Here is a 55,300-nt window from a genome sequence, read left to right as displayed (position 1 = left end):
ATTTCAGCAAGGTAACCTTCCGCCTGTTCACGGCTCATCTTGCCTTCTGTTTCGATAATTTCAACTAGCGTGTTGTGCACGTCGCGTGCCATATTTGTTTTATCTCCGCACACATAAAAAGATGCGCCTTCTTCTAACCATTGGAATAATTCTTTACTATGTTCGAGCATACGGTTTTGTACGTATACTTTTTCTTCTGTATCGCGTGAAAACGCCACGTCCATTTTTGTCAGTACGCCATCTTTTAACCACTTTTGCCATTCTGTTTGGTAAAGGAAGTCTGTTACGAAGTGCTGATCTCCAAAGAACATCCATGACTTGCCTTTTGCCCCTGTTTCTTCACGCTCTTGCATAAATGAGCGGAACGGAGCCACACCTGTACCAGGTCCTACCATAATAATTGGCGTTTCTTGATCTTGAGGCAGCTTAAAGTTTTTATTGCTTTGAAGGTATACAGGAATCGTATCGCCTGGCTGCAAACGTTCTGAACAAAGGACTGAACAAACACCTTTGCGCTCGCGTCCATGCGCTTCGTAGCGTACCGCTCCGATTGTTAGATGAACTTCATCAGGGTTTGCTGATAAGCTGCTTGCAATCGAGTAAAGGCGCGCTGGCATTTTACGTAAAATGGCTACAAACTCTTGTGCCGATACGTTCCATGGGCCGAAGTCACGAACTAAGTCAATCACATCACGGCCTTGTGTGTATGCTTTTAATTCCTCGCGATTTTCTACAAGCGCTTTTAACTTATCGTTTCCAGTAAGCTCAGCTGCTTGCTTTAAAAGCGGTTTTGTTAAAACGGTAATTTCAAAATTAGAGGTTAGCGCTTCTCTAAGAGGACGCGTTTCTCCTTCTTTATTCACCGTTACACTTTCACTTGCATCCCACTTGAATTCGTTAAGAAGAAGATCAACAAGCTCCGGGTCATTTTCAGGATAAATACCTAAACTGTCTCCTGGTTCATACGTCAAACCTGAACCTTCTAGAGATAGTTCTAAGTGTCGCGTTTCTTTATTTGATCCGCGGCCGTTTAAGTTTAAGTTCTCAAGCACTTCTGCTTTAAAAGGATTTGTTCTTGAATATGGTGAAGTTCCTGCAGGAGCTTCCGCTGGAACAGTCGCCGAAGCGCTGTGTCCTTTCGCTTCGCTTAATCCGTCAATAACACCTTTAAGCCATTTATTCGCGGGCTCTTCAAAATCTAAGTCACAGTCAACGCGCGGATACAGTCTTTCACCGCCAAGTTCTGCTAAGCGCACATCAAATTCTTTTCCTGTTTGACAGAAAAATTCGTATGAGCTGTCTCCAAGCGACAAGACAGAGAAGCGGAAGTTCTCAAGTTTTGGCGCTCGACGGCCGTGAAGAAATTCATGGAAAGATAGCGCATTATCAGGCGGCTCTCCTTCTCCATGTGTACTTACGACAATTAATAAATTTTCAAGTTTCTTTAAATTATTTGGTTTGAAATCATTCATAGAAGATACAGTTACATTAAAACCTTTTGCTTCAAGCGTTTTGCCTGTATTTTCAGCAAGTCCTTGAGCATTTCCTGTTTGTGATCCGTAAAGAATCGTTACGTCTTTTGAAACTGTCTGCTTCGTTTGAGCAGGCGCTGCTGTAGAAACGTCTGGCGTTCCTTCGGCAGACGTAGATTGAGATGCTGTTAAATAACCGCTCAACCACATTTTTTGTGCTTCTGTTAATGTCGGCAGAAGGCGATTAAGCAAATCTGCTTGTTCTTGATTAAAAGGGCTGTTTACTACCTTAAGTTGCAACACTGTCCACCTCACAAAAATATATAATTTAAATATGTATGCTTTTACGAATCATCTTCAACATAATACCTGTGTCTAATTAATCAATGATGTTTCCCTTCATACATTATTATTCCTATAGATTATATCAAATTTAATTATATAAATCATTAGAAAATTCTTATCAAATTCGTCTACCTGCATTTTATCGGAGAAGAATAAATTAGTAAAATACATATAATTGATAATTAGTATTAAGATCATTAATAATTGAAGCTGTATTTACGTTTTTTATAAACGCAGTTACTTCTATATTTGTTCATTCTACATCCTTCACGTGAATATGAATATTTTGTAATTTTTAGAGAAGTTTTGTAGAAACGGTTTTCTTTCTCATCAGAATGTTACATAATAAATGTAACATTAATCCTTTTAAAAAACACTATACGGAAAAGACAGTATATTCTGAAATTTAGGACAGTTTATAGGTGAGCTAGCAACCTTTTATTCCATCTATTCATACACGTTGAAGAATATAAAGGGAAGCTTGCAGTACATACAATTCCCTTTTGCTCATCTCAAATGAAAGGACTGGCTTTTAAATCAGGTAATCTTTTTTAAGGAGGCTTCTTGAATGTTTTTACGAGAATTAACGAAAAGTGGGACGATAACTGTTTCTTACTATAAAAATGGAACGCTGCAAACGTGCAAAGGCCGCGTGCACAACTTAAATCTCCATCAGCAAATTCTATCCGTAAAAGACGAAAATGAAGCCGTTGTTTCCCTTTTGCTTTCTGATATTAAATCCATTCATTAGTACGTAAAATTAAGGAGGAATTACCATGTGGAAAGATAATAAGCAAGCGCTTACAGATTTTGTGTCAGAAGATAGGTTTGAACTGAACTTATATTTAACGTATTTGCTTGATCAAATTTCGTATGACACGTCTAAACAATCCCCTTTTCTTCGTAAGCCTAATGAAACCACTAGCTAATATAGAAAAAAGCGCACAAATTTGTGCGCTTTTTTTAATGTGATGGCTCTACTTCAGCAATGCCTTCTTCTGGTTTTTCTTCGGCTTTTTTATTTGAAAGCTTGATCTGCCTTAAGAACAATGTGCATACCGCTCCTAAAATAATAAAAGCTAAGCCCATGAAAAAGACGCTGTGCAATGCGCTCATTAGCGAGGTCTTCAAAATTGGCACAATGCTGTCTGAAAGCGCAGCTGGAATACTCTTTAGTGCCTCAGGGCTAAACAGCATCTGCAGCACACTTTCAGGATTCGTATCAATCGCTTTTTTAAACCCGTCTGCAAAAGCACTTGCTTGAGCAGGCAATGTGTTTAAATATGGAACGAGTTTGTCACTAAGAAGCGTACCTGATTTTGCATTCATTACCGCTCCTAAGATCGTAATACCGAACGTTCCTCCAATTGAACGGAAAAATTGACTTGATGATGTAACCACACCGAGCTCTTCTTTTGAAAAGCTCTCTTGAAGAGCAAGTGTTAAAATTGGCATTACAAGACCCATTCCTAAACCGATTATGGCCATATAAGAAGTGGCAACAAGTTTGCTAGTATGAAGGTCTAATGTTGTTAACAAGAAGAACCCTCCTGCCATAATGAGCATACCCGTAACAATTTGAGGCTTGATTCCAACTTTATAAACAAGCTGCCCTCCAATAATACTTGTCACAATCATTGAAATCATCATCGGTGTCATAATGGTACCGGATTCCGAGGCGCTGACTCCAACGATTCCTTGCATAAAGAACGGAACAAACGTAATGGCTCCGAACATGCCGATGCTCATAAAAAAGCCAATGATATTTAACAGCGTAAACGTTCGGTTCTTAAATAAATACATCGGAAGAATCGGCTCTTTCGCTTTCTTTTCCACAATAATAAAGCTTATGATCCCAACAACAGCCAGTGTAAATAGACTAACAATTTGCCAAGAGTTCCAGTCGTAGTCTTTTCCTCCAAAGCTCAGGGCCAAAAGCAAGCTCACTACTCCGATAACCATTGTGAACATACCGGCTACATCGAATTTCACAGGTCCCGTATGTTTCTTTCCTTGAAGTCCCAGGGCAATAAAAACGGTAGCGAGTATACCTACCGGCAAGTTGATGTAAAACACCCATTTCCAGTTCAGTGAATCAACAATCCATCCGCCAATTTGTGGACCGATGACAGAAGCAAGACCGTAAATTCCTCCGAATACTCCTTGAAACTTTGCTCGTGCTTTTCCTGTAAATAAATCACCGATTACAATCATTGCCATCGGCATCATAACGCCGCCGCCAATTCCTTGTAATGCACGGAATAAAATAAGCTCTGTCATGTTATTTGCCATTCCACATAGAGCAGAAGCAACCATAAAAATAATAAGTCCTGTAACATAAATTACTCTGCGTCCTACTAAATCAGCGAGCTTTCCTGCAATCGGAACAACTGTTGTCGACGTTAACAAATAGGCTGTTGTCAGCCATGTCATCATGCTTAAACCACCAAGATCTCCTACGATTCTTGGCATAGCTGTTCCGACAATGGTTCCATCAAGTGCAGAAAAGAACATCGCAATAATTAACCCAATTAATAAAAGCGTGCGCTTTGAATTTTTTTGATTTTCCATCGTGTGTCTCTCCTCTTTTTTGTTACTGCTGCTTATCTTTATAAGAAGCAGCTGATGTTGCAAGCTTTTTCGTAATAGAAGCCATCATGGAAAGCTCTTCTTCTGTTAGATGCAAAAGATAGCGGTCCATAATGGCTTTTCGACCATTCAGCACATCTTCAAGCTTGCGATGCCCAAATTCTGTTAAGGTAATATCAACGACTCGTCTGTCCTCTTTATTATGTTCTCTTACAACAAAATTGTGCTGTTCGAGACGATCTACTAAAAGAGTCACGGCGCTCGGTTTTACATCCATTAGTTCTGCAATTTGAGAAACCTTACTGCTCCCTACTTTCTTTAAATAAGAAAGAACAAATAATTGCGTAGGAGTCATCTCATGCTCATTTAAACTCTCCATCATTTCGGGCTGCATTTTTTCAAATAGCACTTGAAGCGATGAACGAATCTCTCCAAGATACTGATTGCTTTTTGTCACATCTATTCCTCCAGGCTTGCTTATTTATTTCATGTTATAAATAGTTAATGCTAATTAAATATAAATGCATATAAACTAAAAGTCAATTATTTCTTTTTTAGTATTGACCCTTACGCTGCGTTATATTTTATAGTAGATTTCAGAAGGGAGATGAAAGAATGAACAGAAAAGTAAAAGAAGTTGCTGACTTAGTAGGAATCAGCGTCCGCACGCTGCATCACTATGATGAAATCGGGCTATTAAAACCTGATGCCGTTAGTGAATCCGGTTACCGGCTTTATTCACCGGCTAATCTCGATATGCTTCAGCAAATATTATTTTTTAAAGAACTTGGCTTCCCTTTAAAACAAATTCACGAGATTATAGCAGACCCGACGTTTAATCGCACAGAAGCGTTGATACTGCAAAAAAACATGCTGATTGAAAAACGCAGTCGGCTCGATCAAATGATCGTAACCATTAATAAAACGATTCAATATGAAGAAGGAGCGATTGAAATGAACGAAAAAGAGCGGTTTAAAGGACTGGATTTTTCGCATAACCCATACGAAGAAGAAGCACGGAAGCGCTGGGGAAACCAGCGGGTAGATGAAGCAAATGAAAAAGTACAAAGCTTCTCACAAGAAGAACAGCAGCACATGTCAAACGAATGGGAAAGTATCTACACTCACTTAGCTTCGCTTCGTGATCTGTCACCATCCTCTACAGAAGCTCAAAAAGCTATTGCGACATGGTATCAATTTTTAAATGAGAACTTTGGAACGTATTCATTAGAAGCCTTTAAAGGTCTTGGAGAAATGTATGTGCAAGATGAGCGATTTACAACTACCATTGACAGCTATGGAAAAGGATTAGCCAAATTTATGAACGAGGCGATGAGTGTATTTGCAGACGCTAAAAATAATAAACCAAAAGACTGAGATATAACTACATCAATGCAATCTAAAGACGAACAATTAGCATATATGATCTGAACTGCTCGTTCCGCCGCTGTTGATTTCCGTCCAAGGCTTCGCGTTCCGCGGGCGCCGCTGAGCCTCCAAAACCGCTAAAAGCACTACCTATATGAAGCCTATGTTCATCACCACAATGAAAAAATCCGAACGATTCATCGTTCGGATTTTCATTCACTTAATATACTTTTGTTCCAGCCTCTTTTTATAAATGAAGACCCATAAGCATTGTATTATAGTACACGCCATTTATATAGGTGTCTTTTTCTTTTAATCCTTCTGTTTGAAACCCTAGCTCCCTGTATAAAGAAATAGCTCTTTTGTTATCTTCTCGCGTCACAAGTTCGATTTTTTTTGTTTGTTTATTCGTACGTGCCCATTCAATCAGCTCAATCATTAGCTGTCTGCCTAACCCTAGCCCGCTATAAGATTTCTCTACTACAATACCGAGGGTTCCCACATGCTTATTACGCGGGTTTTGAGACGAGGTGATGGATGCAATACTAATGATTTTCTCTTCTTTTTCAGCCACAACTATAAGAGCATTTTGCTCTTGTTTTACAGAAGCTAAAAACACTTCATACTCTGAAACTGGTCTAAGAAACTCCCCTTCTCCAAATGACAGAAAATCACTTTCTCCTCCCACTCGATTGTAAAAAGCAATCATTTTCTCTGCGTCTTTTGATTCTGCTTCTCGAAGGGTGACCCCTATACCATTCTTTAATATACGTAAACTCATATACCTATCTTCCTTTTAGTTATTCTTGTTTGCTTAGCCGAGTTTTAGCGCTGTTTTTCTCTCCACTGATCTAACCACATGCGATTTCCTAAAGCTGTAAAATCATTTTCATCGGCGTAGCGTTCAATGACGGAAAGCGCGTTGTCCTCAAGCATTGGTGAATAGCTCATGATTTCTAAAATATGATGTGCAGCCCATAAATCAATTCGATAAGTAGGATTCGTCAGCAGTGTTGCAAATTCAAACAGCATGCCTGGATAATATAAATGAATGAGCTGCGCAATTTTTTTCATATCTTCTGCAGCTCGATTGCCTTTTTTTACAGATTTTTTATCTCGATAATCGATTTCATAATGAATTTTGGCGCTTTTTTGATAAAGATCAACTAGCGTTTCATACGTACGGTGTTTCCGCATTTCTCATCTTCCTTTGCTTCTAGATTTCCTCGTTTGAAGATGCTATAGTTCATTTTTAGGTTTCATATATTCAAATAAATGCAGCAAAAATATGATACTTCCGCCAATGCACATCACAAAACTTAACGTAGCAGGATACTGAATAAAGAAACCGACAACACCAAAAATCAGCATAGCAAGCGCTCCTATCATCATAAACAGATGATAAGCCGGTGTATTTTCTTCATTATTCATACATAACTCCTTTTCACTATTTTTTAAGTTATTAAAAAGATATGACACTTCTTTTGGACTATGATCTTTTATTTTGCTGCCGCTTTATTTGTTTAGCTTAGCACGAAGTAACGTGAGAAGGCCTCCTCCAAACATGACGCCACCCACAATTTGATACAGGTGTATGTAGCTTTTTACCGTTTCAAGATACAGATCCGTGTCTACATTCCCTTTACTTTCTAGCCATCTTTGGCCCATGGCCTGACCCGTTGCAACGCTTTTTAACAAAACGACCAGGCCTCCGAGCATGACAACGGCTGCGATCATAAGCTGTACCTTTTCTTTGTCATCTAGCATTTTTTTGAATTCGTCCGCCATCTATCTCTCTCCCATCCTTACCTTGTTATGTATCTACTTGTTTGTAATCATGCTGTTTTTTCTCTATTATAACGCTTAACTTGGTCATTATAACACGGTTTTGCACTGCCTTTAGTCTTACTTTTCATAAATGAAGCCATCTTGGGTGATACTATTTTTGAAACACAGGCGTCTTTAACATCCCTTCATTATTTTTGAAGGGTTACTAATTGAGGTTGATACATGCTTATATTTTTAGGGATTTTTTTACTTTGTGCAGCTGTTTGTTTAGTAGAAATACCTTATTTAAAAAAAGTGAACAGTAAAAAAGAAAAGCAAATTTTTTGGAGTTTGTTCATAGTAAGTATTTTAATTGTTAGTTTAAAATACGGCGGTGTGGAGATCCCTAACCCCGGAGACGGCATTGCTTTTTTATTAAAACCTTTTAGTGATTTTTTGTTCAGTCTGTTGAAGTAAAAGGAAGTGAACAACGTGCACAGTCAGATGAAATTATCCGCAGCACAGTTTCGAATACTCGTCATTTTTTATAGTTTAGGCGACACTATTTTAGTCGTGCCTGGAAGCTTAACGGCTGATTCAAAGCAAGAGGCATGGATTCCAGCTATTTTAGGCGTGTGTGTAGGCGTTTTTCTTGTATGGATGTATATCAAACTTTCTAGCCTTTATCCGAATAAAACCCTTATAGAACTAAACGAAGCCATTTTAGGCAAGTGGCTAGGAAAGTTTGTCTCTCTTTTATTTGTCGCTTCTACTCTTCTTTTTTGCAGTCAAGTTTTGTTTTACGTGGGCTCGTTTCTAACAACTCGGATTATTATTCAAACGCCTATGCTTGCTGTTCATATTTTGTTTATGGGAATTGTGATTGTCGGCGTTCGGCTTGGCATTGAAACGATTGCCCGCTGTGCTGAAATTCTCTTTCCTTGGTTTGTTATTCCGTTCTTAATCTTAGTTTTTTCGATTTTCCCTCAAATTCATTATGAGAATTTGCAGCCTTTATTAGAGGTAGGCGTTAAGCCTATTATCAGATCTATTCTGGTATTTACAAGTATTACATCTCTCACTTTTATTGTATTGCTAACCGTTTTCCCTGCTCACGTAGCGGAACCAGCACAGCGAAACCGCGCTTTTTTTACGGGAAGCTTAATCGGCGGAGGCATTATGATTATTATCTTACTGCTTGGCATTCTTGTACTTGGAAATACGTATACACGTATTGCTTTATATCCAAGCTATGAGCTTGCAAGACGGATCGAAGTTGCGGATTTTCTAAAAAACATTGAAGTAATTATGGCTATTATGTGGTTTTTATCTCTTTATTTTAAAACGTCTCTCTACTATTATGCGACCGTTTCTGGACTCGCTCAAATTCTTGAATTAAAAAACTACCGAATTTTAACTCTTCCGCTAGGCATTATTGCCGTTACATTTTCACTTATCGTGTATCCAAGCATTCCATATGAACAAACGTGGGACAGAGATACGTGGATCCCGTACAGTCTGCTATTTGGGCTGTTTTACCCTCTTGGATTATTAATAGTTGGGAAAATTCGCATAAAGCATTCTGCGTCTTTATCCAAATAAAAAAGCCGCTTAAGCGGCTTTCAAAAGAAGACGGTTATACTCACTAATCCATTCCACAGCATATGTAAAATCATAGATGGGAACATAGATTTTGTCCGGTAATAAATAATGGCAAAGACAAGTCCCATGACGGTAGCCGTAATCGGAAAGCCAATATGTAAAAGACCGAATACAAGAGCGGAAACGAAAATGCCCACAAGCATGTGGTGGCGTTTGGTTAAGAAACCACATAAAACACCTCTGTAAAGCAGCTCTTCTTTAATAGGCGTGATAACTGCTACACTTATAAAAAATATCCAGCTCGAAAGCAGCGTTTGATTAAAACTGCCTTGATTTAAATCTTTTTGCTGCTGATCTGCGCTTTCTACGTTTAAAAATGAAAGCATCACGTACTGCACCGCGGCTACAATTAAAAAGCCTACTACAATATATACATACGTTTTTCTTTCTTTTAATACTGAGAAATTCCACATAGGCTTTAAAAATCTGCGCACAGGCCTGTACAGCACGGCAACACCTAGAAAAAACGCCGCGTCTACCAGCAGAGCATATGGTCCTTCTAATAAAATTCCCGTCATATTTGAACCCGTAACTTCATCGTAAATAGCTACTCCAATTCCGGCTATAATCTGCAGACCAAAGCCCAACACGATAAATAGAAGCAGCGTGAAGTAAGTAAACTCTTTTTTCTTTTTAGGCTTTAAAACCGGTTCTGAATTTGTTGATAACGTACTCAAAATAGCAACCTCCAAAAATGATTCTTTCTCTCTAGTGCTCTCAAAATTCTACCATAATCTCCGCTTAATGATGTTATTTTTTAGGAAAAAAGTTATATTTTTTTCACATTTTACACACAAAGGTAGAGTTTGAAAAGATAAATGAGCTAGTCAAATTAGTTGTCAACTTCCTTATATTTGATTACGCTTGAAGAAATCTTACCGAAAGTGAAGTGAAAAAATGGCAAACATTTTAATGATTAATTTTCCTGCTGAAGGTCACGTAAACCCAACGCTTGGAATGGTAAAAGCTTTTTCAGACCGAGGTGATACCGTTCACTACATTACGGCCGAGCGTTTTAAAGAGCGCCTTGAAAACGCCGGGGCTATCGTACACACTCACCGAGACTTATTAAGCGGTGTATCCATCAAGCCTGAAACTCCTCAAGGAATCAACGCTTTTTTAAATATCCACATCCAAACGTCTTTAGATACGCTGAAGCTTGTTCATACGTTATCAAAAAAAATTGACTTTGACTTTGTGTTTTACGACAAGTTTGGAGCAGGCGAATTAGTGCGTGATTATTTGCGGATTCCCGGGATTGTATCCTCTGCGTCTTTTTTAATGCCAAAAGAACGCTTAGCAATGATGCCTCTGCATCCGGATTCAGGCGTTCCATTTAAACCTGACGAAAAAGCTCAGTACGGGCTCAGCTTGCTAAAAAATCAGTTTGGCGTAGAACCTAAAAACCTGCTTCAATTTATGAACAATGAAGGCGAATTAACGGTCGTATATACAAGCCGCTTTTTTCAGCCGCTTCATGAACATTTTGATGACTCGTGTTTATTTATTGGGCCAAGCTTTCCAGAGCGTCACGGCTCTCATGATTTTCCGCTAGAAAAGCTAAAGAACGAAAAAGTTCTTTATATTTCAATGGGAACGGTGCTTCATGATGTAGAAGGCTTTTTCAACCTTTGCATCGACGCATTTAGCGACTTTGAAGGAAAAGTTGTGATTGCAGCAGGAGACCGGGCTGATTTTAAAAAAATAAAAAAAGCACCGGAGCATTTTATTATTTCGCCCTATGTTCCTCAGCTTGACGTGCTAAAAGAAGCTGATGTTTTTATCACGCACGGAGGCATGAACAGCGTAAATGAAAGTATACATTTTAACGTACCGTTAGTCGTTTTACCTCACGGAAAAGACCAGCCGATCGTTGCTCAAAGACTCGTGGAACTAAACGCCGGGTATCGCTTAGCAAAAGAAACGGTAAATGCTTCTCTGTTAAGGAATGCCGTTGACGAAGTCATACATGACGACCGCTACAAGAAAGGGATAAAAGAAATCAACGTAAGTTTCGAACAGGCAGCTGGCCCCGCCGCTGCAGCCGAAAAAATAGTAAATCACGTAGTGAAACAATATTCATAAAAAAAGGTGCACATTTGTGCACTTTTTTTATTAAACCAGCTATGTACAAACTGTATATACGCCAATGATTAGCAAAATGACGGCTCAAAAACTTATGAATACAAATCCATATGACTGAAATAATCGAAAATATGATTTAAATCTGTAATCTTTATGCTATGAGTGCTGTAAGCAACGATTATTTCAGCCAGCATAAGAACGAATAAAATGGCCAATAGCACCTTAACAAGCGGAAATTGTCGGAACTGAGGAGAAAAAAGCAGCTTACTGACTGTATACAAAAACAGCAGGATAAAGTAGATCATCATGGCATTTGTTGCCTGAAGGGGCACATTCCAGACAAATATGTACACGCTGAATGTCAAAATCAAAATAAACGACATTTCTTTCCCGCTAAAAAAATCACTCATTGCGTAACACCTTTTCTTGTTCATGAATGAATAAGAAATTATAAACTCACGAAACATTAACGTTATTTTTACAACAGTATACACGATTTTCCTGTTAATTTCTATATACCGGTGTATATATGGAGCGGCTTTTAGCGGATTGGCGTCATGTTTTTGCAGGCAATGGGTTATAGTAACAGGGAAAGGCTCATAAAGGAGGTTTAGATAATATGGAAAACACAAATGAATTTGTTCAAAAGCTGAACGATAATCAAGAAAAGCAGCGTAAAAACAAGCAGGGTCAAGCTACTGGACATCCTGAGAAAAAACTTCCTAATAAACAGCATTAATGTTGTAAAAGTTGGCTGTAAAGACAGCCGGCTTTTTTTTGGACTTTTTTCGGAAGTCGAAATGTTTGAAGATAAAACAAATCCCCTGTTACAATAAACTGAACCCGCTGCAAAACGTTCGCAGCTATACTTTCCTCTTAAGGAGCTGAATATAAAATGAGTACATTTGAAAAACTATTCCAACCAACAAACATTGAAGCATTTGATTTACACACTCGTACAGCAATGGCACCGATGACAAGATGCTTTGCTGATCCAGAGACAGGCGTAGTCGGTCAAGACGTTGTAGACTATTACCGCCGCCGCGCAAAGGATGGTATTGGCTTAATTATTAGTGAAGGAATCGTTATCAGCGAACGCGCAAAAGGAAATCCTGGCGTTCCCGGTATCTATACCCAAGAACAAATTGATTCATGGAAGCCTGTAACAGAAGCTGTTCATGAAGAAGGCGGCACGATTATCGCTCAAATTTGGCACGTTGGCCGATTGAGTCATTCCGGGTTAATCAATGGACATAAGCCTCAGGCCCCTTCTGCTATTGCAGCACAAGGCCAAGTGCCTCGTTTCCGCAAGCCCTACGAAGAGCCTGAAGAAATGTCAAAAGAAGATATTAAAGAAGTTGTAGGACAGTACGCTCAAGCCGCTAAAAACGCCATTGAAGCAGGATTTGACGGCGTTGAAATTCACGGTGCTCACGGCTATTTAATCGATCAGTTTAATTCAGACTGGTCTAATAAACGCACGGATGAATACGGAGGCGACCTTGCACAGCGATTAACGTTTATGAAAGAAGTGATTTCTGCTGTTATCGACGCCGTTGGAAAAGAGCGCGTTGTGATTCGCTTCTCTCCTCATAAGCTTGATAAACCCGACTATCGCTGGGACGACACTGAAAAAGCTATTCAAACGTATACAGAAGCATTTAAAGAAACAGGAATTGAGATCATTCATCCGTCTATGCTGGATTTTTATGAAGATGTTCAAAACGGTCAAAATCTTTATGAAATTACGCGTAAGTACTGGGATGGACCGATTATCGGTGTAGGTGACTTAACGCCTGAATCAGCTGAAAAAGCGCTGCAAGCCGGCTGGATCGACGTAGCTGCTATTGGTCGCCCACTTATTTCAAATCCTGATTATTTACAGCGCATCAAAAACGGAGATGCTCTTGTCGAATACGATGCTAAAAAACATTTACCAGAGCTTATCTAAAAAAAAGCGCTCCTTTCGGAGCGCTTTTTTTATTGGTTTACGTATGCCTGAACTTCTTGTTTCCAAATAGCATAGCCTTGGCCCTTTAAATGAAGACCATCAACCGTGAAATTACTTTTTAACTGATTATGTGTAGATACTTTCGAATACAGGTCAATGTAAGAATCATTGTGTTTCTTAGCCAGACGCTCTAAATAGTTATTTAACGCAATCACATCTTTATTGTCCACTGCGTCGCCGCATTTTTTATTGTTCACGGGCAGTACACTTTGAATATAGACTTTTGTATTCGGTGATTCTTTATGAATACGCTCAAGAATTTCAGCATAATTGGCTTTGGTTTTTTTTACAGATTTTTGCTCATTTAAATCGTTAATGCCAATCATTAAGAAAATCTTTTTTGGCTTAGCATCTGTAATACTTTTTAGACGGTGCAATACCCCTTCTGTTGTATCATCGGCTACGCCTCGATTGACAATCTGCTTATTATGAAAAAGTTCGCTCCATTCAGAGCGCTGGGTAATGCTATCACCGAGAAATACGATTGACTCTTTAGGAATACTTAATTGCTTGAACAAAGTTGTCCGTTCAATGTAATAAGGATTATCTCTATAGCTTTGCTTAGACGAATCATTAGATGACAGCGGATTTTTCATCGCGCTGCTGCTACTTGCATAAAAAGCAAAAACACCTATGAAAAGGACATTTAAGATAATGGAACTGATAAATACAACTTTCTTTGTTGAACTCACGAAAACGACACTCCTGTACTTTGTATGTTTTTTAGATAACTCTACGATGATATAGTAAAGCTTCCTGTTAACACTCTTTCCCTCCATACAAGACTTTTAATCATTTTTTGTAAATAATGATTTTACATAAAAAAGAAGCGGCGCTTGAAAGCGCCGCTTCTTTTTCTATAATATAAGGGGTTAAAACGTACTTTTATTATAACATATAGTACATGGTCATATTTTCCTCTATTAGAAAATAGTTCTTATGTCGTTTCTTTTTCCAGCTGTTTTTCTCTTTTCACTTGTTTTGCGAAGAAGAGTTCGTATACCACTGGAATAATAATTAAGGTAAGAAGGGTAGATGACGCCAGCCCTCCGATCACCGTGATAGCTAAGCCTTTTGAAATCAGCGTTCCGCTTGATGTAGTAAGCGCCAGCGGAATTAATGCAGCAATGGTAGCAAATGCCGTCATTAAAATTGGACGCAAGCGCGTTTTCCCAGCTTCAATAAGGGATTCGCGGATCGTCATGCCTTTTTGTTCACGATTTTGGGTAATTCGATCTACAAGCACAATCGCGTTTGTTGTAACAATTCCGATCAGCATTAAGAATCCAATCATGACGCTGACGGACAGCGGTTCTTTTGCAAGTACTAAGCCAACTAACGAACCGATTGGCACAAAAATGAGTGACGATAAAATGATAAATGGAATGCGCGCTTTTCCAAACGTAACGAGCATCGTTAAATACACAAGGCCGATTGCTGTTAAAATGGCTAGACCTAGAGATTGGAAGACTTCCATTGTCTCGTCGCTTCCGCCTCCACCGTCCAAGCTCACATCTTTAGGCAAATCTAACTTTTTCACTCCATCTACAACATCTTTGGTCACAGCTTGAACATCATCGCCTTTAATGTCTGCTTCCACTCGCGCAAATACTTTGCCGTCAAGCTTTTGAATAGAAGTGAACGTATCAATTGTACGAACGTCAGCGATATCTTTTACTAACACAGGCCCTCTCTCTGTAAACACTTGCAGGTCTTTAATTTCTTTTACTGAGGCAAGGTCTTTATCGTACGAAAGCTGAACCGCTCGTTTTGTATTATCTAATTTTAAGTCTCCGACGGATACCGGTTTGGTTTGATCAGAGATCGTACCAAGCAGCTGAAATCCAGATACCCCGTACTCTGCCGCTTTATCAGGATCTACTTCGACTACAAGCTGCTTTTGCTTATCTGAGAAGTTATTTGTTACATATTTAAGACGTTTGTCTTTGTTTAAGTGGTTTTCCACTTGCTTAGCTGCCTTTTGCAAGTCATCTAAATTAGAAGAATATAAATCAACCGTTACGTTATTATTTGTAGGAGGCCCTCCTGTTGATGCTTCTTGCACATTAACTGTTGCTTTTGGTGATTCTTCTTTCGTGATGCTTTCCATTTTCTTTTGAACTTTATCAATAAACGTATCAACATTCACGCCTTCTTTTACGTTCAAGAAATAGCCAACTTGGTTCGGGCGTTTTACGCCTGTTGAAAAGTCGCGTGATCCCACTTCCGTGGTCACATCTGAAATTTCATTTTGATCCGCAAACATCTTTTCAATTTTTAAAGATACGTCGTTTGTTTTTTCAAGTGATGTAGATGCCGGTAATTGGACATTGGCTTGAAGCATCTTTTGTTCTTCATTTGGAATAAACGTAAAGCCAAGTGAAGGAACAAGCGCAAATGAACCAAACAGTAAAATAAAGGATAAAATTAAAATTTTAATTTTATGATTAAGCGACCATGCAATCGCTTTTGCATACCCGCGCTGCAGCTTTCCTTCTTTTTCTTCAGGCGGTATTTTTTTAAATGCAAACTTTGCTAGAATCGGCACGATTGTAATCGCTACAAGAAGAGATGCTAACAGTGAAAAAACAACTGTTAAGGCAAACGGCAAGAAGAACTCTCCTGTAATTCCTCCTACAAAGCCGATTGGCAAGAATACGACAACCGTTGTAATCGTAGACGAGGTGATAGCTTTTAAAATCTCTTTTGTGGACGATTCGACAAGCTTATTGCTCATGCCTTCTTCTGAACGGCGTACGCGTCTGAAAATGTTCTCAATAACAACAATACTGTCATCCACTACGCGCCCAACGGCTACAGCCATTCCGCCTAGTGTCATAATGTTAAGTGAAATATCAAGCTGGTTTAAGAAAATAGCTGATACTAACAGCGATAATGGAATTGATATAATCGCAATGATCGTAGCGCGGAAGTTACGCAAGAAAATCAGCACGGCGAGTGACGCAAATAATGCTCCGAGCAATCCTTCACGCACTAATGTTTCAACAGACTTTTCAATGCCGTCAGCTGAGTCAAAGCCGATTGCGTAGTCTAACTGATCTTCATATTTTTTCAAAATTTTCATCGTTTTGCTTGCTACTTCAACCGTATTGGCATCTTGTTTTTTTGTGATGGCCATCGACAGCGCATCTTTGCCGTCATAGCGCGTATATTCACCTTGTTCTGTTACGGCTTCGACTTTGGCAATATCGCCAAGCTTCACAGGCTTTGCTTCAGGATTCATCGTAGATTTCAGCTGGATTTTCTTTAATGCATCGATCGTCGCAACTTTTTCTTCTACTCGCACTGGAATTTGAAGCTCTTTTCCGTTTAATGTTCCTGCTGGGAATGAAACAGCTTTTTGATTAATTTGTTCTTTCATCTCATCAAGCGTCAAGCCAGCTTGAGCTGCTTTTTCTTTATCGACCGTAATTTGTAAAAGGTCCTCTTTCACGCCGCCAACTGAGACGGAGTTAATACCTTGAATTTTATTCAATTCAGGAATCACTTCATCGTTTAATACTTTTTCAAGATTTGCATCATCTTTCGCAAACAGTGAAATGTTGAAAATCGGGAATGAACCAAACGAAAAACGATTTACGTCTACATTTGATGACTCTGGTAAATCTAATTCTTTTATCGACGAGTTAATTTGCTGTTCAACTTTATCTAAATCCGTATTAAACGGGAATTCTAAATTAATAATACCAACGTTTTCATACGATACGCTTTGTACGCTTTTAACGCCTTCAATTCCTTTCACTTGGTCTTCGATTTTCGACGTGACGCTTTCATTTACGTCATCAGGAGAAGCCCCAGGATACGTTGCTTCAATGGACAGCTGCGGAAATTCGATATTCGGCAGTAAATCAATTTTTAGTTTTGAAAATGAATATAGCCCCGCTAAAATAAGTAAAAATGAAACGATAAACACAGCTACCGCATTTTTTAAACTAAATCTCGTCAAAAAATTCATCTTTTTCCTCCGTTACGTAACTAAGTTATTTGAGAAGCCTTCATCCTTTAATAGCTGCAGACCCGTTTTAATTTTTCAACAATTTTAGAGTACCCATGGGTCAGTTTTTCACAAAAAAAACTCACCTCCTCTCCTGTGCTGATGAACTGTCTATACAAACTGAAATTTGATGGTCACACGCTCCCCCTGGCAGCGAGATAAAGGAAAAGCCGTCTTGACCATATAAATCCCAACCTTCAAAAAACGAGCTGTCGTGAAACATATCTAGCGCATACCCATTAGAAAACGTAATTCGGAGTATACCGATATCTTCATACCACTGTATAGAAATAATGTGGTGGCCAAGCAGCAGCGCTTCGACTTGCTGACGCTGCTCGGCAGAATGTAGCGATTTCCAGTCCGCTTGACCAAGCAAGATGCTGCGTTTGTTTTTTAGTCTCCATGGACATTCTGCCACAAGTCCACCTTTACTAAATCCAAGAGAAAACGGCAGGGTATTGTCTGTGTTAACCTTGGTAACGGTTTGTTCTTGAAAATATGAAAAATTAATTACTGTGCTGCTGGTATTCATCATATCCCTCCATTATCAACCAGTACCGACAAGTCATTTTTGGGTCTCAAAATGGCAGCCTTCAATGTATAAGTTCACAATGAACTCCGCATAGTTCATGATATCTTCTTCTGTTATATCATCATCGGAAACGATATCCATCCTATACCCATTTAACATGCTGCAAAACGCTTTTGAATGTAAAAAAGCATTTTTTATTTTCTGCTCTTCAATCAATTTAGCAACAAGCCCGTGATAATCCTCAAAAAATTGATGAAGACGACCCATCATCTCTGGCATTTGGTGAGGGGCTTGCCAAAAAGAGTCGGGATATTTTTTAGTTTCGTAAAAAAAGAGCAGATGATGCTTCGCAATTGAATACAGCTTTTCATGAAACGTTTGGCATTCATCCGTTCTTCGCTTTGCATGATACAAAAACTCATCAAACGAACGATTGTTCACAGCGATATAAAGCGACTCTTTAGACGAAAAGTACAAGTAAAGCGTTCCTTTAGATACACCGGCTAGTTTAGCAATATCAATCATTTTTGCTTCATAGTAGCCTTTGGATCCGAACACTTCAAAAGCAGCATCTAAAATTTTCTCTCTCTGCTGTTTTCGGTTTGTCATGGTAAAAAATCCTCTCATACGTTTTCGATACTATACATATAAAATAATTAAAATAACTTGTCAACACGTAGTGTGCTCTTTTATCCCTTGCATCACAAGAGTATGTCAGTTTTTTAAACCAAACACTTCTATAGAGCAAATTAAAGCGTTTTCGACTTTTTTGTGACAGATACAAATGATGCTTGTATATGAAGAGCCCGCTATGGTACATTTTTGTCATTGATACAGAAATTTATTCCGTCGTTACGGGAGGAGAAAACATGGTTCTTACATCACCAATCGGTCGCCTGCGTTTAGTAGGAATTTTAGAAGGAATTTCATTTTTACTGCTGCTTGGCATTGCTATGCCCCTAAAATATGCAGCAGGCATACCAGAAGCTGTATCAGTTGTAGGCGCAGCACACGGTGCACTTTTTGTGCTGTACGCTCTTGCAGTCGTTCATGTAAAATTCGCGCATAAATGGTCAATCGGCCGCTCTTTATTTGCATTTCTTATGTCGGTTATTCCGTTCGGCCCTTTTATTTTGGAGAGACAGCTGAAAAAAGAACAGTAAAAGAAAAGAACGTCACGGACATCATGTTCCCATGACGTTCTTTTTCCTTACTGTTCACCACTGTTTTCGCTAAAATGGTCAATCGTTTTCCACCACTTCAGTGAGTGAGGTTTTAATAGCATTCCAATTTCTTCTGGACTAATTTGCTGATCTATAATCATTTCATGCATTGCTTGAAAGAGTCCCGTTGTAACAGCTTCTTTCACATCAGCTTCACCTTCTACATACAGCTGTTCAATCGCTTCAAATACGTCCGGTTCACGCTGAAGCTGGCCGTTATATTCTAGAGAGATTAAATGACCCGCAACTCGGCTTAATTCATGCTGCAGCTCTTCTTTATCGTTGAGGTCCACTTCTTCGCTTGGCACAAAAGATGGGCAAGCTTCTTTTAGTAATGGAATAACATTTTGTTTTGTAATCATATCTAAATTCCCTGCCTTTGCATGTGTGACAAATTCTCTATTCTTTACCCTTTTCTCTTTTTCTATAAACTTGTTTTACAAAACTTTTCCGTTTTCTACAACTACTTCTCCTTTTTTCACTACGCTATCAATATGATTTAAGCCATACTGATACTGAAGGGTTCGATAACTAGAGACATTAAAAATCGCTAAGTCAGCCTGTTTTCCGGCTTCAATACTCCCAATCTTATCTCCTTGATTAATAGCATGAGCTGCGTTAATAGTTGTGGCTACAAGCACTTCTTCAGGACTCATATTCATATTCATACATGCCAGGTTCATCACAAATTGCTGTGAAGTCGTTGGAGATGAACCTGGATTGCAGTCTGTAGAAAGAGTAACCGGAACGCCTAAATCGATCATTTTTCTAGCATCTGGCCATTTCATTCCAACAAATAAGGAATTCCCCGGTAAAAGTGTGGCTACGATCCGTTTTTCAGCCAGTTTCTTTAATCCTTCATCAGAAGCATACAAAAGATAATCTGCTGATATCGCTCCTACCTCTGCTGCGAGCTCTGCTCCTCTGCAGTATTCAAAGGGGTCGGCATGTATTTTAGGAAGCATGCCATGGCTTTTCCCGGCTTCGAGTATTTCTTGACATTGTTGGAATGAAAAAGCATTTGGAAGACATACAGCATCATTAAATGCTGCGAGCTTATAAGAAGAAATTTGAGGAATCATTTCGTGAATAAGTAAATTGACGTATTTCTGCCTATCTCTTTTATATGCTAAAGGTACGACGTGTGCTCCTAAGAAGGTGCTTATGACATCAACTGCGTGTGTATCATTCAGCATTTTAGCAATTTGCAGCTGCTTTAGTTCTGTTTCTAGTTCTAAGCCATATCCGCTTTTCACTTCTACAGTTGTGACTCCGTGAGCTAGAAAAGACGTAAGACGCTCATAGCTCTGCTGATAAATCCGGTACGCATATTCTTCCTGTGTTTGAACGACAGTGGAGTGAATACCTCCACCTTCTTCTAATAAATCCAAGTAAGAAGTTGGTCTTTCAAATCGCCTATAAAATTCTTCTTCACGCGATCCAGCGTACACAGCGTGTGTATGGGGATCAATCAGACCCGGAGTTACAATTTTGTGAGAAGCATCAATAATCGTTGCGTCCTTCCTGTCTCTTTCATATTTTTGTTCTAGCTCTTTTGTTGTACCTACGGTCACAATTTGATCTCCTTCTATCCAGACTGAGCCATTTTCAATCACCGTCAAGTTTCTCATTTCTTTTCCAGCTAAAGGACCTTTATTTTCTTTGGCCGTTACAACTTGCGAAGCATTTTTAATCCACAGCGCTTTTTTGGACATCGTTGAATTTCCCCCTTTTCTAGCGTGTACCACGTTTTGGGGCTCCATGTTTACCGTAAACTCATTTAGATTCACCTACACATTTCGCACCTCTGCCTTCTTTCTTGTAGGTAGAAATTCGAAAAAGCATGTCCATGGTCTGAAAAGCGTGTTTTTAAGTCTTTAAAGCTAGATAACTTATATTTTTTTCAATTACATACGCTTTTAGACCCTTTTTTTCTCCGTTTTCTTACTTATTGACTCTTGTTTTATACAGATATATCCTTATATACTAAATCTTTTATCACATGTATTTTATAAACATCACGGCGAGGTCCTCTCAATAGGATAAACAATAGATTTCTAGGAAGAGAACGTTTATAATATTCTTTGAAGTTTTACTTTTAGAAAGATTCACTAATGGAGGAAGAAATATGATTGTCAACTATAAAAACCAAGCAACCGGCCATCGCATGAATAACGGCTGGAATCTTTTCTATGCGTCAAACTTAACGATGTGGCGCAAAGATGAAAAGTATTTGCTTTTAGATGAAAACCAAGATGTAGTGATGATCTTTGGCTTTAAAAAAGACGAAATCATTCTAGATAAATTGCAAACGTGGGGCTATACATTTGGTGTCCATCCAGAGAAAAAACAAATTTCCTGCTTGCAGCGTCAAGAAGAAATTGGTGAATAAAAAGAGGGCTGAATTTTTTCAGCCCTCTTTTTTATTAATGGGTTTGTTGAAACATAGCGCTCAGCTGCTTTTTTTCAGATGGTTTTACAACATAATACCATGTACCATCTACTATTTGTCCTTCTCCTTTTACCGTTACCGTTTCGAAATCAGGCCGTCCATTCTTAATGACGTTATACATCGTAAATGCATCGCTGACATCAATATTCGTTTGGATATGCTTTTTTGCGAGCGTGAGAAGACTTGGGATATTTTTCACAGTTGACATGTTCATTCCTTTATCTAATAGGGCTTCCACTACTTGGCGCTGTCGATTATTTCTTCCTAAATCACCTTTTGGGTCTTCATGTCTCATCCGCACATAGGCAAGAGCTTTTTCACCGTTCAACGCATTTTCTCCTTCAGGAAAGATAAATGAATCAAAGATAAAAGGAAACGGGTTATTCACGTTCACGCCGCCAAGTTCATCGACTACATCTTTGAACCCCTCCATATTTACTTTCACATAGTAGTCAACGTCAATATTTAAAAAATTCTCAACCGTGCGCACGGTTAAAGGAATGCCTCCGTATCGATAGGCATGATTAATTTTCTCATCCGTTCCTTTTCCATCAATGTGCACGCGCGTATCTCTAGGGATCGGCATAACCTTTGCTTTATTATGGCTTTTATCTAAATTGACCACCATTAATACATCTGAGCGGCCCGTATCGCCTGGCCTTTCATCTACGCCCATAACGAGTACATTAAACGAATGAGGCTGCTCTTTAGCAGATGTTTGCTGCTGATAGACAATTCCAAACCCAGCGGTTCCTAAAAGCAACATACATGCCGCTAAGATGCCTACTTTGTATTTTTTCATTCATACGGCCTCCTTTACACATCACTTACTCTCTATATGCCTTAATGAATGAAAATTTATACCTTCTTGAGGAAATTTAAGCACACGTCAAAAAAGCCGGCTTGTTGGGAAGCTGGCTTTTCACTAGTAGATGTTAGCTTGATTTTTGATGCACATCACGCTGTGCCCATTCACTTTCTAGCATACTCATTTCAATTAAGCTCCAGTACTGTCCATCTACAAGCCGGACATCTCGAAGAAGGCCTTCACGTGTAAAGCCAATTCGTTCATAAGACTGAATCGCCCGCTCGTTAAAATCAAAAACGCCGAGCGAAATTCGATGAAGACCTAGTTCTTCAAAACCGAAAGCTAACACTTTTTCAAACATGTGCGAGCAAAGCCCTTTTCCTCTATACTTTTCACCAAGCAGCACTCGGCCAATTCTTCCTGTTTTATGATAATAATCAATGTGAGCCAGAGAAATGTGCCCAATAAGCTGTTCATTGTCATCTATGACAGAAAAAGCATAGGTAGAAGCACCATCTTCATTTGCATATCGAATGTAGTGTTTTAACTGTCTAGGAGTAAGCGGAAAAGAAAAGCTAGAGCCGCTCCATTGCACCATAAATGACTCGGAGGGAATCCAATCCATTAGCTGTTTAAAGTCTTTTTTGGAGAATGGTCGTAGAGCTATCACATAATTCTCCCCCTTATTATTTCTGACTTTTCTAAATATATTACATTTATCATAATAAACTGTCAACTGTCTATGTAAAAAAAAGCCATCATTTCGATGACTTATAGCTGTAATGCTTTTCTGAGAAGAGTTAAATCATGAGTAAATTCAAAAAAATAGGTTCTATTTTCATTGTCAAATACCATCATGATTGGCTTTTGATTCGGCTCAAGAACAAAAATAACTTCACTTGCCAGCGTGTTGACCGCACTATTTTCAATTTTTACGGCTGGATCAAGAGGTACTTTAACAAGATAGCCTTTTTTAGGAAGCGGACTTGCCTTTTTATATAAACCAGTAATGGACGCAATACTTTTTTCGGCTTCTTTTTGAACACTGGGAGGTTTGAGCGTTGAACGAACGACTCTGCCCGTTTCAATTTGAAATACCTCTACTTTTGGCTGTTCGGCACTTACTGCCTGCGGAAAAATAAAAGCAGCGAATACGACGCATACAGCAACCCATTTTCGTATCATTTTTAGCACCTCTTTCCATTGTGGATGAGATGGAGATAAGAATGGTCGTCTCTTCTTATACTATGACCTATTTTTATGTATTTATTTCACTAAATGAATGCCTATACTTCCATGTTTTTGTCATGTTCTCAGAACTTACTCTATACACTACTAATAAGGACACGCTGTATGAGGTGATAAGATGTCGTGGTTTGAAGCATTTATTTTGGGAATCATTCAGGGGCTTACAGAGTTTTTACCGATAAGCAGCACGGGGCATTTATATTTAGGGCGCCACTTATTTGGCTTAGACGATGCAGGATTGTATTTAGATACGATGCTGCATATAGGCACTCTGCTTGCTGTGTTTGTCTTTTATAAGCGTGAGCTATGGCATATTATTCGTCATCCCTTTAGCAAGCTTACAGGGCTTTTAGTGATAGGAACGATCCCTGCAGTTGCGATTGGTCTTTTGTTCAAGGACTATTTTGACAGTATTTCGAAATCTGGTTTAACGATCGGCTGGGAATTTCTTGTGACGGGACTGCTGTTATGGTTTGGTGATTCCGTAAAAAATGGCTATAAAAAAATGGATCATATTTCATACGGAGATGCCTTTTTTATCGGCTCATTTCAAGCAGCTGCGATATTCCCTGCTGTATCCAGGTCAGGCTTAACGATGGTAGCTGCGTTAATGCGAAAATTAGACCGTGAAACAGCCGCTTATTTTTCATTTTTATTGTCGACTCCCGCCATTTGCGGAGCGGTGTTACTTCAATTAAAAGATGTAGTCACAGGTGAAGTCGAGCAGCTTTCCGTTTTCTTTTTATTCGTTGCCACCCTTTCATCTGCTTTATTTGGTTATGTAGCGGTAAAATGGATGATCAATTATTTAAAGCATCATTCATTAAAAACGTTTGCAATTTACGTTTGGATATTGGGTGCAGTGGTGCTGGTTTGTCAGTTTACGGGGGTGTTTTAAAATGAAAATGAAAGTCCGGACGCTTTTTTTAGTATTGTTTTTTGCCGGCATTTTAGTCGTGACAAGCTATGTTGATAACAATTCCCAGCAGTCGTTTGACAGCTTATCTCACCTTTCACTTGATGGAGGCGCTGTTGAAACCTCTGCAGATGAAGACGAGGCAGAACAATTAAATATGTCAGTCAAAGAAGTTCATGTTAAAACAGAAAAAAGAGGCGGATACCGAATTGAAGTGTACGAACAAGTAAATATTTATAGCGATGATAAAGGAAAAGTAGTAAAAAAAGTTCCCACGGGAGAATATCAAACGTTGAAATATAAACTGAATGAAAAAAAATAAACCACTTACCGAAGTAAGTGGTTTTATTTTTAATGGTTAAAGTGAGCTGCAAGAATCCACAGTGTACCAACAACGATACAAAGTGCAATAAAGAAACTGTAAAGAATATTTGCAACCTGTACTTTACCATTTTCACTTTCAGTCATGTGCATGAACATTACTAGCTGCATTGCTGCTTGTAATAACGCTAGGATCATGATAAGAGTCATCGTAATGCTTCTTGATAGATCAGCTAGCACTACTAAACCAAGCGCTGCGAATGTTAAGGCTAGTGAAAGGATAAGCCCAAATACATGACTAAGCGGAAAACCTGCTTTTTGGCCTTGTTTATTTTCCATGTCTTATCCCACCAATCCGTTCAAGTATACAAGCGTGAAGATGAAGATCCATACAACATCAAGGAAATGCCAGTATAAACCGATAATAAATACTTTACGAGCAGTAACTGGTGTTAATCCTCGTCTTACTAATTGAATAATAATACTGATTGCCCAGAATACACCGACTGTTACGTGAAGACCGTGCGTTCCAAGTAGTGTAAAGAACCCTGATAAGAAGGCACTTGTTTGCATTGTCGCACCTTCGTGAACTGCGTACATGTAAAACTCACGAATTTCGTAGAAAAGGAATCCTCCACCAAGCACAAGCGTAATAACGAACCAAACTAAAAGTCCTTTTAAATCATTATTACGCATTTTAAAGATGGCAATTCCCATCGTGAAACTACTGAATAGTAGTAACAGCGTTTCGATCATAAAATCTTTAACAACGAACAGTTCTTCTGCAGTAGGGCCACCCGCTGTGCGCGTATGGTACGTTAAGTACGTTACGAACAGCGTAGAGAACAACGCGATCTCGGCACCTAAGAAAATCCAGAATCCAAGGATATTCAGGCGACTTTGTTCTTCTTGGTATTCTAACGGCAATGATTTATCTAAATGTCCTGCCATTATTTGTCACCCCCTGTAATTCCTTCAACCTTCTTGATTTCATCTACTTTTACATAGAAGCCCGGATCATAATCAAATGAACGAGCAAGCATACAAGCAAAAATACCTGCTAATCCAACGATTGCCATTGGAATCCATTCAAATACTAAGCCAAATCCACCGATAAACCAGAAAATACCTGAGATAAACGGCACACCAGAGTTGCTTGGTAAGTGAATTGGTTTTAAGTCTTCTGCTTTAATTTCTGTTTCATTACGTTTTTTCATGTGCCAGAATGCATCCATTTCTTTCACATGAGGAATTACTGCAAAGTTGTAAGCTTGAACTGGTGATTTAGTCCACCACTCAAGTGTACGGCCATCCCAAGGATCGTTTGCAGTGTCGCGTTTGTTTTTCCATGCACTGTATAATAAGTTAACTACTAATACGAAGAAGCCAAGACCCATTAAGAATGCACCGATTGTTGAAACTAAGTTTAATCCGTTCCAGCCAAGGTTGTCTGCATAAGTTTGCATACGACGAGTCATACCGTCTAAACCTAGGAAGAATTGTGGGAAGAAACATACGTTAAATCCAACAACAAAAATCCAGAATGAAATTTTTCCTAATTTTTCGTTCAACGTGTGACCGAAAATCTTTGGATACCAGAAGTATAAACCTGCGAAACAGCCAAACACTGTACCAGAGATTAATACATAGTGGAAGTGAGCGATTAGGAAGTAACTGTTATGATATTGATAATCGGCTGATGCCATCGCAAGCATAACCCCTGTTACCCCACCGATTACGAAGTTTGGAATAAACGCTAATGACCAAAGCATCGCAGTCGTAAATTTGATACGGCCTTTATACATTGTAAAGAGCCAGTTAAAGATTTTAACTCCGGTTGGTACGGCGATTAACATCGTTGTGATTGAGAAGAACGAGTTAACTGACGGTGAGTTACCCATTGTAAAGAAGTGATGCACCCATACAAGGTAACTTAAGAATGCGATACCGACCATTGATACAACCATTGCTTTATAACCGAATAAGTTCTTACGAGAATGTGTACTGATAACTTCTGAGAAGACACCGAATACCGGTAAAATAACGATATATACTTCAGGGTGACCCCAAATCCAGAATAAGTTAGCCCACATCATTGGAAGACCGCCGTTAGCCATTGTAAAGAAGGCTGTTCCGAATACACGGTCAAGTGTCATAAGTGCAAGCGCTACTGTTAATACAGGGAACGCGAAAATAATAATAATTGATGTGATGAAGATTGACCAAGTAAACATTGGCATTTTCATCATTGTCATGCCAGGGGCACGCATTTTTAAGATTGTTACAAAGAAGTTGATACCAGTCATTAATGTACCAGCACCAGCAATCTGTAGTGAAACGGCATAGAAGTTATTTCCGATACCTTCACTGAATTCTTTACCTGCAAGCGGGAAGTAACTTGTCCAACCTGCATCAGGAGCTCCTCCGATTACAAAAGAAAGGTTAAATAGCATTGCTCCCATAAAGAATGTCCAGAAACTAATTGCGTTTAAGAACGGATATGCTACGTCACGCGCACCAATTTGTAATGGAACGATTACGTTCATTAGTCCGATAATAAATGGCATTGCCATGAATAAGATCATGATAACACCGTGAGCCGTGAAGACTCCGTTGTAGTGATGTTCATCTAAAATGTTCATACCCGGGAATGCAAGCTGCATACGCATCATGATTCCATCGATTCCGCCGCGGAAAAGCATTAATACAGCTGAAAGGATGTACATGACACCGAGTCTTTTATGGTCAACTGTTGTTAACCATTCTGTCCATAACCATTTCCATTTCTTGAAATATGTTAAGACAAAAACGATACCGATGACCGTCATAGCGATTGCTGCATCAGCAGCGTAAATCATAGGTTCGCCAGTGACGAAAAATTCATCTAGCTTCATTATGTCTTCCCCCAATCATTACGTTATTTAGTGTAATAAATGAATGTTATTCATGATTTGAGTGATCCATGTTTTCCATTTCTTCATTACTCGTTTTTTCGTCTTCTTTCATCTTGCTGTGATCATGTCCTGTACCACGTTCTAGCTCTTTGCCAGGAATGTATACATCTTTTGCATGGTCAATCCATTTTAAATGTGTACCGTTGTAAGTTTGACGACCAACAACGCCCGGGCTTAGGATTTGATCATATTTCTTTTCAGTCAATTTACCAGCTGTACCTTTTACGTCACTAACCCACTCTTTGAAGTCTTTGTCCGTTTGAGCTTGAACTTCGAACTGCATTTGAGTGAAATGTTCACCAGAGAAGTTAGCACTACGTCCCATATAAGAACCAGGCTTATCAGCTTCTAAGTATAATGGCATTGACATGTTGTTCATCGAATATTTTTGTCCGCCAAGTTCTGGTACCCAGAATGAGTTCATAGGCCCTTGAGCTGTTAATTCAAATTTCACTGGCGTATCCGCTGGAATGTTTACGTAGTTAACCGTCTCAATATTTTGTTCCGGATAACTGAAAATCCATTTCCAGTTTGCAGATGTAACGTGAATCACGATTGGATCTTTATCCTTTGATTCTGCCGGTACTTCTTCTGCAGAATAGATCGCTTTAACAGTTGGCACTGCTAATAGAATTAAGATGATGATTGGGAATGCTGTCCAAATAACCTCCATCTTTAAGTTACCTTCTTGCTCAGGTGGCTCATAGTCCATGTTTTCAGGTTTTTCACGATATTTGACAAGAACAAATATAAAAATAGCAAATACGACAACAACCACGATCAACATCATCCACATAGACCAAATGATTAAATCAGATTGCGTTTTTGCAACAGGACCTTGCGGGTTCAATACAGCAAGCTTTGAACAACCGCTCAAAAATACTAGTGAAAGCGCAGATAGTAAACCTACTAGCTTCCAAAATCCTTTTTTTGGTTTCACTTAAAACTCTCCTTTCTAACAACACATGATGCGAAGCCTATATTGATGAACATTCAAAATGCGCTATCTTTCGCTAGATAACGACATTTTTATACAGACTCTCTTCCCCCTTATTTGTAGGCCACTACTATTGTAATACAAAATGACATTTTTTTCGTCCCTTTTGCTTTATTTTTTTATATTAAAAATATTCTAATATAGTGACTGTACCAATGGGGTTAGAGTGCTTCAACCTTGCGATATTCTATCACATAATTTGGTATGAATAAATGTAAATAAAAGGATTCAGCTCCCATTTCTTAACTATTTCTTTAGGAATAACTGCAAAATTAGCTTTGTATGTTTGCTTCAACATTGATATATCAGTACACATCGACATAATTGAATATTTTGTGACAAATTTTCAAAGAAAATGTGACGCCCTGTATGAAACTTATTTTGCCCGTTAATTCCCCTTTACTTTGTAGCAAATATTTGATTTTTTTGCTTAAAATTCTTTCTTTCGAAAATATGAACAAAACGTGAATTTTTTTAAAAAGCTTTTATTATAGAAAAAAGCTGCGTGTTATTCACGCAGCTCTTGATCCATAAATTCTTTAACCGTGATATCATCCCCTGCTTTATCCAGCAGCGTTGTCGTTGCTGGAAACGGATGTTTAATATGACTCGGTATCTTTTCATACAGCACAAAATAATCACTTTTTGGGACGGCGGCATCAATTGTATATGTATCGTGCACCAAAGCCGCCTTTACTCGCTCAATTTGTTTACTTCTATTTGTTCCTGTAAACAGAGCATATGTCCCTTTATTTGTATGGATATCATCATAATCCACTAAATTGCTCATTTTGGTACTGACTTCAATACGCAGGCGTTTGTTCCATCCTTGCTTCAATACGGCCATTCCTTCTTTATCACCAGGTATGGAGAATAAGGCTATGTATGTATTAGAGTGATCAACCCGTTTAAAATCTTGCAGCGTAATCTTTGCAGAACCATCAATACTTTCTTTATGCTCCCAATTCCGCAAATGCTGCTGCACACTTGCAGCATTGTTTTCAATCGGATATCGAATCATCTCATACGCAACAATTACAACCGCTATACAAATGAACAGAAATAGCAACCGCTTTATCTTTCGCACATCTATTCACCTTCCTTAGCTTACTCCCCTTTTATGTAATTGCCTAAATTATAACTGCCTATTAAACCTCTGTCTATGCACTAGGAGAACTACGTTTTTTTTTACCACAAAAGGGATTTTTCAAACCTTTTGTCATGAAAATACGCTAAAAGACTCAGTAGCTGTTGAACCAAAAGAAACCGTTCCCTGCCCCCTTCTCATCTTCATAACAAAAAAAGATACCCGTTTTGACACAGGTATCTTTCAGCTTATATATCACAGCTTTCCAAAAGGAAACCTTATAAAGGGTCATTTGCTGTTCTTTTTATTACACACATCTTTCCGCACACATGTATCCCTTGACCTGATACCCATGTTTTTTGAGCTGCCGAATGCTTAAATTTCGGGAAATGCTGTCAGGAACAATTACGACCACTTCTTTATATGGAATTTCCTCATGCTGTCTCTCTAAATAAGGAAGCGGAATATGGATTGCTTTTTGACAGGGGTTTTGTTTCATTTCATGAAAATGACGAACATCTACATACGAAATCGTTGTAGAAGCACAGTCGGCGGTCGTCACTTTCTTTATTCCCTGCACCGGCACATAGCGCTTATAAAAACTGTAACAAATTAATAAAAGTAAAATACCTATGCTCATATATAGTATCGCCATGTTTTCCTCCCAATTAATTTCTATACCCCTGTATGTATATTATATTCAAAAGAAAGAATCAACACAGAAGCACTCTATCTCATTTCTCTCTGAAAGAAAAATGGTCTTTTTACACTTTATTATGAAACCACAATAAAGTGACGAAATCAATCATTATTTATTTTGATTTTTCGAAAGATTTAAATACTAGTAAACAGATCGTTTTTTCTTATTATAATGAAGAAACGCAGAATTTTTATTTTCATTTCCCCTTTTCTTTCCCGTTAAAACTGAGGTTCGCTTATGAGTAATACAATACATTAGAACCAATGTTGCACAAACGTTAGAAAAATGATTCTAAAAATGAAGGATGCGAGATAGGATAGTATGAACACGTGAAGGGAGAGATATGATGTTTGATTTGTACTATGTTGTATTATTTACAGATCAAGGTGAGGTAGCAGGCACCTGCCCCATCTATATAAGTCCCGAAGAAGACGTTGAAAAAGAACTGTTAAAAAATATCACTTTGCATAAACAAAGGCTGCAGTCAAAAAAAGAAAAAGTGTTTTATTTTGACCAGGATAAAGAGGATATGACAGATTTATCAGATCACTATGCGCACATCCTGACATTTGCTAACAACGACAGCCAAATTGCAAAATGGCTGGAAGAAGCACATGAAAAACTGTGCAAAACCGGTGAACTTTTTGTGGAGAATGGTTATTTTCAGCGTGCTTTTATGCATTACATTAATCAAAAAAGCAATGTTTTAGAGAATTACTCGTACGAAGTTTGTGAAAAATCAGTAAAGTTCATATATCAAGCAAGAGACTATATTGTAATTGGATCAGAAAAATACGAGTTAACTTAATGCAAAAAAAGGAAAGCTTCAGTTTCAGAAGCTTTCCTTTTTTAATCAATTTCCATCAAGATTTGCCCGACAATTATTATGAGATAAAGATGCATTTTGTGCCTGATGCTGCTTTTGCTCCCTCTGCATTATCATATCACCTTTTCCCGTTCTTCCTTTAGCGATGTGTTTAGTTTTATTTCCTTGATTTAATGTCATGTTCATTCCCCTTTCTGGTGGATATAGTGTATGAAAATAACTCACACGCCATAAGAGGAAATGATATGAAAAAGCCCCTCTTAAATTGAGTGAGCTTTCTGCCTAAAACTGCTTTTCCTTTTATTGCTGAATCCGCATGAAAGGATATTCTCTATTTTAAACGTTCGCTTCTCGTTTCTTAGTAAGCACCAAGCTTTTACGCTCTGAGGATAAATTTTATACACAATAATAAATCGCTGTGTCAAACATCCTTTATCGTCCATATAAATAATTTCAACAGGTCGTTTTGAAGAGTAGCTTTCTTGAAGTAGCTGTCGCATAGAATTCGCTCCTTTAATTTTTAGTTTATCGAACGTATGTTCTTTTTTCAAGTGTTTTAAACTGAATAATTCTTTAGCTTTTACAGCTTAAACCGGGGAAAAGCATGGGGAAAATAATAAAAATCATACAAATATTAGGTAATTGTGATATGGTAAAAGAGATTACTTAAGTTGGGAGAGGTGCATGATGGAAAGTAACATACTTAAATGGATCCCCGTTCCTTACTTTCAATTAAATCAAGAAGGTGAAATCCTTCACTTTTCTAGTCAAGCACATTCTTATTTTTCTTCAGTCTCCAGTCTGTGGAGCATTATTCATAAAGACGACCGGAAACAAGCAATCTGGATGCTGTCACAGCACTCCTCATCTAACCCCATCATTAGGCATTTGCGTTTGAGAACGAGCGAGGATACATTTGTAAATTTTAAGTGCACGATTCATTGGAAAAATGGTGTAGGGCATTTAGTATGTACCGAGAAGAAGAATGTCAAGGATCCGTTAGATGTTGTATTATCTGCTCAATCCTATTTAGAAAACTCAGACAAACGATTAAAAGAATCGGACAAGGTGTTAAATAATGCAGCAGATTTATTATTTAACCGATTAAAACGCTAATTAAGTAAACAAAGTTTAAGCTATATTTCATTATTGCTATCATTTTTAAAGTCATTGAAAGGCTACCTATAGGGGTGGCTTTTTGTTTTGTTCTGCATGTAAAGTCATTTTCTTTTCGCCCGCACCATTTAGTACAGAGTACATACACTAATAGGCATACTTTCTATATTTATGTTTTGCTCAGAAAAAAAATTCCGAATACTCAATAAATGTTTGAACATTTTTTAAAATTGACATATATTATAAACAAACAATCATTTGAATGTTTGAATGAAGGAGGAAATCATGCCAAAAGACCGCTGTGATATTTATTGTTTTAATGAAGAAAAAGTAAATCGTATTAAGCCTGCTATCGATGCCGAAGCTGTTCAAGGTGTTTCTGCCCTGTTCAAAGCGTTAGGAGATGAAACGAGGCTTAAAATTGTCTTGGCTCTGTATAAAGGCGAGGAATTATGTGTATGTGACGTAGCCAATATAGTAGGCTCTACGGTTGCTACTGCTTCTCACCATTTAAGACTGCTGCGTAATATAGGAATTGCCAATTATCGCAAAGAAGGAAAGTTAGCTTTTTATTCTTTAAGAGATGCACATATTAAACAAGTAATTGATATCATGTTTGCTAAAAAAGAAGACGTAACCATTTAAGTTTTTCTTACCGTATAGGGAGTGGGACACAATGAAACACGAAGATAAAAAAAGTCATCACCATACCGGAAGCTGCTGCAGTGGCCCTTCTTCATCAGAAATTGAGAACAGCCCCTGCTGCTCCTCTTCTTCAGAAGCCGCACCTACTGAAGAACCTTCTTCCTGTAGTACAAAGAGTCACACACACAGTCACAGCTGCTGTTCAGATACAAGTGCGTTAACGACCGATAAAAGCCAGCATTCTTGCTGCAGCGATCACGATATAGCAACAGGCAGTGACATAGAAGAAACGGCTGAATACCGCGTATATGGAATGGATTGCCCTTCCTGCGCCGCGACGATTGAAAAAAGTTTAAAAACATTAAACGATATTCAACATGTAACCCTCAACTATAATACAGGGAAGCTCCAGGTAGCGGCTGCAAGTGAGTCAGCTTTGTCACTCATTCCAAGCTCAGTAGAAAAACTAGGGTTTAACATTGAGGCTATCCAATCAAATAAAAAAATGAAAACGTATTTGATTGAAGGAATGGACTGCGCGGCTTGTGCGAACACAATTGTGAATCATTTAAAAACAGTTCCTGCTGTCAAAGATGTACGCGTTAACTTTTCAACGGGAAAAGCACAAATTGAGCACGATAACGAAGCGGAGGACATTATTAAAGAAGTATCTAAAGCTGGGTATACTGCTACTTTAGTAACCAGCAGCAGGCAGTCTGCTGAGTCGCGGCACCATAAAGGGCAAAATGGACCGATTGTTTTTTCGGGTATTTTCATCGCATTAGGTTTTATCGGTTCTCATACAGGAGTTGCTTCTTATATGACAACTGTACTCTACGCTATTGCCATGATTGTCAGCGGATATAAGCCGGCTAAAAGTGCTTATTACGGAATTAAAAGCCGTTCTTTAGACATGAATGTTTTAATGACCGTTGCAGCACTTGGAGCAGCTGTTATTGGGGAATGGCTTGAAGGTGCTACGGTCGTTTGGCTATTTGCTTTAGGTGTTGCTCTGCAAACAAGGTCGATTGAACAAACAAGAAACTCGATACGAGGTTTGATGGACTTAGCTCCTTCTGAAGCATGGGTGAAAGAAAACGGCCAGCTGATTAAAAAAGCAGCGGAAGATATTTCAATCGGCACTACGATTGTCGTAAAGCCAGGAGACCGAATTCCGCTAGATGGTGAAATTATAAACGGCGAATCCAGTATCAACCAAGCTCCTATTACAGGCGAATCTATTCCAGTTGATAAAGTAATCGGTGATGCTGTTTATGCAGGCACCATTAACGAAAGCGGATCGTTAGAAATTAAGGTAACAAAGCTAGTGGAAGATACGACGATTTCTAAAATTATTCATTTAGTGGAAGAAGCACAGGAGAAAAAAGCGCCTACTCAAGCATTTGTTGATAAATTTGCAACCATTTACACGCCTATCGTCTTTATTTTAGCTTTATTCATTATGGTCATCCCTCCCCTTTTTGATGGTGCATGGAGTGACTGGTTTTACAAGGGGCTTGAATTATTAGTTGTGGCTTGTCCATGTGCGCTAGTCATTTCTACTCCCGTCGCCATTGTATCTGCGATTGGAAACGCGGCGAAAAATGGCGTGCTCATTAAAGGCGGGACGTTTTTAGAAAAAGCTGGTGCAATCAATGCAATTGCTTTTGATAAAACAGGAACGCTGACAGAAGGCAAACCAGCTGTTTCAGAGGTCGTTTCCCTTGCTGCTGAAGAAAATCAGCTTTTAGCGATAACAAAAACGCTTGAAGACTATTCGAATCACCCCATTGCCCGTGCTATCGTGGATTATGCAGAGGAGAAAAAAGTCGGTTCTTTACAAGGATCAAATTTTAAAATCCTTACAGGAAAAGGCGTGCAGGCAACAATTCAAGAAACGGTTTATTACGCAGGTAATGCAAAATTATTCTCAGATTTAGAAACACCTCTATCCCACTGCTGGTCTCATATTGAAAAGCTTCAAAACGAAGGTAAAACGATTATTATTGTCGGAACAGCTAAAAGTGTTCTAGGTATTATTAGCGTAGCTGATACCATCAGACATACAACCGTATCTGCTTTAGAAAGCCTCAAACAAAACGGTATGCAGCAAATTGTGATGTTGACTGGTGATAACGAAGGAACAGCTAAAATGATTGCTTCTCAGTCTCGGATAGACCGCTATTTCGCCGATTTGCTGCCTGAAGACAAAGTGAAAGCCATACAGCAGCTTCAACATGAAGGGTATCAAACGGCTATGGTTGGAGATGGAATTAATGACGCCCCTGCCCTCGCAACTGCTGATCTCGGCATTGCAATGGGCGGTGCTGGTACTGATACGGCCATGGAAACAGCTGATATTGTTCTCATGGCAGACAATTTAGAAAAGCTTCCTCATACGATGAAGCTAAGCCGCAAAGCATTAGCTGTCATCAAACAAAACATTTGGTTTTCTATTATCGTTAAAGTCATCGCCTTAGCCTTTATCTTCCCAGGGTGGCTTACTCTATGGATTGCCGTCTTAAGCGATACAGGAGCAGCGCTACTTGTTATTTTAAACAGTCTTCGCTTACTCAAAATGAAAAATTAAATGTAATCCATAAGCTTTCCAGCAGGCGTTGGAAAGCTTATTTTCTAGGAGGGTTTACGTGAATAACCGCTGGAATCAATTTATTTATAAGTGTTGGGCTCCTTTTTATGATGCGTTTTTTAATAACGGGATGTTTTATCGAGCCAGAAAAAAAGTCTTTCAAGACGTCCACTTTTCATCTGAACAGCGCATTTTATTTGTAGGTGTTGGAACGGGTGCAGATTTAGCTTTTATTCCTCATGAAGTAAATGTAACAGCCATCGACTATTCCAGTGAAATGCTTCAAAAAGCAAAAGATAAATACAAAAATCCATCTATAACCTTCCACCAAATGGACGCTCAGCAGCTAACATTCGACTCTTTTTCGTTTGATGTAGTTGTAGCAAGCTTAATTCTTAGCGTAGTACCTGATGCGGAGCAAGCTTTAAAAGAAATGACAAGAGTAGTAAAGCCTAAGGGAACTATCCTGATTTTTGATAAATTTGAAACTAAAAAGAAATCAGCGGCTTTTCCTAAAAAAATATTCCGCCCTTTCGTAAAATTACTAGGAACGGATATTGGACTCTCTTTTGAACATGTGTTTGAAGCAAGCCGAGATCAGCTTATCTTGAAGGAGAATTCAAGCGTCATGTTGAAAGGTATGTATCGGAAAATTATTTTGCAGAAAGTTGATGAATGACTTCAAAGACGAATGACGCCTGTTTAACATGATAGGTCTACATATTATTGTCTAGCTTTAATTGACGAAAGGATGAACATTTTGATGATAAAATCAAAGGTCATAACAGTTGTTCTTGCAGCAAGCATGGTCTCCGGCTGCGGAAACGAAAGTAAAGAAAGTTCAGGCGGCAAACGTACAGAAGCAACACAACATAAAGAACATCAGCAGCACACATCAGGTGATAAGCGAGAAGAAACAAAAAATAGTGAAACTCTTCCCTCTTTTCTAAGTGACAAGCCCGAAGACATGCAGCTTATTTATGCAGCCGCTGCTAAGCATCAAACCTTACTAGAAAACATTCCTTGCTACTGCGGATGTGGAACAGAAGCTAATCATCAAAACAACTACGACTGTTTTATCTTCGAAAACAAAGAAAACGGGGCAGTGACGTGGGATGATCACGGAACAAAATGCGGCGTCTGTTTAGAAATAGCGGCTCAAGCTGTAGTAGACTACAGCAAAGGCAAAAGCATCGAAGACATTCGCCAAGAAATCGATGATAAATATAAGGAAGGCTATGCCCCGCCTACTCCTACGCTCCAGGTATGATGCCTCAGTATAAAATAAAAATTAGTAAAAGACTTTGATTTCTTTATTCAAAGTCTTTTTTGTCATTTTACTATTGGTTGATAAAATCTCGGTTGACCTCACCTTTTTAAATCCTTGTAAAACGCCATAATGTAAAAATAACACATTTGGACGTTTATTTACTGAATCCTCAGGGAATATGCTTTCTAACACCCAAATATAACCATGAGAGGAGAAAAAAACTATGAGTAATTCTGTAGAAACAAATCATTCAGCAAAAGTTGAAGGAGCAATTAATTCTATGAGCGAGGAGAAAAAAGAGGATATTCTCTCTAGCTTCGAAGGATTTAAAAGTTATCTAGGGGACAAGGTCTCAAAAGGCGAAAAGTTAGGGATGAATGAAGAGCAGCTGGCTAAAACAGCTCAAAAAGTAGCTGATTACCTTGCTAAGCATGAAGAGCCGCGCAATCGAGAGGAAAACCTGCTTCACGAACTGTGGAAGGTTGGAGACAAAGAACAGCAGCATCATCTTGCCCATATGCTTGTAAGATTAGTTCAATAAATAAAAAAGATGACACGGCAGCGTGTCATCTTTTTTATTTACAGATATTAAACAGCTGGAATGATAATTTGCTGACCAATTTGTAAGTTTGCAGGATCTACGCCAGGATTTGCATCCTGCAGCTGCTGAACGGTCATGCTATATTTTTTCGCAATGCTATAAAACGTATCTCCTGCTTGTACAGTATACGTAGTGACAGGAAGAACAATTTGCTGACCAATTTGCAGTTTTGCAGGATCTACGCCAGGATTTGCATCCTGCAGCTGCTGAACGGTGATATTATACTTCTTTGCAATGCTATAAAATGTATCTCCAGATTGAATGGTATAGAATGTAACTCCATTAGAAGGTAAGTTTAAATACTTAGCAATTCCACGCGCGTGTGCTTCGCCCACTTCTCGAAGAAACGTCGCGTTTTTTAATTTTTCAGCATCGGCTGTCGTATCGATAAACAAGTTTTCTGATAAAACAGCTGGCATATTTGTTTCACGCAGTACAGCGTAATTAGCCGTTTTTAAGCCGCGATCTGCAATCGTCCCAAATTTGCGCATGGTTGGTAAAATCTCCGTGTGCAGCTCTTTTTGTAAAAGAGAAGATTGACTTCCCTCTTGTGATGGATACCGATACGTTTCAAATCCAGTACCTTCTCCAGCATTAATGTGCATAGAAACAAAAATATCCGCTCCCCATGCATTAGCCCGGTTCGCTCGATCTGATAATGAAACAAACACATCGGTTGAACGGGTTACTTGAACATCTACGGAATAGTTATGCTCTAAATACGCCCGCGCGTGTAGTACAAGCTGCAGCGTGATATCTTTTTCACGCAAATTATTTCCTAAAGCGCCTGAATCTGTACCGCCGTGTCCTGCATCTAGCCATACTTTTTTCATGTGAACCTTTCCTTTCAATCATAATATGAAAGAACTTGTGATTAACACCGGCTTTGCCTGATGTGTTATCTCTCATTCTATATATATATGTGATTGGACAAGAAGGGTTCGTCCCCTTAAAACATTCAAAAAAACTCACACAAGAAAGCAGGATTTCGCTAGGTATTCTCCGCTGTTTTAAAGCACAAAATAAAGACGGATAAATGAGCTAGCGTGAATCTCATTACACCGCTGTTGATTTCCGTGCAAGAATTCGCTTTCCGCAAGAGCCTTCCCCTTGCCCTCCAATCACCAGCTAGAAGCAACTGCATACATGAAACCTGCTTTTACCATAGACATAAAAAAATCCGAACGAATTGGATTTATCGTTCGGATCTCCCTTTAACTAACTTATGTCAACGCCTTTTAATAGAGATAAAAAGCAGGTTCGCCGTCTTATCTTCTGCTATTTCTCACTAAAAGCGATTTTTAAGCCAATAAGCGTAAAGATAGAGCCTTGCACGAGATTAAGCCGCTTAGACAGCGCCGGAGATTTTCGCAAAAACTCCCCTACTTTCCCTGCAAATAGACTAATTAACGTAAAAATAATCAGCGCTTGAACTAAAAATACAGCTCCATAAACAAGCATTTGATGTGTGGGGTGTCCGGTTGAATGATCAACAAACTGAGGTAAAAGAGCAAGGAAAAAAAGCGAAACTTTTGGATTTAGCAGATTCATAATCACTCCTTTTTTATATAGCACCTTGTACTCAACCGCTTCTTTGTTTTCAACAGCGAGAGCGGAATCTTTTGCTGTAAACGTCTTATAAGCCAGATATAATAAATAAGCTGCTCCAGCGTATTTTACAATAGCAAACGCTAAAGCCGATTGATAGATAACAGCCGATAGACCCAATGTTGCTGCAGCTATATGACCAAGCAAGCCCGTACAAAGCCCTAATGAAGTCGAGATTCCTGCATATCTACCGTTTGATATGCTTTGTGCTAAAACAAATAAGTTATCAGGTCCAGGCATAACCGTAAGCAAAGCGGCTACGCCTAAAAAAGAAGTGATTGATACGATATCCATAAGTCGTTCTCCCCCTGCATGATTTTTCCAACCATTATAACATTTTTTACTATCTAGCATTCAAAAAAATAAAATTTATCCACAAAAGAAGAGGCTGACACATAACTAATTGGATACATAAGCTGGACTGCTTGTTACACCGCAGTTGATTTCCGTGCAAGGCTTCGCTTTCCGCGGGCGGCCAGTGAGCCTCCTCGTCGCTTGCGCTTCTGCGGGGTCTTACCTATTCCGCTTTTCCCGCAGGAGTCTTCACCTTGCCCTCCAATTAACTGCTAGAACCAACTATACACATAAAATCTATATTCAACATAACAACAAAAAAACACGAACTACCAATCAAAAAATAATTAATAGTTCGCATTTGACTTCAACTGAAATACTTTTGTCCCAGCCTCATTTTTACTACTTATTTAATTTGTTTTTCTATGATCTGCTCTTTAGCTGAGGCAGTCTGTGCTTCCGCTGCTTTCATTTCATTATTAACATGAATTGCTTCTTTTAAATACTCGGTTTTGTATCCGCTTTTAAGTGCCCAAGCATAAAAGAAAAGTGCAACGATTGCAATAAGACCCATATCCCAGCCGTATTTAATAATATTGAGTCCCCCGAATTTTTCACTTCCTATCCAAGAGATTGTCATCATACATAATAAGTAGACAATCATCCAAACGCCGGCTCGGAAGTTTTGACCAAAGCCTTTCCATTTTGATTTTGCTTGGTAATAAAAATAAATCGGTAACCCTATTAAAATAATAAATAATACCTGCCCAGTTAACGGCCATCTTGCCCAGTAAAGAGTAAGTGAAGCAAAGATGAAGCCAAGAGGCGCTATTACATTTAACCCTTTTATACGTAAAGGTCTATAAAGATCGGTCCCCGTTTTTCTTAACGTCATAGCTGTGATAGGACCAGTAAGATATGAAATTAACGTAGCTACAGAAATAATTTCGGCTAAAATTCCCCAGCCTCTAAATAAAAATAAAAAGATGAATGAGACAAATAGATTAAAAAACATGGCTTGACGAGGAACGCCGTAAAGCGGATGAACTCGTCCCAGTATATTCGGCAAGTATTTATTTTTTTCCATACCATAGATCATGCGTGACGTGGTAGCTGTATACGTGATACCTGTTCCTGATGGCGATACAAAAGCATCGGCATATAACACAATAACAAGCCAGTTAATATTTAACGCAATCGCTAGATCGGCAAACGGCGAATTAAAGTTAAGATGACTCCATCCTTTTACGATTTCTGAAGGATTTACCGCTCCAATAAACGCAATTTGAAGCAATACATAGATCACGGTTGCGATTAAAATTGAGCCTACTACTGCAATCGGAATAGAGCGACCTGGATTTTTTGCTTCTCCCGCCATATTAATAGGGCTTTGAAAACCGTTAAAAGCAAACACAATCCCAGACGTAGCAACAGCTGTCAAAACGCTTGCCCATCCATTTGGAGCAACGCCTCCCGCAGATGAAAAGTTTCCTCCGTGAAACCCTGCGAATAAAAGAGCACCAATTGTAAGCCCTGGAATTACAATCTTAAAAACGGTAATAAGTGAATTAGCTTTCGAAAATAAGCCTACGGTCCAGTAATTTAGAAGAAAATAAATGATTAATAGTCCTGTGGCAATAGCCAAGCCTTTTCCGGTAAGAATCCCGTTTTCTACTAAACTGCCTGTCCATTTCGCCCACTCCCACGGCCATGAACTCATATACTGAACAGAAGCAACGGCTTCAACAGGAATAACCGATACGATTGCAATCCAGTTTGCCCAAGCCGCAATAAAGCCAAGAAATGAGCCGTGTGAGTATTGCGTATATTTAACCATACCTCCTGCTTCTGGAAACATCGATCCTAGTTCACTGTAAGAAAGAGCTATAAATAAAATAACAACCATTCCAATAATCCAAGAAGCAATTGCTGCGGGGCCTGCAATTTGAGCAGCTCTCCATGCCCCAAACAGCCATCCTGATCCAATAATAGATCCAAGGCCGACCATCATGAGAGAAAACGTTCCCATTTTTCTATGTAAGTTATTCATGTATCTAACACCTTTCTTCTATATTTTTCTGAGAAGTGAGTTATTAAGCGCTTTCATTAAATTTAAAAAATAAAATTCATTTTGAACTTTAAAAATGCTGTTTAAAAGTACTAGCCGAAAGCTTTTCCATTCATTTACGCGTCCCCTTTCTTCATTTATTATTTGTTATTATATCATCATCAAGTTAAAAAGTACGCGTTTTGAATAAAAAATATTTTTATTTTTAGAATTTTGTGCGTTTTTTCAATTAAAAGTGCGCGATTTGAATACTAACATTCATAAGGGCTGCCTTTCCATTAAAGTGATAGACAAACGATCTTGTTGCAATAACCAGAAAAAAAGCAAGATAAAATGAATGCTTCATTTTATCCTGCTTTTTTAAGTTATTTCACAACAGCTAATACCGTTTCTTTAAAGCTGTTATAAACATACGACCAAAGAGCCGATTCTTCTTTATATCTTGTTCGTAACGAAGAAAAGACTTCTTTTTGCTTTTCTTCAAACGAAGGATCTTCTTTTGAAGGAAGCGTAGCACGAAGCTCATCGACAATTTGCTGAACTTCGGGAGCACGGGGGCCCCACTTCCCAAGTAGCGTCCCTTCATTATTAAAAATTAAAATAATCGGAATGGCACGTCCTCCGTTTGTTAAGTGGCGGTCAATTAATTCGGTGTCCGCATCTCGCAGTGCAACGCGCACATCGATACCGGCCGCTTCAGCTACTTTACGAATGATTGGGTTAATCATCATCGCATCTCCGCACCAATCTTCAGTAATCGCTAAGAAATGAAGCTTGTGAGCCTTTAATTTGTCAGCCAGTCCATCTTTAGGAAGCTGAAATTGTTCATAAACAGCTAAACTTTCCTCTTTTAATGTACTCATGTCGTTCATATATGTTTGAATTGATTTTCCTTCTTCAAAATACTGCTGTTCTGTTTTCATCAAAATCCCTCTTTCTTTTTTGTATACGAATAGATGAGATGTAAAAATTCGTTTTACTCTTTTCTATACGCACTACTAGTATAGCTTTTAAGCACAGTGAATCAAAATATAAAAGTCAGCGCGTTTTTTAGCCTGCGACAGGATTTACAAAACTTCGATTTAAAAACAGCACATTGAGATGTTATAAAAAAAGAGAATGGGGTACATGTACACTATCAATGTAACAAATTTTAAATCTTTGTGAATATTTGAGAATGTTTATTGTGTAACCGTCATCTTTTGATTATGATAATGATATGTTAGCTACTTGACTAAATATGGAGGATGAGGCAAATATGAATCAATCCCCGCATGAAAAGCGAAAAAAACGCAAACAGTTTGTAGAACGTTTAAGGCTAAAAGGAATCAAAATAGAGCTGACAAAACCGCGCTCTCACTTTTCTTCACTATCCTTACTAAAATCATAACTCGTAACCACCTTTTTCTAAAGCGGAACGGTATCGAATTTCAACTATCTATGCTAAGGCTTACATATCATTTCAAAAAGAACAGCTTCTAAGTGCTGTTCTTTTTTGATATTTTTTTATATTTCTGCCTCTGTCAAAAAAAATATAAACCTTTTTCTTTATTTCCTCCTTTTTCTACCTAGGGCTTTCCACTCCCTTTCATACGGTTTTCTCAAAATATATAGTTCTATAAATCCCTTAGATTACCACTATATTCAAGGTATATATAATATAAGTATATATTGTAAATTTATAACTCTTCCTATATAATCTTGTAGAAAACGTAAAAAAAAGGAGAAAATTGATGAAAAAACTGGGGGCAATACTATTATCATTTCTGCTGTTTGTTGGCGTATTTCCAACGTCTTCATTCGCAGCAGCGTCAACATTTGACGCAGATTTCAACAAGTATTTAAAATCGGTAAGCCAAACGCGAGGCTTTGAAGTAACCAAAGACGACGTTGAATATTCACTTTCACTGTATGACGATAGTCTTGAAAACTACGATACAATCGCAGATTTAGAAGAATTTTTAGGTGAACCAATTGCAGCTGACTTACATAACGTGCAAGATGTGTATGCAGATTTTGACTTAGACAAAACAAGCTTAAATGCGTTATTAAAAGAGAACGGCCAAAGCTTAGACGACTATGTATATCTAGATGATTTATACGAGGACGTTGGCTTCTATCTAGAGGGCGACGACTGGTATGAAGATGATGAGTCATATGACGAAGAAGACGCTTCTTACGATGATGAATTATTAAGCGAAGAAGATTTAAGCGGCTTACTATCGTTTATGCAGTCTGAATTAGGCTTAACTTCAGAAGAATTAAATCGAATTGAAGCACATTTTACATCGTTAGAAGATGAGCTTTCAAATGAAGCAACGCTTAACCGCTTAGATCAATTAGGCGAGCGCTTAGCGGCATTCGAAGATTTTGATACAGCAACAGAATTATCTGCTGATCAAATCGCTGAATTAATGTCTATTTATAAAGAAATGCTATCAATCTTCCATTTAGACGCTAAGTTTTCACTTGTACAAGGCGGAAATGAAAGACCGCTTTCTCTTACTGATTTAATCAACTTAGAAGAATTAAAAAATGCAAGTCTAAAAATTTCTCTTTATACAACAGACGGTAAATTTTTAGCAGACATGGTGATCACAGGCGATATGTTTAATTCTGATATCATCACAGACACAGGCAAAGAAGTGGAAAAATCTGCTGAAGCTGCAGCAAAACCAGCTCAAGCGCAAAAACCAGCAGTAGAAAAGAAACAAGAACCGGTAAAGAAACAAACGAATGGCGCTGTACAAAAAACCGTTAAAGGCGGAAAACTTCCGGAAACGGCTTCTAATTATGTAACAAATACATTAATTGGATTAGTGCTTGTAGCCGCTGGCTTTGTTCTTTTCCGCAAAGTGAGACGCGCATAAAATGGAACCAAGAAAAACAAGAAGAACAATCAATCGCAAAAAGCGGTTGATTGTTCTTTCCCTTTTAGCCGCCGTCATTTGCTTTGGTCTTTGGTTTACGACCACAAACGCCTATAAATTTGCAAGAGGCTATTTGGCATTTAAAACAATGGATACAGAAGAACCAGCCGCAGCTTCAGTTTCTAAAAGCAAGGATTCTTCAACAGCAGACTCTTCTGCTGAAGCTTCTTCTGTTGAAGCTAAAAAAACGGTACACTCTCGTACTGCTAGCCCGGAAAAAAAGCCGAAAGTGTCAAATGTGTCTTACCCGAAACAGCCGAAAATCGGTGATTTAATGGGAGAATTATATATCCCTAAATTAAACGCTAAGCTGCCGATTTATCACGGTACGAACGAAGATGAATTAGAAAAAGGCGTGGGTCATTTTGCAGGAAGTGTGCTGCCTGGTCAAAACGACAATTCTGTTCTATCAGGACATCGCGATACGGTTTTTCGTAAGCTTGGCGACGTGGGTGAAGGCGATTCGCTCGTGGTGAACACGGCAGCAGGCACCTTCACATACAAAGTGAACAAAGTACGAATCGTTGATGCGGATGACCGGACTGTTATTGTGCCGAAGCCTAGAGCCACTTTAACCGTCAGCACCTGTTATCCGTTTAATTACGTTGGTTCAGCACCTGAACGCTATATTTTAGTCGCTCACCTTGTGTCATCAACAACAAAATAAAAAAAGCTGTCCTTAAAAAGGCAGCTTTTTTTAATGAATAGATTTCATTAGTAAATCAAACCATATTTTCAGCGAAGTCGCCGTAATAACGATCGCTAAGATAACTTGCAGCGACGCTACCTTCGTCTTTTGCCCGACAAAAGCGCCGATTGGAGCTGCTAGTAAGCTTGCTCCAATAATCATAAGCGCCGGAAGCAAAAGGACTTGATGCGTCATTACTTTACCAAATGTTGTTCCCATAGACGAAATAAACGTCACGGCTAATGAGCTTGCAATCGTTACGCGCACAGGAATTTTTAACACGGTAATCATAATAGGAACAAGTAAAAATGCGCCCCCTGCTCCAACAATCCCCCCGCAAATTCCAACTAAAAACGCCAGAGCTGCTGCCAAAGGTTTTGAAAACGTCACTTCGAATGAATCGGCCGCTGGATTATTTTTTTTGGGCATAAACATTAATCCTGCAGCAATTGTTGCCATCACGCCGTAAATGAAATTGATCATTCCTTCTGAAAACGAGTTTGATAGCGTTGAACCAATGAGACTGCCAACTAAGACGCTGATACCCATATATAAAATTAACGGTTTATTCAAATAGCCGCCCTTTTTGTAAGCAAGAGCTCCTGAAACAGACGCAAACAGCGACTGCACGGCTCCTATACCAGCTACTTCGTGCGCGCTGAACGTTCCCACTCCTACAAGAGGCGGAACAAATAGCAGCAGCGGATACAAAACAACTGATCCTCCAATTCCAAGCATACCTGCTAAAAATGACCCGAAAAACCCGAGTGCAAATACCGTTATTAATAGTTGTACATCCATGTTTTTACCACCTGCTTTTATCAATCCAATATCATGTTTGTTAGAAAGTATGTATACTTACAACGCCTTATCTCTTCTTCCATTGTATCACTGTATATGCTTCTTTTCTGTAAAAATATTGATAAAAGTGCTTTCAATTATTAATTTTTTTAATCATTAAAATCCTATCGACTTTATGCGTTATTTACTTTTAGCCTAAACTTCCTCGTTCTCCCTTCTGTTACTTGTGGTAGAATAAAGAAAAACTAGATGTTAGAACTGCCTACACGTTACGCTTATCTCAGCAGGCCCATCATCACAGGAGGCTTTCGTATGTTTGAATACAAAATTGATGACGAAGTTAGTTTGCATTTGATTGAATCAACTGACGCTTTCCCCTTGCTTTCTCTTATTAACGAGTCAAGACCTTACCTAAAAGAATGGCTCCCATGGGTAGATAGCATGCAAAGTATTGCTGACTATGATGAACTCATCCCTGAATGGAGAGCTCAATATTATAATAACCAAGGATTCCAGGCCATCATTCGGTACTACGGAGAAATCGCCGGGATGATTGGTTTTCACGGAATTAATTGGGGAAACAAAAGTACAAGTCTCGGCTATTGGATTGGACATGATTTTCAAGGAAAAGGTATTATGACAAGAGCCGTACACGGATGCCTGAACTATGCATTTAATACGCTAAACCTTCACCGAGTCGAAATACGCTGCGGCGTTAATAACGAAAAAAGTAAAGCCATCCCTGCGCGCCTAGGTTTTACAGAAGAAGGCATTTGCAGAGAAGGTGAATACCTATATGATCACTACCATGACCTTGTGATTTATGGCATGTTGAAACACGAGTGGAAGCAAGCTCCTTATGCTCCTTGGCTTCTTTCTTAAAAGGCAGGATCATTTGGACAAGCTATCGTTTAAATAGGGTATAGTAAAAAGATTAAAAGAAGCTGGGACAACAATATGTGAGTTGAAGAGAAATCCAAACGAGGTTGATTCTTAATGAAGAATCAACCTCGTTCGGATTTTTTATTGTGATGGTGAACATAGGTTTCATTCTACCAGCTGTTGATTGGAGGGCGAGACGAAGACTCCTGCGGGAAAAGCGGAATAGATGAGACCCCGCAGGAGAAAAGCGACGAGGAGGCTCATCGGCCGCCCGCGGAAAGCGAAGTCTTGTACGGAAATCAACAGCGGTGTAACAAGCGGTTCAGCTCATGTATCCAATTTGTTCGCCTTTTGATTGGAGCGATTTCGTTATGTTTCAACCTATTTTTCAATTGAAATACTGAAGCTGTTCGCGGCGAAGCTTATCTTTTTGTTTGTCCGAAATTGAGTAGTCGTAGTTATAAATAGCTCCTTCCCAATCTCCATACATTGGATTTGGAAATACGATTAGCTTTTGGCCAAACGCTTCTTTTTGCTCCTCTACAAGCTTATTTCGATCAGTAATGGACTTTTTATCAAAGCCGCTAAAATCAGATAAGTTATCACCAAACAGCAGAACTACATTATGATTTGTCGCTACTTTTTGACGGCGCGTTTCTTTTCCTTCATCTTTTGGACCCGTTAATAGCACATGGTCTTTGGTTGCTTGAGGAATATGTAAATTCTTTAAGTTTTTAATTGTTGCCTCAAGCTGAGAAGTTGTACGGCCTGAAATATAGTAAATATCTACGCCTTTTTGCTCCGCATACGTCAAGAAATCAACAGCACCTGGTACTGCTTTCGCTTTTGCTGCTTGCACCCACTCATCCCACTTATAAGGAAATCCTTTGCCGCTTTTGATTGCTGATGCTTGAAATGGACTATTATCAAGCACAGTCTCATCTAAATCCAAAATAATGGCAGGCTTTTTATCGGTACTTTTTGCAAGCGCCTCATCTAAACGCAGCTTGCCCGTATTGTAACCTTGGTAATACAAAGCTTTCATTTCGCCGGATGTTTGATACCAAGCGTCCGCCATGATTTGCTGATCAGCTAGGTGTTGAGTGGGTTCTTTTTTCTCAGCAGACACTTCTTTTTCCTGCTGAGGGGCACATGCCGTCAGTGAAAAAGCAAGTACAGCCACCCCTGTCAACGCTGATAATTTCTTATTCATTTCGCATCCACTTCCATCTCTACATATTTTCATTCTAATAATGTTATATATTACCTTAAATGCACAGAAAATCAATATAAAGACGAATAATATTTTAAGTGTAAAGTTAAATAGTTCGTTTTAACTATTTTTTTCTCCCTTTTTTTAACCATTATCCAAATATTTGTTTATACATTTTCCGAAATCCGTTTTTCTCATTCTTTCTTTTTAATCTTTTTTTAGAAACATATCGATTTATCATTAATTTGCTCCAAAACAACTTAATAAATCTGAATTATCTAACTTTTTATCTTGTGTTAGATTCTCTCACAAAAGTGCTTTTTTTTGAAAAGATATATAGTAAAATAGATTTTGTGAATTAAAAGACGGTGTTTTCTATCGAAAGTATTGTATAAATATACAAAAGGGGATGGAGATATGAATCACGTAAAACAATGGGGATGGATTACCTTTGGCTGCTTATGCGTTGCCATCGGAATTCAATTTTTAACCGCTTCTAACCTCGTTATTGGCGGAACGGCAGGACTTGGCATCGTGCTGCAGCATTTAACCGGTATTTCATTTGGGGTATTGTTCTTTATTATCAATCTACCGTTTTATTTTATGGCTCTTACACAAATTGGACTGCAGTTTACGATAAAAAGCTTCATCAGCGTTAGCCTGATGTCAGTGATGTCCGATTTATTAGCTGCCAACTTTTCATTTGCGCTTCCGCATCCGCTTGTAGCCGCGGTTTTGGGCGGCATTATTGTCGGCATTGGACTAATCTTTTTGTTTCGCCACGGCTCTTCTCTTGGCGGCATCAACATGCTATGCGTGTTTCTTGATAAACGATTTGGCATTAATCCAGGTAAAACAATGCTTTTGACAGATGTGCTGATTGTAGGCTCTGCAACGGTGGTATTCGGCGTAGTTCAAGTTCTTTATTCGTTAATCGGTATCTTCATCATGACAGGACTGCTTGGACGCTATCACAAACGCTCGCCAATCGAACGAACTGGTGAACATATGGAAGAAGAAGCGAAACAACAAACGGCTTCAACCATGTAAAAAAACCGTGTGGGAATGATCCCGCACGGTTTTTACGCTTATTCTGCTACTTTTACAAGCTGTTTTCCTAAGTTTGCTCCTTCAAATAAACCAAGGAACGCTTCAGGTACATTTTCAAAACCTTCTACAACGTTTTCGCTGTACTTGATTTTCCCTTGCTGCACCCATTCGCCTAACTGCTTAATGCCTTCAGGGAATTTGTCTGCATAGTCGGCTACGATAAAGCCTTTCATTAACGCACTGTTAATTAATAAAGGTGTTTGAACACGTGGCCCAACGTCTTGTTTTTCTAAGTTATACAGTGAAATTTGGCCGCAAAGCGGAATGCGCGCAAATTTATTTAATAAGCTAACAACTGCATCTGAAATCTCTCCACCGACGTTTTCAAAGTAAACATCAACGCCATTAGGACACGCTTCTTTCAATGCTTCTTTTACATTTCCTTTTTTATAATTAATCACTTCATCAAATCCGAGCTCATCTTTTAAATAAGCAATTTTATCTTCAGAACCTGCGATGCCGACAACACGTGCGCCTTTAATTTTAGCGATTTGACCAACAACAGATCCAACAGCACCTGCTGCACCGGAAACGACTACTGTTTCGCCTTCTTTTGGCTGACCAATTTCAAGCAGTCCAAAGTAAGCTGTGAGACCAGGCATACCAAGAACCCCGATAGCCGTTGTAATTGGCGCTAGCTCTGGATCAACTTTCTGTAAGTTTTTTGCTTCTGCAGCTGAATAGCGTTTCCAAGGAAGCATACCCGTCACGATATCGCCTTCTTTAAAGCGATCTGATTTTGATTCCGTTACGCGTGCTACAATGCCGCCTGCAAGCGGTGCGTTTAGCTCAAATGGAGGAACATATGATTTTGTATCGTTCATGCGTCCTCTCATATACGGATCAACAGAAAGATACAGTGTTTGAACAAGTACCTCGCCTTCTTTTGCTGTAGGCATTTCAATTTTTTCGTATTTAAATGTATCTTTTGTTGGCATTCCTTTTGGGCGTTCTGCTAATAAAATTTGTTCATTCATCGATATCGCTCCTTTTTATTTCTCTGTTTTTTGTAAAATGTGCTAAACTTACCTTTGTTATTTTAAATTATATATTGTGCACAACGCAAAAAATATGATTGTGCAATAACACCGAAGGAGAAAAAGACATGGAGCTAATTCGCTGTAAAGAAAATGTTGTTAAAAAACTAAACGAGTTTGTTGAAGTAACTCCCCCCGTTATTTTGTTTAAAAAAGGTAATATGTATCCGATTAAAATGGATATCAACTATAATTGGATTGCCACGGATGAACAAGGTCATGAGCATATTGTTGCTTCAAACACAAAGAATGTGCAGGACGACTACTGGTTTAGCTACCATTTTGACTTATATTAAGGAGTTTCCCGGATTTACTCTTCATAAACGTTATATAAATAAAGTGTTGCATCAGTAAAAAAACAGCGCCAGAATTATGGCGCTGTTTTTATGTAGTAATCGCAATTGCACGGGTAGTCGTTTGAACGGTCACCCCAGTTGAAGACCGGATAAAAAATTCCATTCTGATTGAGTACGTGTACGTACCAATTGATGTTACTGTATCTACCCACGTAAAAGAAAGAGCGTTTTGCTGAGTAAATGATAGTGTTAAAACGGCTGCAGCTCCCTGCTGTAAATTCTGTGAAAACAAAAGCTGAGAATTTCTATATACTTTAAGTGTTACCCCGTATTGATAACTAGTTAATCCAAGAGGAATGTTTGCTTCAATTGTAGCAAACCCATCTATTTTCATCTTCTGATTGTTTTTTTTCGTCTCAGCATTTACAGTTAAAATGCTTGTTTCAGAGCCGTAAGTCAACGACTGTACGCTTTGAGACTGCGATGAAAATATATTCAGCTGGCTTTGAATCACGTCTCCCATTACTTTCCCTCCTCTTAGTTATATAAATTATAGGGTAATAAAGTATATACTTACCTTTAAATTTACATGACTAGGAGTTCAAAGACCTCCATCAACCAGCTTGCTTAAACTATTCCTTAATTCACAAAAGCTGTCTCCTGTAATGTTCCATTTTCTGCATCGATATCTACTTAAGATTATGTTACAATCACGGTAAAGAAATTTATGATTGATAGAATAAAAGCTAGAGCTTGAAAAATTCGAGGTGGATTATGCAAGGTAAAGTTGTATATAAAGAAGGATTTTCAGTGATAGGCATAGCAAAAAACGGAGAGTATCAAAAAGAGAATCTTTTGAAGCAAATACTTAAAGAAAAAGAAATGATTAGCTCTTCAAAAGAACCTCATATGGTTACAGGCATTTGCATGGCTCCGAAAAAAGAAAATTATTTTTATATTGCAGGGACAGAAGTGGCTGATACGGCTTTTATTCCAAACGGTATGAGCGTTCATACGTTTCCTTCGTTTACATACCTGCAGTTTAAACACAGAGGTCCCATTGCATCGCTCGGGTCGACGTACAACAGCATCTGGAATGAATGGCTGCCGAACTCTCCTTACAGCATGATTGAAGGTCCTGCTCTTGAAATTGTAAATACAGCTATACACAGTAATTTATATAGTGATACATATGAAATGGATATTTATATTCCCATAAAGCTGGGACAATAAAAAAGGTGAACTTATGTTCACCTTTTCCTATTTTTGCAGCTGTTTATATAAATGATAAAGAGTAAAAACGCACTCTGGATGACGCTCTTTATGGTTAAAAAAGCCGTGGGGAAACATGATTGAAAGATTCCCTTTTTCAATTCCGGTCACATACTTGTTTTCCATAAGCGGATATTCTTTCACAACCCAGCGCGCTTCGTCAATAGTAGACGTAACCACCTCACCAAAGTATACGCCCATACACTCTTCGAATTCTTCTTTTGTCATCGAAAAATAGTCAAAGCAATTGCTGTCTTCTAGATCATAGTAAAGAAGCTCTAATATTTTCAAACTTTCATCTGTAAAATCAACGGTGAATTCATCTACCGCTTTGCTTATTTCATGAATGTGATTCATGCACTGTTCGCGCACTTGATGATAGTAATAGCTAGCTTCAAACTGATGTTCAGACGTCACTAACGATTCTCCGTATGATGCTGTTAAATCATGATGCTTGCTCATGCTGACACCTCCACGCTAAGCTTATGGAGCAAGTATAACATTAACCAAGCAGCTATTGAGCATCTTCCATTAACAACCTATCCGTGGCAATATTAGGTTCACTTTTTGCTCATTATTCTGCCGTATACAAATCCTCCGCTGACAAGAAGAATACCGCTAATTAATACGCTGCTTAAAAAGGTTTGCGAATGCATCAAGTGATTATACATCATCCACACGCTCATTTCGTCATCTCCTTTTGGCTTTTTTAACTAGTATCCCCGATTTTCTTGGCGCACATGCCGGCGTTTTCACTGTTTTTTCATCAAGTTTCTATATAGTTAAAGCCGTGAAGCCAACTATCTTTTTTCATCGTTTTACTCCTTAAAAAGCCTGCTTATGACTCTGAAGCAGGCTTTTTTTATATGGTGAAACAAGTAATTAAGCCGTCTATCCCCACTAATTGTGCATAGTAAGGTATAATTAAAGATAGTTTCACTTTTCTAAAGTGAGAAATACATAGGAAACATCAAAGGAGACATGCAAATGACAGAACTCGAAAAAGCGAAAATTCAGCACCGAAAGCTGTCCAAGGGACAGGTATTTGGAAGGGCCATCGCTATTGCGATTGGTGCCCTGCTCATGGCCACAGGACTTGAGATTTTCCTTGTTCCAAACCACGTTGTCGACGGAGGAATTACCGGTATTTCCATCATGCTTTCGCATATTACCGGGGTAAATCTAGGAATCTTTCTTTTTGTACTAAATCTTCCGTTTGTATTTATCGGGTACAAGCAAATGGGAAAAACATTTGCCATTTCCACTATTTTTGGCATACTGGTTGTATCCATCTTAACTTCTATGTTTCATGAAGTCCCCGCGTTTACCGCAGACGTTCTTCTTGCTACCGTTTTTGGAGGGATTATTCTCGGAATTGGAATTGGACTCGTAATTCGCTACGGCGGAGCGCTTGACGGCACGGAGATACTTGCCATTTTAATCAGTAAAAAAATTCCGTTTTCCGTGGGAGAAATTGTGATGTTTTTCAACTTCTTCATTTTAGGAGCAGCGGGATTTGTGTTCACTTGGGACCGCGCCATGTATTCCATCCTTGCGTACATCATTGCAGCTAAAGCCATTGATACGGTTGTAGAAGGATTGGAAGAATCAAAATCAGCTTGGATTATTAGTGATCATTCTGATGACATCGGCGATGCGATTAATGCGCGTCTAGGTCGAGGCGTTACCTATTTGCACGGTGAAGGTGCTTATACGGGCGATGATAAAAAAGTGATTTTCTGCATCATTACGCGCCTTGAAGAATCAAAGCTAAAAACCATTGTTGAAGATTTTGACCCTACTGCCTTTTTAGCCGTTGCAGATATTACCGAAGTCCGCGGAGGACGCTTTAAAAAACGAAACATTCACTAAAAAAACGCGCAGAAAGCACCATGCTTTCTGCGCGTTTTTTATATAAGAGATACTTTTTGAACCCGCTTAAACCATTCATAACAAAGAAGCACAATTAAACATAAGTCGATTAAATCGCCTCCGTAATACATCAGCATAGCCCCTTGCTGCGCCCCTTCCGCCGAGACGTGCATAGGCGGGTGAGCATACACATATTTTGATAAAATACCGTGAGCGGCAAGAGCAACAACCAATACGGACGCTCGGTGCGTAAAAGTTTTTTGGTGCGGCGAAGGATCGATTGAAATCATCGATACGGTGAATAAATAGCCGGCTAAAAACACGTGAATATGTACAGCGACATGCACGAAAAAAGAGTGATGCATCATGCCATACAGACTTGTTGTATAAAGAATCCAAAGTCCTCCTACGTTAAGAACAGAAGCTGTCACTGGACTGCTGATGAACCGAACAAACCGTCCTTTTAAAAGTTTTGACACTTTTCTGGCTGCATGAACCGGAAGCGTGCGAAGCAGCAGCGTAAGAGGTGCTCCTAACGCCATTAAAAGCGGAGCTAGCATACCTAAAAGCAAATGCCCCGTCATATGCGCAGTAAAGTCCATATGAGCACGGGCTGCGAGCGGTCCGGCTACAGAAAATATGGCGCATAAAATACCAAGTGTCCAGCTGGACGTCCTATATAATGACCATTTTCTATACGTTGCATTCGAAGAAGCTACAGCCCACATGTATAAAAAAAAGGCAGCGACAAAAGGCAGGGCTAATAAAAGCTGAGATAATACTTCATATTTAATCATGATGTGCACCTTGTTTACGTGTAAACCATGTTAACATGATGCCAATAAGCAGCATCAAACATGCAAGTACATTCCACGTAATGTCGTAAGGTGCGATCTTCACTCCGTACCGGATTTGATGAAGTCCCATAAGCTTGTGCTGCACGGTCCCGTCATAAAGCTGAAACGCCCCGGCTCCAAGCAATACTCCTCCTAGCCACCTTTTCACCCACCAGCCGCCTCGGCGCCTTAGATCTGCCACCATAAAAAGTGATGCAATTGTAGCGAACCAGCTGAACGCATGAAACAAACCGTCCGACACTAAACCAGCGGCCGTTGTGGATTTATCATAAAAATGATGCCAATGAAGCAGCTGATGAAACACTGCTTCATCAATAAAAGCAACTAACCCTACGCCAAACAAAAAGCCTGACCAGCTATTTCGAGTGCGATGAACCACGCGCTGATTTGCAGTTGCTTCGTGTTTCTTTTCCATATATATACCTCCCTGGCAGCTCTTTAAGTTTATATCGATTCTAATGAACGTATACCCTATTAAAGAGAAATGAATCTATAATATGGAAAAATAGGAGCTATATCCTAATATCGTTTTCACCATCTTTTCACCATAAAGGTATAGGATAGTATTTGCGAAGCCAATTAGCATATTTTTTTCATAGTTTTACTCCCTTTCTGAAGACCTGTTTCCCCAAAGCAGGTCTTTTTTATATCCCGTTTCTCTTTTCACCATTTTTTCACCATAAAGGTATAGGATAGTACTTGCGAAGCCAATTAGCATATTTTTTTCATAGTTTTACTCCTTTGTGAAGACCTGCTTTCCCAGAGCCAGAGC

65 protein-coding genes and 1 pseudogene (1 of these 66 cut by a window edge) are annotated in these 55,300 nt (G+C 38.8%); 28 read left to right on the top strand and 38 right to left on the bottom strand.

All coding sequences use genetic code 11. The features are described from left to right. On the bottom strand, positions 1–1,772 hold the 5' portion of the coding sequence (locus AC1D0Y_RS19390; protein WP_028409204.1) for an assimilatory sulfite reductase (NADPH) flavoprotein subunit. 37 nt of this gene lie to the left of the window's left edge; 1,772 of the gene's 1,809 nt are visible here — the first part of the coding sequence; it begins with the start codon at positions 1,770–1,772; its stop codon lies beyond the left edge, outside the window. 613 nt (positions 1,773–2,385) lie between these two features. Here AC1D0Y_RS19390 and AC1D0Y_RS19385 point away from each other — a divergent pair. Beyond that, the gene (locus tag AC1D0Y_RS19385) at positions 2,386–2,568 is read left to right on the top strand and encodes a YolD-like family protein (protein WP_028409205.1); all 183 of its coding nucleotides are present in this window, start codon (positions 2,386–2,388) and stop codon (positions 2,566–2,568) included. A gap of 25 nt (positions 2,569–2,593) precedes the next feature. Next, positions 2,594–2,746 (top strand): hypothetical protein, encoded by a 153-nt coding sequence (locus AC1D0Y_RS19380; RefSeq protein ID WP_013057796.1) that lies wholly within the window; start codon positions 2,594–2,596, stop codon positions 2,744–2,746. Positions 2,747–2,780: 34 nt separating this feature from the next. On the opposite strand, the gene AC1D0Y_RS19375 is transcribed toward AC1D0Y_RS19380, so the two are convergent. Together AC1D0Y_RS19375 and AC1D0Y_RS19370 are read right to left on the bottom strand one after the other, a co-directional pair. Beyond that, the gene (locus AC1D0Y_RS19375) at positions 2,781–4,388 is read right to left on the bottom strand and encodes an MDR family MFS transporter (RefSeq protein WP_028409206.1); all 1,608 of its coding nucleotides are present in this window, start codon (positions 4,386–4,388) and stop codon (positions 2,781–2,783) included. A 22-nt stretch (positions 4,389–4,410) separates the two neighbouring features. Continuing rightward, on the bottom strand, positions 4,411–4,863 hold the full coding sequence (locus AC1D0Y_RS19370; RefSeq protein ID WP_013057798.1) for a MarR family winged helix-turn-helix transcriptional regulator: 453 nt from the start codon (positions 4,861–4,863) through the stop codon (positions 4,411–4,413). A 158-nt stretch (positions 4,864–5,021) separates the two neighbouring features. Here AC1D0Y_RS19370 and AC1D0Y_RS19365 point away from each other — a divergent pair, with 158 nt between their 5' ends. Continuing rightward, positions 5,022–5,783: a MerR family transcriptional regulator gene (locus tag AC1D0Y_RS19365; RefSeq protein ID WP_028409208.1), complete on the top strand. Its 762-nt coding sequence runs from the start codon at positions 5,022–5,024 to the stop codon at positions 5,781–5,783. A gap of 238 nt (positions 5,784–6,021) precedes the next feature. Here AC1D0Y_RS19365 and AC1D0Y_RS19360 read toward each other — a convergent pair whose 3' ends face one another. The 4 genes from AC1D0Y_RS19360 to AC1D0Y_RS19345 all read right to left on the bottom strand — a co-directional run bounded on the left by AC1D0Y_RS19360 (position 6,022) and on the right by AC1D0Y_RS19345 (position 7,562). Then, positions 6,022–6,555: a GNAT family N-acetyltransferase gene (locus tag AC1D0Y_RS19360; RefSeq protein WP_060746339.1), complete on the bottom strand. Its 534-nt coding sequence runs from the start codon at positions 6,553–6,555 to the stop codon at positions 6,022–6,024. A gap of 44 nt (positions 6,556–6,599) precedes the next feature. Then, on the bottom strand, positions 6,600–6,971 hold the full coding sequence (locus AC1D0Y_RS19355) for a hypothetical protein (RefSeq protein ID WP_013057801.1): 372 nt from the start codon (positions 6,969–6,971) through the stop codon (positions 6,600–6,602). A gap of 42 nt (positions 6,972–7,013) precedes the next feature. Then, positions 7,014–7,205 (bottom strand): hypothetical protein, encoded by a 192-nt coding sequence (locus AC1D0Y_RS19350; protein ID WP_014459359.1) that lies wholly within the window; start codon positions 7,203–7,205, stop codon positions 7,014–7,016. A gap of 84 nt (positions 7,206–7,289) precedes the next feature. Continuing rightward, on the bottom strand, positions 7,290–7,562 hold the full coding sequence (locus tag AC1D0Y_RS19345; RefSeq protein ID WP_028409211.1) for a hypothetical protein: 273 nt from the start codon (positions 7,560–7,562) through the stop codon (positions 7,290–7,292). Between the two features lie 222 nt (positions 7,563–7,784). Between AC1D0Y_RS19345 and AC1D0Y_RS19340 the strand changes: the two genes are divergently transcribed. Both AC1D0Y_RS19340 and AC1D0Y_RS19335 read left to right on the top strand, forming a co-directional pair. Further along, positions 7,785–8,018: a hypothetical protein gene (locus AC1D0Y_RS19340; RefSeq protein WP_028409212.1), complete on the top strand. Its 234-nt coding sequence runs from the start codon at positions 7,785–7,787 to the stop codon at positions 8,016–8,018. A gap of 15 nt (positions 8,019–8,033) precedes the next feature. After that, complete coding sequence (locus tag AC1D0Y_RS19335) at positions 8,034–9,143, top strand: GerAB/ArcD/ProY family transporter (protein ID WP_028409213.1); 1,110 nt, start codon at positions 8,034–8,036, stop codon at positions 9,141–9,143. 20 nt (positions 9,144–9,163) lie between these two features. Here the strand turns inward: AC1D0Y_RS19335 and AC1D0Y_RS19330 are convergent, their stop codons facing one another. Continuing rightward, positions 9,164–9,880, bottom strand: coding sequence for a CPBP family intramembrane glutamic endopeptidase (locus tag AC1D0Y_RS19330; protein WP_060746340.1), 717 nt, complete (start codon positions 9,878–9,880; stop codon positions 9,164–9,166). A 220-nt stretch (positions 9,881–10,100) separates the two neighbouring features. Here AC1D0Y_RS19330 and AC1D0Y_RS19325 point away from each other — a divergent pair, with 220 nt between their 5' ends. Then, on the top strand, positions 10,101–11,288 hold the full coding sequence (locus AC1D0Y_RS19325) for a macrolide family glycosyltransferase (RefSeq protein WP_060746341.1): 1,188 nt from the start codon (positions 10,101–10,103) through the stop codon (positions 11,286–11,288). A 92-nt stretch (positions 11,289–11,380) separates the two neighbouring features. Here the strand turns inward: AC1D0Y_RS19325 and AC1D0Y_RS19320 are convergent, their stop codons facing one another. Beyond that, entirely contained in the window at positions 11,381–11,698 is a 318-nt protein-coding gene (locus AC1D0Y_RS19320) for a hypothetical protein (protein WP_013057808.1), read from the bottom strand. A 209-nt stretch (positions 11,699–11,907) separates the two neighbouring features. Here AC1D0Y_RS19320 and AC1D0Y_RS19315 point away from each other — a divergent pair, with 209 nt between their 5' ends. Next, positions 11,908–12,027 carry a DUF4023 domain-containing protein gene (locus tag AC1D0Y_RS19315; RefSeq protein WP_013057809.1) on the top strand — a complete coding sequence of 40 codons (120 nt, stop codon included), beginning with the start codon at positions 11,908–11,910 and terminating at the stop codon, positions 12,025–12,027. Positions 12,028–12,198: 171 nt separating this feature from the next. Then, positions 12,199–13,239: pseudogene (locus tag AC1D0Y_RS19310) on the top strand (alkene reductase); the annotation flags it as partial. A 29-nt stretch (positions 13,240–13,268) separates the two neighbouring features. On the opposite strand, the gene AC1D0Y_RS19305 reads toward AC1D0Y_RS19310, so the two are convergent. From AC1D0Y_RS19305 to AC1D0Y_RS19290, 4 genes are all read right to left on the bottom strand, one after another. Then, entirely contained in the window at positions 13,269–13,991 is a 723-nt protein-coding gene (locus AC1D0Y_RS19305) for a GDSL-type esterase/lipase family protein (protein WP_060746343.1), read from the bottom strand. Positions 13,992–14,236: 245 nt separating this feature from the next. Beyond that, positions 14,237–17,275, bottom strand: coding sequence for an efflux RND transporter permease subunit (locus AC1D0Y_RS19300; protein WP_060746344.1), 3,039 nt, complete (start codon positions 17,273–17,275; stop codon positions 14,237–14,239). A gap of 121 nt (positions 17,276–17,396) precedes the next feature. After that, entirely contained in the window at positions 17,397–17,846 is a 450-nt protein-coding gene (locus tag AC1D0Y_RS19295; RefSeq protein WP_060746345.1) for a DUF6188 family protein, read from the bottom strand. A 33-nt stretch (positions 17,847–17,879) separates the two neighbouring features. Beyond that, entirely contained in the window at positions 17,880–18,455 is a 576-nt protein-coding gene (locus tag AC1D0Y_RS19290; protein ID WP_028409220.1) for a TetR/AcrR family transcriptional regulator, read from the bottom strand. 260 nt (positions 18,456–18,715) lie between these two features. Between AC1D0Y_RS19290 and AC1D0Y_RS19285 the strand changes: the two genes are divergently transcribed. Then, the gene (locus AC1D0Y_RS19285; RefSeq protein ID WP_013083888.1) at positions 18,716–19,009 is read left to right on the top strand and encodes a DUF3817 domain-containing protein; all 294 of its coding nucleotides are present in this window, start codon (positions 18,716–18,718) and stop codon (positions 19,007–19,009) included. 47 nt (positions 19,010–19,056) lie between these two features. Here AC1D0Y_RS19285 and AC1D0Y_RS19280 read toward each other — a convergent pair whose 3' ends face one another. Both AC1D0Y_RS19280 and hutI read right to left on the bottom strand, forming a co-directional pair. Continuing rightward, entirely contained in the window at positions 19,057–19,431 is a 375-nt protein-coding gene (locus AC1D0Y_RS19280) for a DUF7674 family protein (RefSeq protein WP_060746347.1), read from the bottom strand. 75 nt (positions 19,432–19,506) lie between these two features. Next, a complete protein-coding gene (gene hutI / locus AC1D0Y_RS19275; RefSeq protein WP_060746348.1) occupies positions 19,507–20,784 on the bottom strand; it encodes an imidazolonepropionase in 1,278 nt (425 codons plus the stop codon). Positions 20,785–21,197: 413 nt separating this feature from the next. On the opposite strand from hutI, the gene AC1D0Y_RS19270 reads away from it, so the two are divergent. Then, positions 21,198–21,461 (top strand): hypothetical protein, encoded by a 264-nt coding sequence (locus AC1D0Y_RS19270; protein ID WP_013057818.1) that lies wholly within the window; start codon positions 21,198–21,200, stop codon positions 21,459–21,461. Between the two features lie 34 nt (positions 21,462–21,495). Here the strand turns inward: AC1D0Y_RS19270 and AC1D0Y_RS19265 are convergent, their stop codons facing one another. The 3 genes from AC1D0Y_RS19265 to AC1D0Y_RS19255 all read right to left on the bottom strand — a co-directional run bounded on the left by AC1D0Y_RS19265 (position 21,496) and on the right by AC1D0Y_RS19255 (position 23,514). Next, the gene (locus AC1D0Y_RS19265; RefSeq protein WP_477707852.1) at positions 21,496–22,323 is read right to left on the bottom strand and encodes an LCP family protein; all 828 of its coding nucleotides are present in this window, start codon (positions 22,321–22,323) and stop codon (positions 21,496–21,498) included. Between the two features lie 133 nt (positions 22,324–22,456). Continuing rightward, a complete protein-coding gene (locus AC1D0Y_RS19260; RefSeq protein ID WP_028409223.1) occupies positions 22,457–22,999 on the bottom strand; it encodes a GNAT family N-acetyltransferase in 543 nt (180 codons plus the stop codon). A gap of 101 nt (positions 23,000–23,100) precedes the next feature. After that, positions 23,101–23,514 carry a hypothetical protein gene (locus AC1D0Y_RS19255; protein ID WP_028409224.1) on the bottom strand — a complete coding sequence of 138 codons (414 nt, stop codon included), beginning with the start codon at positions 23,512–23,514 and terminating at the stop codon, positions 23,101–23,103. Between the two features lie 181 nt (positions 23,515–23,695). On the opposite strand from AC1D0Y_RS19255, the gene AC1D0Y_RS19250 reads away from it, so the two are divergent. Beyond that, positions 23,696–24,475, top strand: a complete 780-nt coding sequence (locus AC1D0Y_RS19250; protein WP_060746350.1) for an undecaprenyl-diphosphate phosphatase — start codon at positions 23,696–23,698, stop codon at positions 24,473–24,475. A gap of 1 nt (position 24,476) precedes the next feature. Further along, positions 24,477–24,815, top strand: a complete 339-nt coding sequence (locus AC1D0Y_RS19245) for a hypothetical protein (RefSeq protein ID WP_028409226.1) — start codon at positions 24,477–24,479, stop codon at positions 24,813–24,815. 29 nt (positions 24,816–24,844) lie between these two features. Here AC1D0Y_RS19245 and qoxD read toward each other — a convergent pair whose 3' ends face one another. The 6 genes from qoxD to AC1D0Y_RS19215 form a co-directional block, all read right to left on the bottom strand. Then, complete coding sequence (gene qoxD / locus AC1D0Y_RS19240) at positions 24,845–25,153, bottom strand: cytochrome aa3 quinol oxidase subunit IV (protein WP_013057824.1); 309 nt, start codon at positions 25,151–25,153, stop codon at positions 24,845–24,847. 3 nt (positions 25,154–25,156) lie between these two features. Then, a complete protein-coding gene (gene qoxC / locus AC1D0Y_RS19235) occupies positions 25,157–25,765 on the bottom strand; it encodes a cytochrome aa3 quinol oxidase subunit III (RefSeq protein WP_013057825.1) in 609 nt (202 codons plus the stop codon). Beyond that, on the bottom strand, positions 25,765–27,708 hold the full coding sequence (gene qoxB, locus AC1D0Y_RS19230; RefSeq protein ID WP_013083896.1) for a cytochrome aa3 quinol oxidase subunit I: 1,944 nt from the start codon (positions 27,706–27,708) through the stop codon (positions 25,765–25,767). Before qoxB ends, qoxC begins: the two co-directional genes overlap by 1 nt. A gap of 46 nt (positions 27,709–27,754) precedes the next feature. Next, positions 27,755–28,708, bottom strand: coding sequence for a cytochrome aa3 quinol oxidase subunit II (qoxA, locus tag AC1D0Y_RS19225; protein ID WP_013057827.1), 954 nt, complete (start codon positions 28,706–28,708; stop codon positions 27,755–27,757). Between the two features lie 565 nt (positions 28,709–29,273). Further along, positions 29,274–29,852, bottom strand: coding sequence for a hypothetical protein (locus AC1D0Y_RS19220; protein WP_025751110.1), 579 nt, complete (start codon positions 29,850–29,852; stop codon positions 29,274–29,276). Positions 29,853–30,159: 307 nt separating this feature from the next. Further along, positions 30,160–30,507 (bottom strand): rhodanese-like domain-containing protein, encoded by a 348-nt coding sequence (locus AC1D0Y_RS19215; RefSeq protein ID WP_028409228.1) that lies wholly within the window; start codon positions 30,505–30,507, stop codon positions 30,160–30,162. 388 nt (positions 30,508–30,895) lie between these two features. On the opposite strand from AC1D0Y_RS19215, the gene AC1D0Y_RS19210 reads away from it, so the two are divergent. Beyond that, on the top strand, positions 30,896–31,360 hold the full coding sequence (locus tag AC1D0Y_RS19210) for a hypothetical protein (protein ID WP_236702274.1): 465 nt from the start codon (positions 30,896–30,898) through the stop codon (positions 31,358–31,360). Between the two features lie 45 nt (positions 31,361–31,405). Here AC1D0Y_RS19210 and AC1D0Y_RS19205 read toward each other — a convergent pair whose 3' ends face one another. Further along, positions 31,406–31,558, bottom strand: coding sequence for a hypothetical protein (locus AC1D0Y_RS19205; protein ID WP_477707851.1), 153 nt, complete (start codon positions 31,556–31,558; stop codon positions 31,406–31,408). A gap of 80 nt (positions 31,559–31,638) precedes the next feature. Then, on the bottom strand, positions 31,639–31,878 hold the full coding sequence (locus AC1D0Y_RS19200) for a hypothetical protein (protein ID WP_025751108.1): 240 nt from the start codon (positions 31,876–31,878) through the stop codon (positions 31,639–31,641). A gap of 184 nt (positions 31,879–32,062) precedes the next feature. Here AC1D0Y_RS19200 and AC1D0Y_RS19195 point away from each other — a divergent pair, with 184 nt between their 5' ends. From AC1D0Y_RS19195 to AC1D0Y_RS19170, 6 genes are all read left to right on the top strand, one after another. Beyond that, positions 32,063–32,494 carry a PAS domain-containing protein gene (locus tag AC1D0Y_RS19195; protein WP_098579641.1) on the top strand — a complete coding sequence of 144 codons (432 nt, stop codon included), beginning with the start codon at positions 32,063–32,065 and terminating at the stop codon, positions 32,492–32,494. 285 nt (positions 32,495–32,779) lie between these two features. Beyond that, positions 32,780–33,139 carry an ArsR/SmtB family transcription factor gene (locus AC1D0Y_RS19190; RefSeq protein WP_013057833.1) on the top strand — a complete coding sequence of 120 codons (360 nt, stop codon included), beginning with the start codon at positions 32,780–32,782 and terminating at the stop codon, positions 33,137–33,139. Positions 33,140–33,170: 31 nt separating this feature from the next. After that, a complete protein-coding gene (locus tag AC1D0Y_RS19185; RefSeq protein ID WP_477707850.1) occupies positions 33,171–35,729 on the top strand; it encodes a heavy metal translocating P-type ATPase in 2,559 nt (852 codons plus the stop codon). Between the two features lie 58 nt (positions 35,730–35,787). Next, the gene (locus tag AC1D0Y_RS19180; RefSeq protein WP_013083903.1) at positions 35,788–36,408 is read left to right on the top strand and encodes a class I SAM-dependent methyltransferase; all 621 of its coding nucleotides are present in this window, start codon (positions 35,788–35,790) and stop codon (positions 36,406–36,408) included. A gap of 84 nt (positions 36,409–36,492) precedes the next feature. After that, complete coding sequence (locus AC1D0Y_RS19175) at positions 36,493–36,999, top strand: PCYCGC motif-containing (lipo)protein (RefSeq protein ID WP_060746353.1); 507 nt, start codon at positions 36,493–36,495, stop codon at positions 36,997–36,999. A 223-nt stretch (positions 37,000–37,222) separates the two neighbouring features. After that, the gene (locus tag AC1D0Y_RS19170) at positions 37,223–37,540 is read left to right on the top strand and encodes a DUF3243 domain-containing protein (RefSeq protein WP_013083905.1); all 318 of its coding nucleotides are present in this window, start codon (positions 37,223–37,225) and stop codon (positions 37,538–37,540) included. Positions 37,541–37,587: 47 nt separating this feature from the next. Here the strand turns inward: AC1D0Y_RS19170 and AC1D0Y_RS19165 are convergent, their stop codons facing one another. From AC1D0Y_RS19165 to AC1D0Y_RS19150, 4 genes are all read right to left on the bottom strand, one after another. Beyond that, entirely contained in the window at positions 37,588–38,433 is an 846-nt protein-coding gene (locus tag AC1D0Y_RS19165) for an N-acetylmuramoyl-L-alanine amidase family protein (protein WP_060746354.1), read from the bottom strand. Between the two features lie 445 nt (positions 38,434–38,878). Next, positions 38,879–39,502 (bottom strand): LysE family translocator, encoded by a 624-nt coding sequence (locus AC1D0Y_RS19160; RefSeq protein ID WP_060746355.1) that lies wholly within the window; start codon positions 39,500–39,502, stop codon positions 38,879–38,881. 406 nt (positions 39,503–39,908) lie between these two features. Further along, the gene (locus tag AC1D0Y_RS19155; RefSeq protein WP_060746356.1) at positions 39,909–41,552 is read right to left on the bottom strand and encodes an APC family permease; all 1,644 of its coding nucleotides are present in this window, start codon (positions 41,550–41,552) and stop codon (positions 39,909–39,911) included. A gap of 383 nt (positions 41,553–41,935) precedes the next feature. Further along, complete coding sequence (locus tag AC1D0Y_RS19150; RefSeq protein WP_060746357.1) at positions 41,936–42,493, bottom strand: thioredoxin family protein; 558 nt, start codon at positions 42,491–42,493, stop codon at positions 41,936–41,938. A 335-nt stretch (positions 42,494–42,828) separates the two neighbouring features. Here AC1D0Y_RS19150 and AC1D0Y_RS19145 point away from each other — a divergent pair, with 335 nt between their 5' ends. The 3 genes from AC1D0Y_RS19145 (at position 42,829) to AC1D0Y_RS19135 (ending at position 45,167) form a co-directional block, all read left to right on the top strand. Next, on the top strand, positions 42,829–42,960 hold the full coding sequence (locus AC1D0Y_RS19145) for a hypothetical protein (RefSeq protein WP_013057845.1): 132 nt from the start codon (positions 42,829–42,831) through the stop codon (positions 42,958–42,960). Between the two features lie 343 nt (positions 42,961–43,303). Beyond that, positions 43,304–44,440 (top strand): processed acidic surface protein, encoded by a 1,137-nt coding sequence (locus tag AC1D0Y_RS19140; RefSeq protein ID WP_060746358.1) that lies wholly within the window; start codon positions 43,304–43,306, stop codon positions 44,438–44,440. 1 nt (position 44,441) lies between these two features. Further along, positions 44,442–45,167, top strand: a complete 726-nt coding sequence (locus AC1D0Y_RS19135) for a class D sortase (protein ID WP_028409236.1) — start codon at positions 44,442–44,444, stop codon at positions 45,165–45,167. Positions 45,168–45,197: 30 nt separating this feature from the next. Here the strand turns inward: AC1D0Y_RS19135 and AC1D0Y_RS19130 are convergent, their stop codons facing one another. Next, positions 45,198–45,989, bottom strand: coding sequence for a sulfite exporter TauE/SafE family protein (locus tag AC1D0Y_RS19130; RefSeq protein WP_060746359.1), 792 nt, complete (start codon positions 45,987–45,989; stop codon positions 45,198–45,200). Between the two features lie 312 nt (positions 45,990–46,301). On the opposite strand from AC1D0Y_RS19130, the gene AC1D0Y_RS19125 reads away from it, so the two are divergent. Continuing rightward, a complete protein-coding gene (locus AC1D0Y_RS19125; protein ID WP_025751097.1) occupies positions 46,302–46,871 on the top strand; it encodes a GNAT family N-acetyltransferase in 570 nt (189 codons plus the stop codon). Between the two features lie 180 nt (positions 46,872–47,051). Next, complete coding sequence (locus AC1D0Y_RS19120) at positions 47,052–47,267, top strand: hypothetical protein (protein WP_180232254.1); 216 nt, start codon at positions 47,052–47,054, stop codon at positions 47,265–47,267. Here the strand turns inward: AC1D0Y_RS19120 and AC1D0Y_RS19115 are convergent. Beyond that, complete coding sequence (locus AC1D0Y_RS19115; RefSeq protein WP_060746360.1) at positions 47,260–48,084, bottom strand: 5'-nucleotidase, lipoprotein e(P4) family; 825 nt, start codon at positions 48,082–48,084, stop codon at positions 47,260–47,262. The two genes, AC1D0Y_RS19120 and AC1D0Y_RS19115, sit on opposite strands and share 8 nt — an antisense overlap. A gap of 417 nt (positions 48,085–48,501) precedes the next feature. Between AC1D0Y_RS19115 and AC1D0Y_RS19110 the strand changes: the two genes are divergently transcribed. Beyond that, positions 48,502–49,134: a YitT family protein gene (locus AC1D0Y_RS19110; protein WP_028409239.1), complete on the top strand. Its 633-nt coding sequence runs from the start codon at positions 48,502–48,504 to the stop codon at positions 49,132–49,134. Between the two features lie 38 nt (positions 49,135–49,172). Here the strand turns inward: AC1D0Y_RS19110 and AC1D0Y_RS19105 are convergent, their stop codons facing one another. Then, the gene (locus AC1D0Y_RS19105; protein WP_028409240.1) at positions 49,173–50,171 is read right to left on the bottom strand and encodes an NADP-dependent oxidoreductase; all 999 of its coding nucleotides are present in this window, start codon (positions 50,169–50,171) and stop codon (positions 49,173–49,175) included. Positions 50,172–50,299: 128 nt separating this feature from the next. Between AC1D0Y_RS19105 and AC1D0Y_RS19100 the strand changes: the two genes are divergently transcribed. Next, positions 50,300–50,527: a hypothetical protein gene (locus AC1D0Y_RS19100; protein ID WP_013057853.1), complete on the top strand. Its 228-nt coding sequence runs from the start codon at positions 50,300–50,302 to the stop codon at positions 50,525–50,527. An 88-nt stretch (positions 50,528–50,615) separates the two neighbouring features. Here the strand turns inward: AC1D0Y_RS19100 and AC1D0Y_RS19095 are convergent, their stop codons facing one another. After that, positions 50,616–51,050 (bottom strand): hypothetical protein, encoded by a 435-nt coding sequence (locus AC1D0Y_RS19095; RefSeq protein ID WP_060746361.1) that lies wholly within the window; start codon positions 51,048–51,050, stop codon positions 50,616–50,618. A gap of 251 nt (positions 51,051–51,301) precedes the next feature. Here AC1D0Y_RS19095 and AC1D0Y_RS19090 point away from each other — a divergent pair, with 251 nt between their 5' ends. Beyond that, positions 51,302–51,760, top strand: coding sequence for a GyrI-like domain-containing protein (locus tag AC1D0Y_RS19090; protein ID WP_060746362.1), 459 nt, complete (start codon positions 51,302–51,304; stop codon positions 51,758–51,760). 27 nt (positions 51,761–51,787) lie between these two features. Here the strand turns inward: AC1D0Y_RS19090 and AC1D0Y_RS19085 are convergent, their stop codons facing one another. Further along, entirely contained in the window at positions 51,788–52,261 is a 474-nt protein-coding gene (locus AC1D0Y_RS19085) for a hypothetical protein (RefSeq protein WP_060746363.1), read from the bottom strand. Between the two features lie 98 nt (positions 52,262–52,359). Then, the gene (locus AC1D0Y_RS19080) at positions 52,360–52,485 is read right to left on the bottom strand and encodes a hypothetical protein (RefSeq protein WP_013057857.1); all 126 of its coding nucleotides are present in this window, start codon (positions 52,483–52,485) and stop codon (positions 52,360–52,362) included. 301 nt (positions 52,486–52,786) lie between these two features. On the opposite strand from AC1D0Y_RS19080, the gene AC1D0Y_RS19075 reads away from it, so the two are divergent. After that, positions 52,787–53,671 carry a YitT family protein gene (locus AC1D0Y_RS19075; RefSeq protein ID WP_060746364.1) on the top strand — a complete coding sequence of 295 codons (885 nt, stop codon included), beginning with the start codon at positions 52,787–52,789 and terminating at the stop codon, positions 53,669–53,671. A 38-nt stretch (positions 53,672–53,709) separates the two neighbouring features. Here the strand turns inward: AC1D0Y_RS19075 and AC1D0Y_RS19070 are convergent, their stop codons facing one another. Beyond that, positions 53,710–54,468 carry a cytochrome c oxidase assembly protein gene (locus tag AC1D0Y_RS19070; protein WP_060746365.1) on the bottom strand — a complete coding sequence of 253 codons (759 nt, stop codon included), beginning with the start codon at positions 54,466–54,468 and terminating at the stop codon, positions 53,710–53,712. Beyond that, positions 54,461–54,943, bottom strand: a complete 483-nt coding sequence (locus tag AC1D0Y_RS19065; protein ID WP_060746366.1) for a DUF2243 domain-containing protein — start codon at positions 54,941–54,943, stop codon at positions 54,461–54,463. The genes AC1D0Y_RS19070 and AC1D0Y_RS19065 overlap by 8 nt, the downstream gene beginning before the upstream one ends. Between the last annotated feature and the right edge of the window lie 357 nt (positions 54,944–55,300).

It is taken from the genome of Priestia sp. P1_B12_1 (assembly GCF_056406695.1).
This window is presented reverse-complemented; position numbering and strand designations above follow the sequence as displayed.

Coding starts and splice junctions, on each gene's coding strand:
- AC1D0Y_RS19160 (WP_060746355.1), bottom strand. CDS start 39,502: ATGGATATCGTATCAATCACTTCTTTTTTAGGCGTAGCCGCTTTGCTT.
- AC1D0Y_RS19265 (WP_477707852.1), bottom strand. CDS start 22,323: ATGAAAAAATACAAAGTAGGCATCTTAGCGGCATGTATGTTGCTTTTA.
- hutI (WP_060746348.1), bottom strand. CDS start 20,784: ATGTCCAAAAAAGCGCTGTGGATTAAAAATGCTTCGCAAGTTGTAACG.
- AC1D0Y_RS19125 (WP_025751097.1), top strand. CDS start 46,302: ATGTTTGAATACAAAATTGATGACGAAGTTAGTTTGCATTTGATTGAA.
- AC1D0Y_RS19210 (WP_236702274.1), top strand. CDS start 30,896: ATGATGTTTGATTTGTACTATGTTGTATTATTTACAGATCAAGGTGAG.
- AC1D0Y_RS19065 (WP_060746366.1), bottom strand. CDS start 54,943: ATGGAAAAGAAACACGAAGCAACTGCAAATCAGCGCGTGGTTCATCGC.
- AC1D0Y_RS19300 (WP_060746344.1), bottom strand. CDS start 17,275: ATGAATTTTTTGACGAGATTTAGTTTAAAAAATGCGGTAGCTGTGTTT.
- AC1D0Y_RS19080 (WP_013057857.1), bottom strand. CDS start 52,485: ATGAGCGTGTGGATGATGTATAATCACTTGATGCATTCGCAAACCTTT.
- AC1D0Y_RS19315 (WP_013057809.1), top strand. CDS start 11,908: ATGGAAAACACAAATGAATTTGTTCAAAAGCTGAACGATAATCAAGAA.
- AC1D0Y_RS19365 (WP_028409208.1), top strand. CDS start 5,022: ATGAACAGAAAAGTAAAAGAAGTTGCTGACTTAGTAGGAATCAGCGTC.
- AC1D0Y_RS19110 (WP_028409239.1), top strand. CDS start 48,502: ATGAATCACGTAAAACAATGGGGATGGATTACCTTTGGCTGCTTATGC.
- AC1D0Y_RS19105 (WP_028409240.1), bottom strand. CDS start 50,171: ATGAATGAACAAATTTTATTAGCAGAACGCCCAAAAGGAATGCCAACA.
- AC1D0Y_RS19150 (WP_060746357.1), bottom strand. CDS start 42,493: ATGAAAACAGAACAGCAGTATTTTGAAGAAGGAAAATCAATTCAAACA.
- AC1D0Y_RS19280 (WP_060746347.1), bottom strand. CDS start 19,431: ATGATTACAAAACAAAATGTTATTCCATTACTAAAAGAAGCTTGCCCA.
- AC1D0Y_RS19290 (WP_028409220.1), bottom strand. CDS start 18,455: ATGACAAACCGAAAACAGCAGAGAGAGAAAATTTTAGATGCTGCTTTT.
- AC1D0Y_RS19130 (WP_060746359.1), bottom strand. CDS start 45,989: ATGGATGTACAACTATTAATAACGGTATTTGCACTCGGGTTTTTCGGG.
- AC1D0Y_RS19075 (WP_060746364.1), top strand. CDS start 52,787: ATGACAGAACTCGAAAAAGCGAAAATTCAGCACCGAAAGCTGTCCAAG.
- AC1D0Y_RS19185 (WP_477707850.1), top strand. CDS start 33,171: ATGAAACACGAAGATAAAAAAAGTCATCACCATACCGGAAGCTGCTGC.
- AC1D0Y_RS19340 (WP_028409212.1), top strand. CDS start 7,785: ATGCTTATATTTTTAGGGATTTTTTTACTTTGTGCAGCTGTTTGTTTA.
- AC1D0Y_RS19295 (WP_060746345.1), bottom strand. CDS start 17,846: ATGAATACCAGCAGCACAGTAATTAATTTTTCATATTTTCAAGAACAA.
- AC1D0Y_RS19205 (WP_477707851.1), bottom strand. CDS start 31,558: ATGACATTAAATCAAGGAAATAAAACTAAACACATCGCTAAAGGAAGA.
- AC1D0Y_RS19380 (WP_013057796.1), top strand. CDS start 2,594: ATGTGGAAAGATAATAAGCAAGCGCTTACAGATTTTGTGTCAGAAGAT.
- AC1D0Y_RS19285 (WP_013083888.1), top strand. CDS start 18,716: ATGGTTCTTACATCACCAATCGGTCGCCTGCGTTTAGTAGGAATTTTA.
- AC1D0Y_RS19155 (WP_060746356.1), bottom strand. CDS start 41,552: ATGAATAACTTACATAGAAAAATGGGAACGTTTTCTCTCATGATGGTC.
- AC1D0Y_RS19255 (WP_028409224.1), bottom strand. CDS start 23,514: ATGATACGAAAATGGGTTGCTGTATGCGTCGTATTCGCTGCTTTTATT.
- AC1D0Y_RS19190 (WP_013057833.1), top strand. CDS start 32,780: ATGCCAAAAGACCGCTGTGATATTTATTGTTTTAATGAAGAAAAAGTA.
- AC1D0Y_RS19170 (WP_013083905.1), top strand. CDS start 37,223: ATGAGTAATTCTGTAGAAACAAATCATTCAGCAAAAGTTGAAGGAGCA.
- AC1D0Y_RS19090 (WP_060746362.1), top strand. CDS start 51,302: ATGCAAGGTAAAGTTGTATATAAAGAAGGATTTTCAGTGATAGGCATA.
- AC1D0Y_RS19115 (WP_060746360.1), bottom strand. CDS start 48,084: ATGAATAAGAAATTATCAGCGTTGACAGGGGTGGCTGTACTTGCTTTT.
- AC1D0Y_RS19070 (WP_060746365.1), bottom strand. CDS start 54,468: ATGATTAAATATGAAGTATTATCTCAGCTTTTATTAGCCCTGCCTTTT.
- AC1D0Y_RS19245 (WP_028409226.1), top strand. CDS start 24,477: ATGAAAATGAAAGTCCGGACGCTTTTTTTAGTATTGTTTTTTGCCGGC.
- AC1D0Y_RS19200 (WP_025751108.1), bottom strand. CDS start 31,878: ATGCGACAGCTACTTCAAGAAAGCTACTCTTCAAAACGACCTGTTGAA.
- qoxD (WP_013057824.1), bottom strand. CDS start 25,153: ATGGAAAATAAACAAGGCCAAAAAGCAGGTTTTCCGCTTAGTCATGTA.
- AC1D0Y_RS19195 (WP_098579641.1), top strand. CDS start 32,063: ATGATGGAAAGTAACATACTTAAATGGATCCCCGTTCCTTACTTTCAA.
- AC1D0Y_RS19360 (WP_060746339.1), bottom strand. CDS start 6,555: ATGAGTTTACGTATATTAAAGAATGGTATAGGGGTCACCCTTCGAGAA.
- AC1D0Y_RS19325 (WP_060746341.1), top strand. CDS start 10,101: ATGGCAAACATTTTAATGATTAATTTTCCTGCTGAAGGTCACGTAAAC.
- AC1D0Y_RS19385 (WP_028409205.1), top strand. CDS start 2,386: ATGTTTTTACGAGAATTAACGAAAAGTGGGACGATAACTGTTTCTTAC.
- AC1D0Y_RS19270 (WP_013057818.1), top strand. CDS start 21,198: ATGATTGTCAACTATAAAAACCAAGCAACCGGCCATCGCATGAATAAC.
- AC1D0Y_RS19215 (WP_028409228.1), bottom strand. CDS start 30,507: ATGGCGATACTATATATGAGCATAGGTATTTTACTTTTATTAATTTGT.
- AC1D0Y_RS19145 (WP_013057845.1), top strand. CDS start 42,829: ATGAATCAATCCCCGCATGAAAAGCGAAAAAAACGCAAACAGTTTGTA.
- AC1D0Y_RS19320 (WP_013057808.1), bottom strand. CDS start 11,698: ATGAGTGATTTTTTTAGCGGGAAAGAAATGTCGTTTATTTTGATTTTG.
- AC1D0Y_RS19250 (WP_060746350.1), top strand. CDS start 23,696: ATGTCGTGGTTTGAAGCATTTATTTTGGGAATCATTCAGGGGCTTACA.
- AC1D0Y_RS19135 (WP_028409236.1), top strand. CDS start 44,442: ATGGAACCAAGAAAAACAAGAAGAACAATCAATCGCAAAAAGCGGTTG.
- qoxB (WP_013083896.1), bottom strand. CDS start 27,708: ATGAAGCTAGATGAATTTTTCGTCACTGGCGAACCTATGATTTACGCT.
- AC1D0Y_RS19165 (WP_060746354.1), bottom strand. CDS start 38,433: ATGAAAAAAGTATGGCTAGATGCAGGACACGGCGGTACAGATTCAGGC.
- AC1D0Y_RS19375 (WP_028409206.1), bottom strand. CDS start 4,388: ATGGAAAATCAAAAAAATTCAAAGCGCACGCTTTTATTAATTGGGTTA.
- AC1D0Y_RS19355 (WP_013057801.1), bottom strand. CDS start 6,971: ATGCGGAAACACCGTACGTATGAAACGCTAGTTGATCTTTATCAAAAA.
- AC1D0Y_RS19140 (WP_060746358.1), top strand. CDS start 43,304: ATGAAAAAACTGGGGGCAATACTATTATCATTTCTGCTGTTTGTTGGC.
- AC1D0Y_RS19100 (WP_013057853.1), top strand. CDS start 50,300: ATGGAGCTAATTCGCTGTAAAGAAAATGTTGTTAAAAAACTAAACGAG.
- AC1D0Y_RS19350 (WP_014459359.1), bottom strand. CDS start 7,205: ATGAATAATGAAGAAAATACACCGGCTTATCATCTGTTTATGATGATA.
- AC1D0Y_RS19345 (WP_028409211.1), bottom strand. CDS start 7,562: ATGGCGGACGAATTCAAAAAAATGCTAGATGACAAAGAAAAGGTACAG.
- AC1D0Y_RS19085 (WP_060746363.1), bottom strand. CDS start 52,261: ATGAGCAAGCATCATGATTTAACAGCATCATACGGAGAATCGTTAGTG.
- AC1D0Y_RS19175 (WP_060746353.1), top strand. CDS start 36,493: ATGATAAAATCAAAGGTCATAACAGTTGTTCTTGCAGCAAGCATGGTC.
- qoxC (WP_013057825.1), bottom strand. CDS start 25,765: ATGGCAGGACATTTAGATAAATCATTGCCGTTAGAATACCAAGAAGAA.
- AC1D0Y_RS19095 (WP_060746361.1), bottom strand. CDS start 51,050: ATGGGAGACGTGATTCAAAGCCAGCTGAATATATTTTCATCGCAGTCT.